46 protein-coding genes (1 of these 46 running past the window's edge) are annotated in these 57671 nt (G+C 38.6%); 36 read left to right on the top strand and 10 right to left on the bottom strand.

Features of this window, described 5'->3' with window-relative positions:
- The 8 genes in view from IQ13_RS16875 to IQ13_RS16840 are tightly spaced (at most 9 nt apart) and all read left to right on the top strand, a layout consistent with a single transcriptional unit that may run on beyond the window.
- A protein-coding gene (locus IQ13_RS16875; protein ID WP_144887819.1) for a nucleotidyltransferase domain-containing protein crosses the window boundary here: on the top strand, positions 1-870 show its 3' portion. The gene continues 354 nt to the left of window position 1, outside the view; 870 of the gene's 1224 nt are visible here — the last part of the coding sequence; its start codon lies off the left edge, out of view; its stop codon occupies positions 868-870.
- Complete coding sequence (locus tag IQ13_RS16870; protein ID WP_199758300.1) at positions 860-1351, top strand: type II CBASS E2 protein; 492 nt, start codon at positions 860-862, stop codon at positions 1349-1351. Before IQ13_RS16875 ends, IQ13_RS16870 begins: the two co-directional genes overlap by 11 nt.
- Positions 1320-2528, top strand: coding sequence for a restriction endonuclease subunit S (locus tag IQ13_RS16865; protein WP_144887818.1), 1209 nt, complete (start codon positions 1320-1322; stop codon positions 2526-2528). The genes IQ13_RS16870 and IQ13_RS16865 overlap by 32 nt, the downstream gene beginning before the upstream one ends.
- A gap of 1 nt (position 2529) precedes the next feature.
- Positions 2530-3603, top strand: coding sequence for a CBASS cGAMP-activated phospholipase (locus IQ13_RS16860; RefSeq protein ID WP_144887817.1), 1074 nt, complete (start codon positions 2530-2532; stop codon positions 3601-3603).
- Positions 3536-4495: a CBASS cGAMP synthase gene (locus tag IQ13_RS16855; protein ID WP_144887816.1), complete on the top strand. Its 960-nt coding sequence runs from the start codon at positions 3536-3538 to the stop codon at positions 4493-4495. Before IQ13_RS16860 ends, IQ13_RS16855 begins: the two co-directional genes overlap by 68 nt.
- A 9-nt stretch (positions 4496-4504) precedes the next feature.
- Entirely contained in the window at positions 4505-5266 is a 762-nt protein-coding gene (locus tag IQ13_RS16850; RefSeq protein WP_144887815.1) for a GGDEF domain-containing protein, read from the top strand.
- Entirely contained in the window at positions 5266-8490 is a 3225-nt protein-coding gene (locus IQ13_RS16845; RefSeq protein ID WP_144887814.1) for a type I restriction endonuclease subunit R, read from the top strand. The genes IQ13_RS16850 and IQ13_RS16845 overlap by 1 nt, the downstream gene beginning before the upstream one ends.
- Positions 8490-9185: a M48 family metallopeptidase gene (locus IQ13_RS16840; protein ID WP_144887813.1), complete on the top strand. Its 696-nt coding sequence runs from the start codon at positions 8490-8492 to the stop codon at positions 9183-9185. The genes IQ13_RS16845 and IQ13_RS16840 overlap by 1 nt, the downstream gene beginning before the upstream one ends.
- Before the next feature lie 42 nt (positions 9186-9227).
- Here the strand turns inward: IQ13_RS16840 and IQ13_RS16835 are convergent, their stop codons facing one another.
- The 3 genes from IQ13_RS16835 to IQ13_RS16825 form a co-directional block, all read right to left on the bottom strand.
- Entirely contained in the window at positions 9228-9440 is a 213-nt protein-coding gene (locus IQ13_RS16835) for a hypothetical protein (RefSeq protein ID WP_144887812.1), read from the bottom strand.
- Positions 9441-9608: 168 nt separating this feature from the next.
- Positions 9609-9884 carry a hypothetical protein gene (locus IQ13_RS16830; RefSeq protein ID WP_144887811.1) on the bottom strand — a complete coding sequence of 92 codons (276 nt, stop codon included), beginning with the start codon at positions 9882-9884 and terminating at the stop codon, positions 9609-9611.
- A gap of 61 nt (positions 9885-9945) precedes the next feature.
- Positions 9946-10311 (bottom strand): helix-turn-helix domain-containing protein, encoded by a 366-nt coding sequence (locus IQ13_RS16825; protein WP_144887810.1) that lies wholly within the window; start codon positions 10309-10311, stop codon positions 9946-9948.
- Between the two features lie 391 nt (positions 10312-10702).
- Here IQ13_RS16825 and IQ13_RS16820 point away from each other — a divergent pair, with 391 nt between their 5' ends.
- The 6 genes from IQ13_RS16820 (at position 10703) to IQ13_RS16795 (ending at position 20993) form a co-directional block, all read left to right on the top strand.
- The gene (locus IQ13_RS16820) at positions 10703-11254 is read left to right on the top strand and encodes an RNA polymerase sigma factor (protein ID WP_158637427.1); all 552 of its coding nucleotides are present in this window, start codon (positions 10703-10705) and stop codon (positions 11252-11254) included.
- 165 nt (positions 11255-11419) lie between these two features.
- Positions 11420-13462: an ATP-binding protein gene (locus IQ13_RS16815; protein WP_144887808.1), complete on the top strand. Its 2043-nt coding sequence runs from the start codon at positions 11420-11422 to the stop codon at positions 13460-13462.
- 124 nt (positions 13463-13586) lie between these two features.
- Positions 13587-14786: a FecR family protein gene (locus IQ13_RS16810; protein WP_144887807.1), complete on the top strand. Its 1200-nt coding sequence runs from the start codon at positions 13587-13589 to the stop codon at positions 14784-14786.
- Between the two features lie 179 nt (positions 14787-14965).
- A complete protein-coding gene (locus IQ13_RS16805; protein ID WP_158637426.1) occupies positions 14966-18277 on the top strand; it encodes a SusC/RagA family TonB-linked outer membrane protein in 3312 nt (1103 codons plus the stop codon).
- A 199-nt stretch (positions 18278-18476) separates the two neighbouring features.
- A complete protein-coding gene (locus IQ13_RS16800) occupies positions 18477-19688 on the top strand; it encodes a RagB/SusD family nutrient uptake outer membrane protein (RefSeq protein ID WP_158637425.1) in 1212 nt (403 codons plus the stop codon).
- A gap of 42 nt (positions 19689-19730) precedes the next feature.
- Positions 19731-20993: a TlpA family protein disulfide reductase gene (locus tag IQ13_RS16795; protein ID WP_144887804.1), complete on the top strand. Its 1263-nt coding sequence runs from the start codon at positions 19731-19733 to the stop codon at positions 20991-20993.
- 23 nt (positions 20994-21016) lie between these two features.
- On the opposite strand, the gene IQ13_RS16790 is transcribed toward IQ13_RS16795, so the two are convergent.
- The 3 genes from IQ13_RS16790 to IQ13_RS16780 all read right to left on the bottom strand — a co-directional run bounded on the left by IQ13_RS16790 (position 21017) and on the right by IQ13_RS16780 (position 22872).
- Positions 21017-21307 (bottom strand): DUF6520 family protein, encoded by a 291-nt coding sequence (locus IQ13_RS16790; protein WP_144887803.1) that lies wholly within the window; start codon positions 21305-21307, stop codon positions 21017-21019.
- A 38-nt stretch (positions 21308-21345) separates the two neighbouring features.
- On the bottom strand, positions 21346-21807 hold the full coding sequence (locus IQ13_RS21730) for a MauE/DoxX family redox-associated membrane protein (RefSeq protein ID WP_144887802.1): 462 nt from the start codon (positions 21805-21807) through the stop codon (positions 21346-21348).
- A 99-nt stretch (positions 21808-21906) separates the two neighbouring features.
- Positions 21907-22872, bottom strand: a complete 966-nt coding sequence (locus tag IQ13_RS16780) for a helix-turn-helix transcriptional regulator (RefSeq protein ID WP_144887801.1) — start codon at positions 22870-22872, stop codon at positions 21907-21909.
- A gap of 711 nt (positions 22873-23583) precedes the next feature.
- On the opposite strand from IQ13_RS16780, the gene IQ13_RS16775 reads away from it, so the two are divergent.
- The 7 genes from IQ13_RS16775 to IQ13_RS16745 all read left to right on the top strand — a co-directional run bounded on the left by IQ13_RS16775 (position 23584) and on the right by IQ13_RS16745 (position 33538).
- Entirely contained in the window at positions 23584-23976 is a 393-nt protein-coding gene (locus tag IQ13_RS16775; protein ID WP_144887800.1) for a hypothetical protein, read from the top strand.
- A 116-nt stretch (positions 23977-24092) separates the two neighbouring features.
- Entirely contained in the window at positions 24093-28469 is a 4377-nt protein-coding gene (locus tag IQ13_RS16770; RefSeq protein WP_144887799.1) for a CusA/CzcA family heavy metal efflux RND transporter, read from the top strand.
- A 10-nt stretch (positions 28470-28479) separates the two neighbouring features.
- A complete protein-coding gene (locus IQ13_RS16765; RefSeq protein ID WP_144887798.1) occupies positions 28480-29610 on the top strand; it encodes an efflux RND transporter periplasmic adaptor subunit in 1131 nt (376 codons plus the stop codon).
- A gap of 227 nt (positions 29611-29837) precedes the next feature.
- Positions 29838-31679, top strand: a complete 1842-nt coding sequence (locus IQ13_RS16760; protein WP_144887797.1) for a heavy metal translocating P-type ATPase — start codon at positions 29838-29840, stop codon at positions 31677-31679.
- Positions 31680-31709: 30 nt separating this feature from the next.
- On the top strand, positions 31710-32123 hold the full coding sequence (locus IQ13_RS16755) for a hypothetical protein (protein ID WP_144887796.1): 414 nt from the start codon (positions 31710-31712) through the stop codon (positions 32121-32123).
- A gap of 75 nt (positions 32124-32198) precedes the next feature.
- Positions 32199-32891 carry a HupE/UreJ family protein gene (locus IQ13_RS16750; RefSeq protein WP_144887795.1) on the top strand — a complete coding sequence of 231 codons (693 nt, stop codon included), beginning with the start codon at positions 32199-32201 and terminating at the stop codon, positions 32889-32891.
- 35 nt (positions 32892-32926) lie between these two features.
- Positions 32927-33538 carry a hypothetical protein gene (locus tag IQ13_RS16745; protein ID WP_144887794.1) on the top strand — a complete coding sequence of 204 codons (612 nt, stop codon included), beginning with the start codon at positions 32927-32929 and terminating at the stop codon, positions 33536-33538.
- 10 nt (positions 33539-33548) lie between these two features.
- On the opposite strand, the gene IQ13_RS16740 is transcribed toward IQ13_RS16745, so the two are convergent.
- On the bottom strand, positions 33549-33869 hold the full coding sequence (locus tag IQ13_RS16740; RefSeq protein WP_144887793.1) for a DUF6122 family protein: 321 nt from the start codon (positions 33867-33869) through the stop codon (positions 33549-33551).
- A 308-nt stretch (positions 33870-34177) separates the two neighbouring features.
- Between IQ13_RS16740 and IQ13_RS16735 the strand changes: the two genes are divergently transcribed.
- From IQ13_RS16735 to IQ13_RS16670, 14 genes are all read left to right on the top strand, one after another.
- Positions 34178-34501 (top strand): hypothetical protein, encoded by a 324-nt coding sequence (locus IQ13_RS16735; protein WP_144887792.1) that lies wholly within the window; start codon positions 34178-34180, stop codon positions 34499-34501.
- Positions 34502-34585: 84 nt separating this feature from the next.
- Positions 34586-35704 (top strand): efflux RND transporter periplasmic adaptor subunit, encoded by a 1119-nt coding sequence (locus tag IQ13_RS16730; protein WP_199758299.1) that lies wholly within the window; start codon positions 34586-34588, stop codon positions 35702-35704.
- Positions 35705-35707: 3 nt separating this feature from the next.
- The gene (locus IQ13_RS16725) at positions 35708-38866 is read left to right on the top strand and encodes an efflux RND transporter permease subunit (protein ID WP_144887791.1); all 3159 of its coding nucleotides are present in this window, start codon (positions 35708-35710) and stop codon (positions 38864-38866) included.
- Positions 38867-38880: 14 nt separating this feature from the next.
- Positions 38881-40302, top strand: coding sequence for a TolC family protein (locus IQ13_RS16720; RefSeq protein WP_144887790.1), 1422 nt, complete (start codon positions 38881-38883; stop codon positions 40300-40302).
- Positions 40303-40340: 38 nt separating this feature from the next.
- On the top strand, positions 40341-41612 hold the full coding sequence (locus IQ13_RS16715) for a hemolysin family protein (protein WP_144887789.1): 1272 nt from the start codon (positions 40341-40343) through the stop codon (positions 41610-41612).
- A gap of 91 nt (positions 41613-41703) precedes the next feature.
- A complete protein-coding gene (locus tag IQ13_RS16710; RefSeq protein ID WP_144887788.1) occupies positions 41704-42378 on the top strand; it encodes a response regulator transcription factor in 675 nt (224 codons plus the stop codon).
- Positions 42375-43646, top strand: a complete 1272-nt coding sequence (locus IQ13_RS16705; RefSeq protein ID WP_144887787.1) for a sensor histidine kinase — start codon at positions 42375-42377, stop codon at positions 43644-43646. Before IQ13_RS16710 ends, IQ13_RS16705 begins: the two co-directional genes overlap by 4 nt.
- A 55-nt stretch (positions 43647-43701) precedes the next feature.
- The gene (locus IQ13_RS16700; protein WP_144887786.1) at positions 43702-45054 is read left to right on the top strand and encodes a TolC family protein; all 1353 of its coding nucleotides are present in this window, start codon (positions 43702-43704) and stop codon (positions 45052-45054) included.
- A gap of 4 nt (positions 45055-45058) precedes the next feature.
- Positions 45059-48214, top strand: coding sequence for an efflux RND transporter permease subunit (locus IQ13_RS16695; protein ID WP_144887785.1), 3156 nt, complete (start codon positions 45059-45061; stop codon positions 48212-48214).
- Position 48215: 1 nt separating this feature from the next.
- Positions 48216-49316, top strand: a complete 1101-nt coding sequence (locus IQ13_RS16690; RefSeq protein ID WP_158637424.1) for an efflux RND transporter periplasmic adaptor subunit — start codon at positions 48216-48218, stop codon at positions 49314-49316.
- 119 nt (positions 49317-49435) lie between these two features.
- Positions 49436-49894: a chromate resistance protein ChrB domain-containing protein gene (locus IQ13_RS16685; protein ID WP_144887783.1), complete on the top strand. Its 459-nt coding sequence runs from the start codon at positions 49436-49438 to the stop codon at positions 49892-49894.
- A gap of 11 nt (positions 49895-49905) precedes the next feature.
- On the top strand, positions 49906-51072 hold the full coding sequence (locus IQ13_RS16680; protein WP_144887782.1) for a chromate transporter: 1167 nt from the start codon (positions 49906-49908) through the stop codon (positions 51070-51072).
- Between the two features lie 12 nt (positions 51073-51084).
- Complete coding sequence (locus IQ13_RS16675) at positions 51085-53229, top strand: carbohydrate binding family 9 domain-containing protein (RefSeq protein WP_144887781.1); 2145 nt, start codon at positions 51085-51087, stop codon at positions 53227-53229.
- 18 nt (positions 53230-53247) lie between these two features.
- Positions 53248-54204, top strand: a complete 957-nt coding sequence (locus IQ13_RS16670; protein WP_144887780.1) for a DUF1259 domain-containing protein — start codon at positions 53248-53250, stop codon at positions 54202-54204.
- Positions 54205-54256: 52 nt separating this feature from the next.
- Here the strand turns inward: IQ13_RS16670 and IQ13_RS16665 are convergent, their stop codons facing one another.
- From IQ13_RS16665 to IQ13_RS16655, 3 genes are all read right to left on the bottom strand, one after another.
- Positions 54257-54685, bottom strand: coding sequence for a hypothetical protein (locus IQ13_RS16665; RefSeq protein WP_144887779.1), 429 nt, complete (start codon positions 54683-54685; stop codon positions 54257-54259).
- Between the two features lie 53 nt (positions 54686-54738).
- Positions 54739-55821 (bottom strand): DUF1524 domain-containing protein, encoded by a 1083-nt coding sequence (locus tag IQ13_RS16660; protein WP_144887778.1) that lies wholly within the window; start codon positions 55819-55821, stop codon positions 54739-54741.
- Positions 55822-55937: 116 nt separating this feature from the next.
- Entirely contained in the window at positions 55938-56435 is a 498-nt protein-coding gene (locus tag IQ13_RS16655) for a DUF262 domain-containing protein (RefSeq protein WP_144887777.1), read from the bottom strand.
- A 243-nt stretch (positions 56436-56678) separates the two neighbouring features.
- Here IQ13_RS16655 and IQ13_RS16650 point away from each other — a divergent pair, with 243 nt between their 5' ends.
- Positions 56679-57182, top strand: a complete 504-nt coding sequence (locus tag IQ13_RS16650) for a gamma-glutamylcyclotransferase family protein (RefSeq protein WP_144887776.1) — start codon at positions 56679-56681, stop codon at positions 57180-57182.
- Positions 57183-57671: the final 489 nt, after the last annotated feature.

Below are 57671 nucleotides of genomic sequence, written 5' to 3'. Positions count from 1 at the left end.
GATGGCAGAAGGTGTTGGACGTTACAGTACGCTGACTCAGCAAAATTTCACTTAGACGTTCTTCCTTCCGTGGTTGTTGCTGGATATAAAGCTATTCTTGAAAAAGCCTTTTCTAATAATGACTTTTCCGATGCTGAACGATTAGGTGTTAGAATTACAGATAATACATCACCCATTTACAGAACATCTTCTAATCTTCAAGAGTGGATGAAAAGCAATCCTTTTGGATATGCAATTTGGTTTCAGGAGCGTTCAAAAACTGCGCTTCAGGAGATTAGGCTGCTTAGCGAATCTATTCAGCCCGTACCAAACTATCAAACAAAGAAAATGCCTTTACAACGCATTGTACAAATCTTAAAAAGGCATCGAGACATGATGTTTAATGGCGATGATGATAAGCCAATTTCAATCATTATTACAACATTGGCTGCAAAAGCTTACGGAAGGGAAACAAATATTATTGAAGGACTAATCAATGTTGTAAACAATATGACAGACTTCATCGAAGATCGGTGGTCTGCAAGACATGGAAAGTCAATAAAATGGGTAGTAAATCCCGTTAATGAACAGGAAAACTTTGCTGACAAATGGGTAGAATATCCGCAAAGGCAAAAGAATTTCTATAGGTGGTTAGAGGAGTTGAAAAAGGATTTAAACAACGTACTCGGTCAAAAAGGAAGAGGGCAGCAATTTATCAGCGAATCAATGATTAAGCCTTTCGGTAAAGAAGCTGTTACGAAAACTTTCAGCAACTACGGTGCACAAAAATTTCAACAAAGAGAAAGTGGTATTCTGAAAATGGCTGCGGGAACTGGAACTATTGGTAATGTAGGAACAACGATAAAAGGACATAATTTTCATGGCAAGTAAGTTAAAACACCACAGTTTAAATATGGGTGTACAAGCGGGAAGGCTTCGATCTGTTTTTCCCAGTTCTACTATTCGTTTTTCGCAAAATGAATTAACGTGGGAAAGTAGCATAACCCCAACACCGTTGAGTAGTATTTATGAGGTCAAACTTCATTATGTAAGGGGTGAAAATCCGAACGTTTATGTGGTTGCTCCGAAGCTTATTCTATTTCCGGGAGAATCAACACTTCCTCATGTTTATGATACTGAGAAGCAATGGCTCTGCCTCTACTATAGAAAAGCAAAAGAATGGAACAGCAATATGCTCGTAGCAGACACCGTTGTGCCTTGGGCATGTGAATGGCTCTGTCACTATGAAATATGGCTTTGTACTGGCACATGGCAAGGTGGCGGTATACACAACGAAACCGGAGTTGAAAAACAAGCTGACAAACAAAAAGAAACAATAGATGAAGCAAGCAGCAGGAAAAAACAAAGTTGAAGAAGATAAAAAGACTTTTTATAATCTTTTGATTCCGGCTGATTGGGAAATTAGCACTGTTGGAGTAGCGTTTGAGATATGCAACAACTTAAGGTTTCCCATAAGCGAAGAGGAACGCAAGAAAATAAAAGGCATATATCCATACTATGGACCAACTAAGGTTCAGGACTATATTAATGAATATAGGTTAGATGGGAAATACGTCTTGATTGGTGAAGATGGCGATCATTTTTTAAAATGGAAAGAGTTGCCCATGACTCTTCTTGTTGAGGGAAAGTTTAATGTAAATAATCATGCTCATGTAATCAAAGGCTCTAAGAATATCACCGAATGGTTTTTTTATTATTTCAATCATAAGGAATTAACTCCATATCTAACAAGACAAGGAGCTGGAAGATATAAGCTAACCAAAAACTCGCTTGAGAACATCCCAATTCCACTTCCCCCAATATTTGAGCAAAAAGCTATTGCAGCCATTTTGGGTTCATGTGATCTTAATATAAAGATTGTTGAGCTGCTCATCGTTCAAAAAGAGCTCCGCAAAAAATGGCTCATAAAGCAATTGCTGACGGGGAAAAAACGCATTGAAGGTTTTGCAGAAGAGTGGAAGGAAGTACACATTCGTGATATAGCAAACGAAGTCAGTATTAGAAATAAAACTGATAAACAATTAACAGTGTTGTCTTGCACGAAATATAGCGGACTTGTTCCTTCGCTTGAATACTTTGGCAGAAGGATTTTTGCGGATGATGTTAGTCCTTACAAGATTGTACCTAAAAATCATTTTGCTTACGCTACAAACCATATTGAAGAAGGAAGTATTGGTTATCAGGAATCCTACGATGAGGCTTTGATAAGCCCAATGTACACTGTTTTTAAAACTGACAAATCTGTTAATGACCATTTCTTTTATAGACTGTTGAAATCTCACCCATTGGTTTATCAATATCAAAACAGAATGGAGGGATCGATTGATCGCAGGGGGGGACTACGTTGGGATGCTTTTTCCATTATTAAAATCCATCTACCATCGCTTGAAGAACAAGCCGCCATTGCCAAAATTTTGCTAATGGCAGATAAAGAAATATCACTTTTGAAGTCTAAGGTTGAGAAGCTGAGACAAAAGAAGAAAGGGTTGATGCAACAATTATTAACTGGTAAAACAAGAATTAAGTAATATGTCAGAATCTTTTAAAATATTGTCTATTGACGGAGGGGGTATAAGAGGTGTATTCCCTGCTATGCTTTTAGCCAATTATGAATCAGAACTTAAAGCCAAAGGAGTTGAGAAATGGCAAGTTTTTCAAAACTTTGATTTGATCTGCGGTACATCTACCGGAGGCATTATGGCTATTGCATTGGCATTAGGTATTCCTGCAAAAGAAATTTACGAACTCTACTTGAACAATGCACAAACTATTTTTGGAAAGAAAAAAGGCTTTCTAAAGCGCTTCAAATATGCTGCACATACACGTGACGAATTAGAAAAATTGGTAAAAGAAAAATATAAAGCATACCACAACGGAGAAGATGGAGAAGACCCAAGGTTAAAGCATTGTAAAACACATGTGGCAATTCCTATTTACGATTTAATGGAAGGCAGACCTTCGGTTTTAAAAAGTAAATACCATGAATCTTTTGTTAGGGATTATCATATTCCCGCCTATCAAGCAGCGCTGGCAACGTCTGCAGCTCCAACTTACTTTGATCCTTATTCCAGTTCTTACATTGATTTAAACGGACTTGAAAAGCCATTTCAAAACAAAGTGGATGGAGGTGTATTTGCTAATAACCCAACACTAAATGGAATCATTGAAGCCAAAAAGGCTTTCAATCTTGAGTTAAAGGACATATCGGTACTATCTATCGGAACTGGGCATCAACGATTTTGTGATGCCGGTTTAGATAAGAAGAAAAAGCATCGTGTCAAGTATGGCATTAAATATTGGATGCTTGAAGATGGTAAGAAAAGGTTGATTGATGTATTTATGCAGGGACAAACCCAACAAGTTCAAAACTTAATCAGCATTTTAAAAAATGGTATTGACAGAAGAGAACCAGATAACTTCGGATACATTCGTATAGATACTCAATTAGATGAAAGTTGTTTAATTGAAATGGATGAAACCGATAAGGATAAACTTAAAAAGCTTGCAGAAAAAGCAACAATAGAATTTCAAAATAATGCTACCAATATTATTAAGAGTTTTGGGAGTGGCAGTCGGTGGGCTGATACTCAAAAAACTGTTTAGCGATGAGGAAATAAAATATAATGATATGGCAAATACCCACAATCAATTTCTGAAATTTGAACAAGCAATTTCTCTTACACTTCCGAGGAAGAATAAACTAATTGCATCTCGTCAGGCATTACAAAGAAGAATTATAGAGTATTTCAAAACCAAAACGACTTTGCCTGTACCCAAGTTCTACATACAAGGTTCTTATAAAATGAAAACGATGGTAGTCAAAAAAGATGGCAGCTATGATGTAGACTTAGGTGTGTACTTTCTTACCAAGCCATCTGTTGAACCAATTACTTTACAAAAATATGTAGCTGATGCTGTGAAAGATCAAACAGTTTCAGGCATTGAACACAGAGATAAATGCATTAGGGTAATTTACAAAGGAGATTTTGATATAGACTTGCCAGTATATTACAAAACCTTATATGATAAACATCCCTTTCTTGCTACAAAAACAAAATGGCAAGAAAGCGATCCAAAGGAGCTATGTGATTGGTTTGAAAAACAACGCAAGGAAAAAGACAAAGGAGGGCAATTGCTTCGATTGGTCAAATATTTCAAAGCGTGGGCGGGACAAAGAAATAAAAGAATGCCAAGTGGCATTGCATTTTCCATTTGGGTAGCCACTTACTATAAAGCAAACCTAAGAGATGACATTGCATTTTATGAAACAGCAAAGGCAATCAGAAACTCATTTTTCTGGGAAACAATCAGTAGAAATCCTGCTACTCCAGGAGATGATTTTTTGGCAAAGTTAGATTACACACAGAAGTCAAATTTCAAAGAGGCATTCAACGTACTTATCAGGGATGCAGAAGAAGCATTGCAGCAGGACAGTCAATTAAAGGCTTCGAATATTTGGTTGCAACAATTTGGGGATAAATTTCCAATCATTTAATCATAACTCATGGGAAAACAAAAAGGCAATTTCTTAGGCAAGTTTAAAGAAGACGCAATATCTAATGGCGTTTATGATTTATTTAAATGGGTGTTGTCTTTTTTGATATTGTTGATTCCTACAAACTGGATTCCGGGTTTAAAAGATTTGCTATCGACTAAATATCTTTTATCCGTTTATTGGTTAATAATAGCTTCATTGATGTTCATTATTGTTACCGCATTAATAGTTGGTTTGGTGTTTAAACGAAAGCTTGTAAAAGTTCAAATGGATAACTATACAGACGAATTGACTGGTCTTAAAAATCATAAGGCGTTGAAAGATTTTTTAGATCAAAAAATCGAAGAATACAAGCGGAAAGACGAATCATTGTCGATAATTATATTGGATATTGATGATTTTAAAGCCTTTAATACCAAGTTTGGTTTTAGCACTGCTGATCAGATTCTCAAAAAAGTTGGGGAAATGTTAGGTAATGATAAAAGAGCAACTGACGAAACGTTTCGCTACTTTAATAGAGGGGACGAATTTTTAGTAGTTGCCAGTGATACAAATTTGAGCCAAGCAACACAAGCAGCAGAAAGAAAAAGAAAGTTAGTTGAAAAGGCAGTCTTTTCAGTAGATGACTCGAATCATCAATTAACTGTTTCATGCGGAGTAACAGCATACAAAAAAGAGGATGACTTAAAATCTTTTACAGACAGGGTTATTGAAGCTCTCAACGTAGCTAAAAAAGCAGAAGGAAAGAACTGTACAAAACCAATAGTGTAATGGACACACCAAGCTTTAAAGAAGATCATATAAGTCAGATACCAGCTTTGCAAATGTTGCAAAAGTTAGGATATACTTACATAACACCTGCGGAGGCAGACAGGCTACGTGGCAATAAATCAAGCAATGTAATACTTGAAGATATTTTGCGCAAGCAGTTGAAAGAAATCAACAGCATTAAAATCAGTGCTACTAAAACCAGCATTTTTACTGACGAAAATATTGAACGAGGTATTCTTGCTTTGAAAGATTTACCAATGAACGAAGGGTATATGTCGGCTTGTGAATCGGCTTACAATCTCCTTACATTAGGAAAGCCTTTAGAACAATCGATTGATGGTGATAAAAAGAGCTTTACCCTTCAATACGTTGACTGGAAAAACATATCTAACAACCTGTTTCATGTAACAGAAGAGTACAGTGTAATGCGTAGCACGAGTAAAGAGCATTACAGGCCGGATATTGTTTTGTTTGTAAATGGTATTCCGCTTTGCATTATTGAGTGTAAGCGGCCTGATATGAAAGAGCCGCTTAGTCAGGCAATCAGTCAGCAATTGCGTAGCCAGCAGGAAGATGGTATACGGAGTTTGTATGTGTACAGCCAGCTCTTATTAAGTATTGCCAAAGATTATGGCTTATATGGAACAAATGCAACTCCCGAAAAATTTTGGGCAAAATGGCAGGAGAAATTTGTGAACGCTGATGAGGAAAATGCATATTGCAGAAAGTTACTTGAACTCAAAAACAAACTGCTTGAAGCATCACACAAGGAAAAGTTGTTTTCCGACCGCTTTAAGTATGTGCAAGAGTATTTTGATGCGATGGAGCAAGAGGAAATTTTGCCAACTGTACAGGATGAATATTTGTTAAGCTTATGCAGCCCTTCTCGTTTAATGGAAATGGCTTTCAATTTTACGTTGTTTGATGATGGAGAAAAGAAAGTAGCAAGGTATCAACAGTATTTTGCTATCAAAAAATCAATGAACCGTATTCGTCAAATAGAGAACGGGAAAAGAAAAGGTGGTGTTGTTTGGCATACACAGGGAAGTGGTAAGTCGTTAACAATGGTGATGCTGGCACAGGCAATTGCAATGGAACCAACCATTAAAAACCCCAAAATTGTATTGGTAACAGACCGCACAGATTTAGATAGTCAGATCACCAATACTTTCCGGAAATGCGGCAAGTTTGTAGAAAATGCAACAACAGGCCAACGGTTGGTTGATTTATTGGAAAGCAAAAGCGATGCTATTGTGACAACCATTATCAACAAGTTTGTTGCTGCAATTAAGAAAATTGACCAGCCGCTTGACAGTTACGATATTTTTGTATTGGTTGATGAAGGACACAGAACGCAGCATGGAATTTTTAATATTGACATGCAGAAAACTTTACCCAATGCCTGTTTGATTGCTTTTACCGGAACTCCACTTTTTCATAAGCATAAAAGCACCGCAGAAAAGTTTGGGGGTATCATTGATTCTTACACTGTTGATGAAGCTGTAACAGATAAAGCTGTTGTGCCTCTTTTATATGAAGGAAGAATTGCCAAACAACAGGTAAATGAAAGCCCTATTGATACCTTCTTTGAAATGGTATCTGAACCTTTAACAGATTATCAAAAGGCCGATTTAAAAAATAAGTTCACAAGAGCCGACCAGTTAAACGGTGCAGAACAAAAGATATATGCAATTGCCTGGGATATTAGTCTGCATTTTAGAAATAACTGGAAAGGAACTCCATTTAAAGCACAATTGGTTTGCGATAAAAAGGTAAACGCAATTCGTTACAAAGAGTTTTTGGATGAAATAGGCATAGTATCAAGTGAAGTTTTGATTTCGCCATTGGATGACAGGGAGGGTGAAGATAGTGCTTATGCCAAATCATCAGAAAGGGAAAATAGGTTTTGGAGTAAGATGATGGAAGAGCATGGCAATCCTAAAACATATGAACGAAATCTCATCAGTCGGTTTAAAAATCAAAAAGACCCTGAAATAATTATTGTAGTTGATAAATTATTAACTGGGTTTGATGAGCCAAAGAATACTGTATTGTACCTCACAAGAAACCTGCAAGGTCATAAACTCTTACAGGCAATAGCGAGGGTAAACCGGATTTATCCTGATAAAGAGTTTGGGTACATTATTGATTACTACGGAGTGATTGAAGAGCTTGACAGTGCTTTAAAAATGTATTCTTCATTTGAAGAATTTGATAGCGAAGACTTAGCTGGGACTTTAATCAATATTACGGAAGAGGTAAAAAAACTGCCGCAGAAGCACTCAGAGCTTTGGGATATTTTTAAAACCATAAAAAACAAACGGGATGCTGAGGCATATCAATTGTTATTGAAGGATAAAGCAATAAGAGTTGTCTTTTATGATAAGCTTGCTTCCTTTGCTAAAAGCTTAAAACTTTCGCTTTCCTCAATTCAGTTCCATCGTAATGTTGATGAATCACTCATCAACAGATATAAAGAAGACTTATCAACGTTTATGAAGCTTCGTGTTGCTGTAATTGAACGGTACAGCGATGAAGTGAATTATAAACAATACGAAGGACAGATTCAGAAGTTGATTGACACCCATATTACAACAGAAAAAATTGAAGTGATTACTGAGTTAGTGAACATCTTTGATAAAGAAAAATTTCAACAGGAAGTAGAAAACACAACAGGTAAAGCTGCGAAAGCAGATAAAATTGCAAGCAGAACTGCAAAGCATATTACCGAAAAGATGGACGAAGACCCAGCCTTCTATAAAAAGTTTTCTCAAATGCTGAAAGAAACAATAGCAGACTATGAGGCAAAGCGATTAAGTGAAGCTCAGTTCTTGAGTAAGGTTGAAGAGATCATGAATAATGTACTGGCGCATACAGATAGTGAAATACCGGAGGTACTACATGATAAAGATGTTGCGAAAGCTTTCTATGGTTTAACACTGGAAGCTTTGGACGATAAGTTACAGGATGACATTATCAAACGGGAAATTTCTACACAGGCCGCTTTACAAATTGATGAAATGATTCAGAAGGCTGTCTTAGAAAAAGGAAAGCCTGTTGTAGATTGGCAGGATAAGACAAATATAACGGGCAAGCTTCTTATTGATATTGGTGATTACCTCATTGATGAAGTTAGAGACAAGTACAACATTGATTTGTCGTTCGGTGAAATGGATACTATTGCAGGTAGATGTATTGATGTTGCCAAACTCCGTTATAAGTAATGACCTCACATATTCAATTTGGCTCAAAGCGCATTGATTTTACACTCGCTTATTCAAACAGAAAGTCGCTTGGCATTACTGTGACCCCTGAAATGGAAGTTGTGGTAAAAGCTCCGGTTGATACTCCGGTTGAGAAGGTGAAGGAAAAGCTGTCAAAAAAAGCACCGTGGGTTATCAAACAACTAAGTTTCTTCCTGTCATTCCAGCCTAAAACCCCAGTGCGAAAATTTGTAAGTGGAGAAACCCACCTATACATGGGAAGGCAATATCGTTTGAAGCAAGTAAACGGAGGTGTTGAATCTGTAAAGCTAAAAGGGAAATTCATTGAGGTTACAACCCTTGACAAAGCAAGAGTAAAAAAGTTGATGAAGGAATGGTATTTGGAAAATTCCAAAGTGAAGTTTGATTTAATCGCCCGTCCTTTGATTGAGCGTTTCAAAAAATACAAAGTTGCACCAACGTCCATTCAGTTAAGAGATATGCCTACCCGCTGGGGAAGTTGCACCCCAAAGGGAAAGATCATACTTAACCCCGAATTGATTAAAGCTCCCAAAGGCTGCATTGAGTATGTTATCATCCATGAGCTTTGCCATTTAATACACCATGACCATACACAACGGTTTATTGATTTACAAACGAAAGAGATGAAGGATTGGGAGAAATGGAAAGAAAAGCTGGAAAAGATGTTGGCTTAAGGGCTTCAATATTATTACAAAAATACTTAGTTGGCATTGTTTTTAGAACCCAAGATTAATCTTATCTAAATAAGGTTCTAACATTTCTGCATTGGTGCTGGCAAAGCTCCTAAAAGCCCGCCGCACTTTATACTCCTTGTGCCATTCTTCTTCTACATAAAATGCATCAATCTGGTAAAGCTTATAGCGGTTAACATCGTCTTCCCTTTCGGCAACCTGCACACCATTATCCCAAATAGCTTCCAGTTGTTCCATTTCATCTAGATTATTGAATTGATAAAGTGTCATAGGAAAGTAGTTGTATTATTGAGAAATTGAGTATAATGCAAAATACCGGAAATTTCGAAAAAGAGAGAAGCTGTTTGAACTACTTCGATTTCGGTTTGGCTTTTTTTGCCTTTTTGGCAGGTGTTGATGTTTCCGCTACTTCAGCATCGGAGATGTTATCATAAATAGAAAAGAAATCAGCAGGAGGTAATTTGTGAAGCCTTCGATTATTGCTACAATAGTGGTGTGTTGCGGATCTTTTTTGCCAGAAGTTATTTTCTGTATGATTGAATACTCTACATCACATGCGGCAGCTAACTTCCTTAAACTTGTTACCAGGTTAGGGTTGTTCTTGGTTTTGTTTTTGGCGATGATTTTGTTTATACAAATGCCAAGTTTGAATTTAGCTTCTTGTTTTTGCTTTGAATCCATTTGCAGTATTAAGCTAATGCGAAAGTTTATTTTCTTCTGGCACTAAACTAATAACCACAACCTAATCATGATTCTTTACCGGGACTTTACTAATTACTACATAATTAGGCTCACCCTTTCTATCTTTCGGATTTCGTGTTATTTTTAGTTTAGCACGAATGACATCGTTTTTAAGTGGTTTCGGTGGAAGTAAATCGGCAGGGTTACACTTAAGTGCTTTTGCAAGTAGATTTATATGCCTTATATTGTATTTAGCTCTTTGCTTTGGATTCTCAATTTTACTTACTGCACCCTCAGCAAGGTTTAACGCAATTGATAATTTCAATTGTGACATTCTTCTTGCAACTCGCAGTTCTCTCGCTTTATTAATGATATACAGATCGATTTCTGCTATCTCAATCTCAATAATTTCCTCCTTACTTTTCATAACAGCAAGGAATCCAATTGTCAAACCCTAAACACATCCACATGTGGATGTTATGTTGTTTTTTTTCTTATTTTTAATGTGTTATTTGATTTTTTATAGTCAACCTATAAAGTCAAAACATATTTTTGCGAATTACTTCATAACTAATTGAAGCTTTCGCTTGGAGTCTCGTCTTGAAACCTCGGAAATTTTAAGACCACGGGATGATAAGCAAGAGCTCACGTTTAGGCGTGGGCTCCCTTATTCGTGGTCGGGCTCTCCGAGGGCCTCAAGACGGTAAGTGGAGACCTGCGCCGTTTTTTTGCAGTAACCATTGGTGGCTCCAATTCACCTTTTATGCTGCAAATAGTTGAAGGCCGGGCCTGTTTATACTGCACCTCAATACGCCTCCTTGTTTCAACAGGGAGATGAACTTGCTTTATCTTATTTCTATCATGAGTTTCTTCCAGCCCTTTCGCTCTATGCCAATAAATGGATTGAGGATTTTTCTATTGCAGAAGAAATTTCTTCAGGTGCTTTCTTAAAAGCCTGGAAAATGCACGAAAAGCTCGATAGTTATAATGCAATACGTGCCTACCTGTATAAAATTGTGTACCGTGATGCCATGCATTACCTGCGTAAAGAAAAACGCCGCAACAGTGTAGAGGAAGCTGTAGCTGTACCCGATATTTCATTTAACAGCCCTTACGATCACTTAATACGCACAGAAACCTACCGACTTATCCACTCCGCTTTAAAAGAACTTACTCCCGGCAGCCAGCGGGTTATTAAAATGTATTACCTGGAAGGCAAATCAAGTGTTGAAATTGCTGAAGAACTAAATGTAACACCCGGTACAGTAAGAAATCAGAAGAAGCAGGGGCTGGCTATGCTAAGGGAAAAAATTAAGGAGAATTTCTTATTCCATATTTGGTCATTTTTCATTTTTTTATACTCCGCATAGCAGTAATATATACTTTAACAAGAAGCATTTAGAAAACAAGGCATGTCTTTTTTAATATTACTGATAAATCCTCATTTTGACTTCTAAACCTTATTATTCTATAACATAAATATTATTTAGATTTGAGGGTATTAACCTGAAAATTCACATTAGACCTATCAAAACATGACAACCGTTAGCAAAAAAATTACTACCAACTCCAGAGTAATTAAAGACCTTCTAACAAAGTATAGTGACACCTTCGCAGCATTGAAAGAGTTAATTAATAATTCTCTTCAAGCTATGTCTAAAAATATTGAGATCGAAATACAGTATACTAATGATTTACTTATCAGATCTGGAATTACGAAAATTGTCATCTTGGATGATGGTCATGGCGTTTCTTATTCAGATTTTGATAATCGGATTTTAGAAATTGGAACAACCGCAAAGAAGAGCGGTCAGGGTATTGGTCGGTTTAGTTCGTTTCAAATTGGCGAGTTAATGCATATTGAAACTGCGGCTTACGATAATATCAAAAAGCAATATTCAAAAACCAATTTCAGCATTGATACTACTGATTTTCGTGATGCACAATTAGAACAAACAGAATTTAAAGTAGATTATGAGTACTTTTCTCTGCCCATAGATTCATATTATAAGGTTACAATCGAAAACTTACATCATAACATTAATCACAAACCGGCTAGAAAAAACCTGATAACACAAAACTTTCTTCCTCAAAATATTTCTCAATCAATTTTTGAAAATTATCCTTATGAAATATTTCATGACAAAGTAAAGTTTCATGTTAATGGTGATTTAATTAAACGTGAAGACTTTTTGATTGATTTGCCGATAAAAAAGTCTATAAATTATATTGATAAAAAAGGAGCAAATCATGATATCAGATTCTACTTTTATAATATACGATCTTCTCTCAATAAGGTAAAAGTATTTTTCCAAATTGATAACTCTGGAATAAAAAGTGTCGCACATGAGTATACGTACTCTTCAGATTGGTATACACCTGATCTTGGTACTTGGTTTATATATGTGGAATCTGATTTCTTTAATAGTGATTTGTTCAGAAATCTAGATATTGAATCATTAGGTGAAGAAGAAGTAAAAGGTATTAAAGAGAATGTTAAGGAAATAATCAACGATTTTTTCAAATCACGTAATAAGAAATTTGAAAAGTTTTTATCAGACCTAGAAAAAGATAGGTATTATCCATATAAAGAAGAATTACCTCCTTCCAAAGCTCAGGAAATAATATTCAAAAAGGCTGCATACCTTATTGAGGAACAGCATGAGCTAATAAAAAAGAACGACTCTATTAGGACTTTTTTATATCCTCTTTTAGATAAGGCTATTTCAAACGGGGATGTCGAATATATTTTTCGAAAAATTCTAAAAATGTCTGATGATAATGTCCAGAAATTCCGGTCGTTACTTGAGAAAACTGACATTGAAGATGTTGTTCATTTTGCAAATCTAGTTTCAGATAAACTGGAATTTCTGAATTTTTTGCATGAGTTGACATATGGTGATATTTCTGCTTATTTAAAGGAAAGAAGTCAATTACATAAAATTATCGAAAATGAATTATGGGTTTTTGGAGAAAATTATAACGGGACCCCTCAGCTGTGGTCTGATAAGAAAATCGGAAATATCCTAAAAGAGATAAGAGAAAAGTATTTCAATTATGAGCCTTCAGTCGATGATGGGAATTTGATTACAAAAGAAGGAACTCCGGATGACATTACTGATCTGTTCTTTTTTAATGAAAAAGTAAATGATTCTGATGAAAGAGAAATTATGGTTGTAGAATTAAAATCACCTAAATGTGCAATAGGTGAAAAAGAACTAAATCAGATTGACAGGTATGCATTTACTATAGAAGAAAATTCAGGTTTGCCATCAAATAAAGTAAAGTATAAGCTCTTATTAATTTCTTCAAAGCTTACAAAATTCGCCAAATCAAAAGTTAGATCACGTAGAACAAGTTTCCCGGAGCATCCTTTTCTGTATGATAAAAAACTTGAAAAAAATGTTGAAGTATACGTAATGGAATGGGCAGAACTAATTGAGCAAAACAAAAGAAAATTGGGATATTTATCTAACCAACTAAAAGTCAAAGACAAATCGGTTAATGAAAAATTCGAGACCGAATACGCCGAGTTAATAACTGAGAAAATTTCTGCACAACTTAGACTCGTCAAATAGTTATAGACAAATTGTATACATCTACCGAAACTCCGAATTTGAATTTTCCCGAAAAAAAGTAGGAAATTTTATACGTTTTTCTTTCCAGCTTCCTTCTTATTAAAAGTCTGAGTAACTTAATAGCATGAAAGAAAACCCATACAGCGATATGGAACAGCTGGCCTATCGCATTGCTTACCTTATTGCCGGTTACATTCGCAACACGCTTACCAAACAGGAACATCTTGAACTGGACGACTGGGTAAACCAAAGCGACCATAACATGCAATTGTTTGAAGACCTGACGGATGAAGAAAACATTAAGGCAAACCTTGCACGTATGGACCTTGTGTTGATAGACCAACGTTGGAAGGAAGTGAATAACAATCTTGTACAGGCGGAAGTAAAATTCATGCGAAAACAAAAAAGAGCGGTATGGTCAATGGCGGCTGCAATCGCTATTATTATTGCAGGTTCAGTATTGCTTTTACAATTCATGAAAAACAAACCAGAGCAAACCAATATAGCTAATGCTGATACCCTGCAACTGTTACCGGGCGGTAATAATGCTACGCTTACGCTTGCCGATGGTTCGGTAATTGATCTTTCAACAGCTAAGAATGGATTAATCGATAGCAACTTAGTTTCTCATGCCAACAAACCGGCTGATGGAGAGTTAGTGTATGAAGCAAAAAACAACGGCCCCGTTTCAGCCCTTCATGCACTCTCCACACCGGTGGGTGGTCAATATAAAATTGTACTGGCTGATGGCAGCAAAGTATGGCTTAATGCGTCTACAACACTGCGGTATCCTGTTGCTTTTGCGGGTAGCGAACGTAGGGTAGAGGTTAGTGGCGAAGCGTATTTTGAAATTGCAAAAAATGAACGTCAACCATTTCGTGTTGTGTTACCCGATAGTTCTGTCGTAACTGTAACGGGTACACAGTTTAACGTAATGTGCTATGATAATACAAAGCAAAACGAAGTATCGCTGGTTGAAGGTCATGTATCTGTTTATCATAAAGGCAGAATACAATATCTTGAACCGGGCACACAGGCTGTTGTTAGTGGCGAAGGATTGTCAAAAAACAGTACTGTGGATATAGAGTCAATTACAGGGTGGAAGAATGGCTTATTTGTTTTTCACGATGCTTCGATTGAAAAGGTGATGACACAAATAGAAAGATGGTATGGCGCAAAGATTATTTACGAATCAAAAACAAAAAAATTACTGAATGCAGAAATATTACGGAGCGAACCTTTACCCAAGCTGCTCAAGCTGCTGGAATTAAACGGTTACGTTCATTTTAAAATTGAAAACAAAACCATTTATGTATTACCCTGACGATTAAACCAACCAACGGTTAATACAAACAAAAAACCGGAAGTGTTACGAGCACCTCCGGCGGACGTTTGGGTTAACCCTGTTATCAATTGAGGCTGTCAACCGAATTTCAGAAACCCAAACATTACAAAACTATGCAATTAACTATTGCAGGATACTGCTGTAAAAAATTTCTAACCATGAAACTCATATGCGTGCTGACGATAGTGGCCTGTATGCAGGTTTCGGCAGGCAGTTTTGCGCAAACTGTATCAGCTTCGTTTAACCATTCACCTATTGAAAAAGTCTTTAAGGAAATTACCCGCCAAACTGGCTATTCGTTTATTTTCCAGCGAAACCAGTTAGAACAAACAAGCCCTGTAACACTTACTGTTAAGAACGAACAACTGGAGCAGGTTCTTCGCAAGTGTTTCGAAAAGCAGCCGCTTACATTTACCATCGTTGATAAATACATCGTTGTACAAACAAAACCTGTTGTTGCAGCTGCTCCGGTATTACCAACGAGTACGGCAATTACAGTTTCCGGCAAGGTAATGAATGAAACAGGTGAGGCATTGATTGGCGCAACGGTTGCGGCAAAAAAATCGGGCATCGCAACTTCTACTAATGATAAGGGCGAATTTTCTTTAAGCGGTGTGCAAGAAAACGATCTACTTATTTTCTCCAGTATAGGCTATATAAAAAAAGAAATACCCGTAGGAAAAGGGTTGTATTATGTTGTAAAACTGGCTATTGCTGTTGAAATACTAGATGAAACAATAGTTATTGCTTACGGCTCAACAACACAACGCTACAATACAGGCAGCGTATCAAAAATAAAAGGAGAGGAGATCGCCAAACAACCGGTATCAAATCCGCTGGCTGCTCTGGCAGGCAGGGTGCCGGGTTTAGTTGTTACACAAACAAGTGGTGTGCCGGGCTCAGCTTTTAATATAGAGATCAGGGGAAGAAGTTCGCTGGATGCTGCACTTTCAAGAAATGACCCTCTGTTTATTATCGATGGCGTACCCTTTGAGCCGGGAAATCTGGCTTCTAATCAGATTGTATCGGCAGTTAATAAACCGTTTTCTACAAACCTCGGAGGCATCAGTCCGTTTAATACAATTAATCCACTGGATATTGAAAGTATTGAGGTATTAAAAGATGCTGATGCAACAGCTATTTATGGAAGCCGTGGTGCAAACGGTGTAATACTCATTACTACCAAAAAAGGAAAATCAGGTAAATCAAAACTGAGTGTGAATGTGAACACCGGCTGGAGTAAAGTAGCCCGCACCATGCGCATGCTGAATACAACTGAGTATTTGCAAATGCGCAGAGAAGCCTTTGCAAATGACGGTTACACAGCACAGGTTACAGTCCCGTTTGCAAATGGCTATGCACCGGATTTGCTCATACTCGATACAACTATTTATACTGATTTTAAAAAACTGCTGATTGGAAATACGGCACAGGCTACAAACGCAGAAATAAACTTTTCGGGAGGTTCAGGCAATACGTTTTTCTCTATTGGTGGAGCATACCACAAAGAGACAAATGTGTTTTCAAAAGCGTTAACTGATCAACGTGCTTCGTTACATTTCAATATCAATCATAAATCTGCGGATAAAAAGTTTGAAACAAATTTCTCAGGCTTTTACTCTGCTGAAAAAAATCAATTGATTCAGAAAGATCTTACACAGTTTATCAATCTTCCTCCAAATTTTACTTTATATGATTCTCTCGGGAAACCTGCATGGTTGCAGAAAGGTATTCCGTTTAATTATATCAATCTTGGGTTGCCCGGTATTCCTTCAGCAGAATTACTAAAGACCTATCTCACAAAAAATGATAATGCACTTGCCAGCCTGCAACTGGTATACAGGATCGCACCGCAGCTTACATTCCGGATAAATGCAGGGTTTAATAAGTTTATAACAGATGAAGTGGCTACTACACCAAGAGCATCACTGGATCCTTCAACAAGTCAACTCGCCTCTTCAAAATTTGGTTATAGCACTTCGCAAAGCTGGAATATTGACCCGCAACTGGAGTATGGAACAGCTTTTGGTAAAGGGAAATTCAATCTGTTGTTAGGATCAACATTGCAGGACCGCACTACGAAAAGTTCTTTTGTGAATGCACAGAACTATACCAGCGATTTATTATTGAACTCAATGGGAGCGGCAGGCATACTTACCGGAACAAATAATTCGGCACAATACAGGTACACTGCAATATTCGGAAGGGTGAATTATAATTTATCAGGCAGGTATATCATTAATCTGTCTGCAAGACGGGATGGTTCAAGCCGGTTTGGAACTGAAAACAGGTTCGCCAATTTCGGGGCGATTGGTGCGGCATGGATTTTCTCAAACGAATCATTTTTCAAAGAAAAGTTTCAGTTCATCAGTTTTGGGAAAATAAGAGCAAGTGCAGGTATTACCGGTAACGATCAGATCGGTAATTACAAATACCTCGATTTATGGAATTCAACAACGATACCTTACCAGGGAATTCCGGGTTTACAGCCTGGCAGTTTGTTCAACCCGAATTACGAATGGGAAAAAACAAATAAGCTGGAAGCTGCACTTGAATTGGGTTTATGGAAGGACCGATTACTATTTTCAGTTGCAGGTTACCGAAACCGTTCCAGCAATCAATTGATCAATTATCAATTACCTGATCAAACAGGATTTACAGGAGTGATACGAAATCTTCCGGCCTTGGTGCAGAACAGCGGTGTAGAAATCGTACTCACAAGCAAGAACATTTCTGCTAAAAGTTTTTCATGGACAAGTTCATTTAATATAACCTTACCCAAGAACAAACTCATTTCTTTTCCTGGTTTGAGCAGCTCCAGTTATCGGACACAGTTTAAAGAAGGGCTTCCTCTTAATAGCATTTACAAAGCCAAATACCTTGGTATAGATCCGCTCACAGGTAATTATATCGTTGAAGATTTTAATCGTGACGGATTGATCCGTTTTCCTGCAGATTATCAGTTTTTGGGAACAACCGATCCTGTATTCTATGGTGGCTTGCAAAACAGTTTTGAGTACAAACAATTTAGTGTTTCCTTTTTCTTCGAGTATCGTAAACAAACAGGTAGAAATTTTCTTGCTTACATCGACAGGAATCCGCCAGGAATAGCATTGAATCAACCGGAGATTGTTCTGGATAGGTGGCAGAAATCGGGCGATCATGCACAGGTTCAGAAATATACCAGCCGCTTTTCTGGAGGAGCAACTGCAAACGGTGCGAATTACTTATCGAACTCAGACGGAATATACAGTGATGCATCGTTCATGCGGTTAAAAAATATTGCATTGTCTTATTTCTTTTCGGCTGATTTGCTACGCAAGCTGCATATCGAAACAAGCAGGGTGTACATCAATGCACAGAACTTATTTCTGATCACAAAGTATAAAGGATCCGATCCCGAAACACAGGATATATCTGTGCTTCCGCCATTAAAAACAATTGTTGCAGGTGTTCATTTCACATTTTAAATTCTATTCGATGTATACAAAATATAACACAATCGATAAATTTTTACGGAGCATAATTGCATTGCTGCAGATCCTACTTGTTACATCCTGTTCAAAGCTGATTGAAGTTGAACCGCCAGTAACGCAATTGGAAACAAGAAAGATTTTTCAAAACGATCAATCTGCCATTGCTGCAGTTACTGGTTTATACAGACAGTTGTTGCTAACCAGTTCAACAATTACCAATGGTGGCTTAACACGTTTTTGTGGACTATCGGCAGATGAACTGATTAATACCACCAGCCCTGATACGGACGATGAATTTAGATTGAATAATATACAAGTGAGGAATGGAAGTATTTCCGGATCATTATGGCAAATGGCGTATAAAAATATTTATCATGCAAATGCTATTTTGGAAGGGTTAGAGAATGCAGGTATTTCGGAACCGTTAAAAAGGCAATTAAAAGGTGAGGCTCTGGTTGTACGCTCTCTCAACTATTTTTATCTTATCAACCTGTTTGGAGATGTACCGTTAGTACTTAGCACCGACTTTCGTCTAAATCAATCGATGGCCCGACTAAGTGTGCTAAATGTATATGATAGGGTTACAACCGATCTGCTTGAAGCAAAAGGGTTACTAACGGCTGCTTATCCAGGTTCTGCTCGGGTACGGCCAAATAAGTTTACTGCAACAGCATTACTTGCAAGAGTTTATCTGTATCGACAGGATTGGATGAATGCAGAAAAGCAATCATCAGAGATTATAAATTCGGGAATGTATACATTGCCTGCGGAACTGAATAATTGCTTTCTGTCCAATTCAACCGAAACTATCTGGTCATTAATTCAGGACAGAAGTAATACTTCAGAAGGGCAAATGTTCATTCCGGCATTTTCATTTTTGAAACCTCCCTTTATTGTAACAGATACATTATATCGTTCATTTGAATCGAATGATTTGCGTAAAAGCAAATGGCTGGCTTCAACTGTAATCAATGGGATGGCTGCCTACTATCCGCTGAAATATAAAAAAGGTGCTGATTTTTCCAGCACTCCTCCCGTACCAACAGAGTACTATGTTGTGTTCCGTTTAGCAGAACAATACCTAATTCGTGCTGAAGCGAATGCCCAACTGGGAAATTTTGCTGCAGGCAAGGCAGATCTCAATGTTATCCGGCAACGTGCAGGCTTAAACGGAACAACAGCAAACAATAAAGATGAATTATTACTTGGAATCGAGAAAGAACGACAGCTCGAACTGTTTGCTGAATGGGGACACCGTTGGTTCGATTTAAAGCGATCAGATAGAATAAACAGTGTATTAGGAGGTTTGAAAACAACAAATTGGCAAGCGACTGATGTGCTTTATCCAATTCCATTTGACCAGATACTGTTGAATCCGTCTTTAACTCAAAATGCCGGTTACTGATTTTACAGCAAATCCTTTTCAATAATTCTTAAATAAATAAACGTGAAGCGATTAGTCATACTAATGCTGGCTATTACTGTTGCCATAACTCAGGCAAATACACAGCAACTTCAGCCAGGTGATAAGTTGCCGGATCTTGTTTTTCAGGATGTACTCAATTACCCATTTGATTACCTGAGCTTAAATGATTTTAAAGAGAAGATTCTGATCATCGATTTCTGGAATACAAGATGTGTGGCTTGTTTTAAAGCGTTTCCTAAACTTGATTCATTAAAGCAATATTTTGGAGATAGAGTAGAAGTAGTACTTGTGAATAGTGAGAGCAAAGAATATACACAGGATTTTTTCAAGAAACGTCCATCCCTTTACAAGCCGAGGCTTCCGATGATCACGGATGGCAACAGACTTTCTGATCTGTTTCCGGTTGATGGATACCCTTATTCTGCTTGGATTAAAAATGGTGTTGTAAAATACTATTCGGGTACACATGCTATAACAAAAGAAACAATTAATCGGTTTTTAAATGGAAACGATATGGTATTTCGTGATCCAACATTGATAAAATTCACATCATCTGTTGATATTCACAACTATGACTATTTTTCATCGATTTCCCGTTGCTCAGACTCGATTAATGTTGGAAGTACCGAAGCAGTTAAAGTAAAGCAAGGTACAGCAGTTGCGATAGCCAGCAACTGCTATTCAATTAGAAATTTATACTGTAAAGCGTATGGAGAAAATGGCAAATACAATTTCAATAAAAAATACAATGTTGTTTTAGACGTGATTGATAGGTTTAAATATGAGTACCCGGTTCAGAGCGATTCATTGGACCAATGGATGCGAGATTACGCTTATAGCTATGAATTGTTACTGCCTAAAGAGAAGACAGCGAAGGCTTACTCGATAATGCAGCAGGATCTTGCCCGGTATTTTAATTTAAACGCAAGTGTGGAATTAGTAAATATGGATGTTCTAGTACTTCGCAAACGAAACGGAGTAATGAAACTTAATACAAAGAAAATTATGGCGTCCGGTGATTCTGTTATACAATTCAACCAAATTCCATTTGATCAGTTTGGAAGAGAGTTAGCTGTTAGAATCGAACAGACGTTACCTATTTTCATTGAAGCATTTCAAACAGAACCTGTCACCTGCGCTATCAGATACCAATCCCTTTACCCATTAAAAATAGTTAATCTAAGGAAGGATCTGTCTGAAGCGGGATTTGAATTAATTGTAGACAAGCGAGATGTACCCGTGCTTTTTTTACGTGAAAGACTACAAACAAAGCAACCGCATTAATGCGGTTGCTTTGCACTAAAGTTTTAGTTTTTAAGGGTCTGTACATCACCACTTTGACTTGTTGGCAATGAAGGCTGGGAAATGAAACCACGCAGGCAATGAGCGGTCGATCCGGTACAGCCGTCATTCGCATTTGCGTAACTAAGAGTTACCTGGCCTCCGAATTGAACAGGTGTTCCAGCCTGGATAACACCATTTTCATCTACCATGTAAAAGTAATAGATGTCGTCAGCGGCTTTCTTTTCATCTGTTGTAAAAGAGCTGAATCCAATTGCTGCCACAACAGCAATAATACCTAAGAGATACTTTTTCATACACTTATTATTTTGTTGAGAAATTGCTGCCTACTTTTTTATACAGGTGTTCGGCTATTCCTGTTTATTGCAATAAAGCGTTGATTCGATTTCGAAAGCCACCAGGCTGTAAAAGCGATTACCAGCAATACGATATTTAAGATCAAGTGTTCTGTCCAGTTTAAATTATTGAATATTCCTCCGCAGGAGCACGGTAGATTGGGAGTAAAAAAAATCATGTATGCGAGATAGAAAGTAAATGTAGCCATCAAGGATGTAGATATAAGTAATCCTAACTTTCTCGTAAATGGCATTAATAAAATAAGCGAAACAATTAGTTCAATAACTGGTAGAAACCATGCAATAAATGAGGAAGCAAATGATAGAAGAGGTGATTTTGATAGTACTACACGAAAAGCTGAATAGTCCATCAGTTTATTAACTCCGGTGTAAACAAACAAGAAAATAAACAGAGCAACGTTTGATTCAATGAATACAATTTGTAGTGTTTCTTTCTTCATAGTGCTGCTGATTTAATTGCACTATAAAGATCATAATAAGGTTTGTGATATTTTGATCAAATAGGTTTGCCGACTGGCTTACAAATTTTGCGAAAAGGATTATTGCCTTCTGAGCGAACCTGGTGTATATCCAAATCTTCTTCTAAAAGCAGTTATGAAATTCGTCGTAAGCGGATAACCAACAATTGAAGCAATGTCTTTAATTGGTTTATTAGTTGTAAGAATGAGCATTCTTGCATGTTCCATTTTTCGATTCGTTAACCACTCAAAAATTCCCGAATCAAAGTATTTTCTGAAACCTTTCTTTAATTTTAATTCATTGAGGGCTACTTTTTTTGCCAGGCTCCGGATGGTAGGAGGCTTTTTGCCTAAATGTTCTTCAAGTATATTCCTTGCTTCATGAATCCGTGCCGTTTCAAATGCAGTAAAAGAAAGTTCTTCTGGCTTTGTTGCAAATGCTTTTTCCAATAAGTGAAATAGCAGTTCACGTACTTTTAAATTAAGATAGAAATTTCTGGAAGAATCGCTGTATGGGCTTTCCAGTATATGATTATAAATTTCTTTTACTTTCGGAAATGTCCAGTTTGCTTTATGTGGTAAGAAAACTACAGCGGATCTTTGCAAAAATTGGGTAAGTTGAGGAAAAACACGGCTTAGTTCGTTAATAAGTGTAGTAGAATAAAAAATATCCAACAGACAGAATTCCTGATGCTTTTCGAATGAAGCAGAACATTCAGCTGGGGGAGTGAGGTAACAGCTGTATTGATCCTTTCGTACATGAAATTTCCCTGAGTTTCCGATTTCTTTAAACATGCCGTTTTTAAGCATAAAACTGCTGTAACAGCCACTTCTCTGTATCCAGTCAAATGATTTAACTTTTTGAAGTAATGTTCCTATGCTTAAGCGAATTACAAAATCTTCATAAGCAATTACCTGAATTGTTAAATCTGTAACAGCTGTTTTTGATGTAAAGGCAATAGCGTCTTTAAGCACAGGTCCCGTGAAACTTTCTGAGTAACCGGGAAGCATCTCAATGAACTCTCCATTGGTTAATAGTAATTTCATGCAGGTTAGTTTAAGTAAAAAAAAGTCAAATTAAAGTTTAGTTACTCTTAGCATACTCTACTACTTCAAATTTAATATTTTTGAGTCAACATCTGACGTAGAAAATCAACACCAAAGAATAAGGAAACCCAGTTAGTTTCTTTAAGACTTTGGCAGAAGTGCCGTTGCTAAAACGAATAATAACACCACCTCATGCAGGTTTCAAAATCTGATTCCTGAGTTTTACATACTTTGACAATATCGTAGCCATGACAATTAACCTGATCTATTAGCAATATTTAAACGCACAATAATATTGAGTTTGTTATTATCATTGTATTACTTCAAATGCGTAGTTAATTTAATTTACATATTGACTTGTTAAACTAATTCATCATAAGTATGTGAATTATAAGGGTATGGATTCACTGAATCACATCATGAGAATCTTCTATCAACCAAATTGTAGAAAAGCCTTTGAAAGTGTATAGATAAGTTACAAGATTGCAAAAACTTGATATCCAATCTGTTTATTTGGATATAGTTTGCCTTGCTTATTATTTTACTTCAGATGATGAACAGGCTACTATTCATGTATTGTAACCTTACGGAATTCCGAATCTTGAGATCGCAGGATTTTTTTTTGAAATAAGCTCTTAGAAAAAAGATTGCAAACCAGTATTGAATAAATAGACTTTACTGTAATAATCTATTTCCCTACCTTCGCTTTTCATGAAGAAAGCGTTGCAAAAGATATTTTTGTTTGTTGCCGTAATGACGGTAATGGGCCATCATGTTTTGCCACATTTGCATCATGACAAAATTTCTGTCGACATATATCATGCCCACGATCAACATCTTCTTGAACAGCAGCCGCTGGATAACAACGAAGACAATCAACATCATGTATTTTCCTTTTCGCAGTTAGACGAAAACTTTGTTCCGGCTAGCAGCCAAAACAAATGTGCTGATGTTCCGCTAACTTTTCTGCCTGCAATAATGATTGTCTGCCTGTCAACTGATTTACCGACAATCGTTAAGCCTCCTTTTGGCAGTTATAAGGTCTATCCTCCTCCTGAAAAATATTTTTCTTCTTCCTCCAGACGAGGCCCTCCCACTGTTTAATATTATTTAGCTGAATGGCTTTATTGTCTATTACATAACAGACAATAATTTCCTATTTGGTTTTTTGCGCTTTATACAAGGCTCATGCTTTATACATTAATAATATTTATACAGACATGCTCAACAAAATCATTGAGTTTTCCATACGGAACAAACTCATTATCGGTTTATTTATACTTGGTCTCATTGGTTATGGCAGTTACCAAGTTAAAAAATTGCCTATTGATGCCGTACCTGACATCACTGACAATCAGGTACAAGTTATTACAATTGCACCGGCTCTAGGAGCCCCGGAAGTTGAACGGCTTATTACATTTCCTATTGAGCAATCAAATGCCAATATTCCCGGCTTAAAAGAGATCAGAAGTTTTTCCCGTTTCGGCTTATCTGTTGTTACAATAGTATTTGATGATGAAACAGATGTGTATTGGGCAAGACAGCAGGTAACAGAAAGGCTGCAACAAGTGCAGGAACAAATTCCGAAAGGTTTTGGTACACCTAAACTTGCACCTGTTACTACTGGGCTGGGCGAAATTTATCAATACTCGGTTCGACCAAAAAAAGGATTTGAAAGTAAATACACCGCAATGGACTTGCGCACCATTCAGGACTGGATTGTGCGAAGGCAATTATTAGGTGTTAGTGGTGTAGCAGACGTAAGTAGTTTTGGTGGATACCTGAAGCAATATGAAATTTCTGTTGTACCTGATAAATTAAAGGCAAACAATATTACAATCAATAATGTCTTTGATGCGCTTCAAAATAACAATCAAAACACAGGCGGTGCGTATATTGAAAAAGGGCCGACTGTTTTATTTATCCGCAGTGAAGGTCTTATAGGTACTATTGAAGACATAGAAAATGTAGTAGTTAAAAATCTTGCTAACGGCTCCCCGTTGTTGATTCGTGATGTTGCTGAGGTAAATATGGGCAGTGCCACCAGGTACGGAGCCATGACTTACAATGGTGTTCAGGAGGTATCGGGTGCAGTGGTAATGATGTTGAAAGGCGCTAATAGCAATGAAGTAATAAAAAATATTAAGGACCGTATTACACAAATTCAAAAAACCTTGCCCGAAGGTGTTGTAATTGATCCCTTTCTCGATCGTACAAAAATGGTGAACAATTCCATCAGTACTGTTTCTAAAAACTTATTGGAAGGAGCATTGATTGTAGTATTTGTACTGGTTTTATTTCTTGGAAATTTCCGGGCTGGATTTCTGGTTGCTTCTGTAATTCCTTTGGCCATGTTATTTGCCATCATCATGATGAATCTGTTCGGTGTAAGTGGAAACCTCATGAGCCTCGGAGCATTGGATTTTGGCTTAATAGTGGATGGGGCAGTAATTATTGTTGAGGCGGTTATGCACCGGCTTACACATAGCAAGCATTTCAGTAAAGTCAATCAGTTAAGCCAGGCAGAGATGGATGGAGAAGTAAAACAATCTGCAGGCCGCATGATGAACAGTGCTGTTTTTGGGCAAATAATTATTCTGATCGTTTATCTCCCCATTTTTTCATTAGAAGGTATTGAAGGAAAAATGTTCAAACCAATGGCGCAAACAGTTGCCTTTGCATTGTTGGGCGCTTTCATCCTTTCTCTTACTTACATTCCAATGATGAGTGCTTTGTTTCTGAGTAAAAAGATTTCTCACAAAAAGACTTTGTCTGACAGGATGATGGGACGCTTGGAGCGTATCTACCAGCATACACTTGAAAAAGTATTGCATTTTCCGAAAACAGTTATTACATCGGTATTATCCCTCTTTGCTATTGCGGTTTTTATACTTACTCAATTAGGTGGTGAATTCATCCCATCTCTCCCCGAAGGCGATTTTGCGGTGGAAACAAGAGTGCTGCCTGGCAGTAATCTTAATACCTCCATGAATGCAGTTTCAACAGGTGCAAGAATTTTAAGAGAAAAATTCCCTGAAGTGATAGAAGTGGTTGGCAAAACAGGCAGTAGCGAAATCCCTACCGATCCTATGCCTATTGACGCCAGCGATATGATGGTTATTTTAAAAGATAAAAGCGAATGGACATCTGCAAAAACTTATCCTGAACTTGAAGCCAAAATGAGCAAAGCACTGGAAGATGTGCCGGGTGTTACATTCGGCTTCCAGTATCCGGTACAGATGCGGTTTAATGAATTAATATCCGGGGCAAGGCAGGATGTAGTTTGTAAAATTTTTGGTGAAGATTTAGACACGTTAGCCATGTATGCAAATAAGGTAGGAACTGTTGTAAATACAGTAATGGGCTCAAGTGGATTGTATGTAGAAGCTGTTACTGGTATGCCGCAAATTGTAATCCAATACAACCGTGCTGCCATTGCACAATATGGTTTAAATATCAGCGACATCAATAAAGTGGTAAATACTGCATTTGCAGGACAAAGCACAGGAACAGTTTACGAAGGCGAAAAACGTTTTGATTTAGTAGTGCGTTTAAGTGGTGAACAACGAAAAAATTTGCAGGATGTTCAAAATCTTTTAATCCCCACTGCACAGGGCATACAAATTCCATTAAATAATGTTGCAAAGGTAGAAGTGACTGAAGGCCCCAATCAAATTCAGCGGGAAGATGCGCAACGTAGAATTATTGTGGGCTTTAATGTACGTGGAAGGGATGTGCAGAGTATGGTGAAGGAATTGCAGGAAAAAGTTGAGCGACAAATAAAACTGCCACCTGGTTATTACATTACCTATGGAGGTGCATTCGAAAATCTTGTGGCGGCAAAAAAGAGATTAAGTATTGCCGTGCCTGTTTCATTGTTACTCATTTTTCTGATGTTGTACTTTGCTTTCCGTTCTGTAAAACATGGTCTTCTCATTTACTCCGCTATCCCGCTTTCTGCAATTGGAGGAATTTTGGCGCTGGCCGTAAGAGGGATGCCATTCAGTATTTCGGCAGGTGTTGGGTTTATTGCATTATTTGGTGTGGCGGTATTAAATGGTATTGTGTTGGTGGCCGAATTCAATCGCCTGAAAAAAGAAGAGGGTTTACATGATCTGAAAAGAATCGTTACACAGGGAACAAAAATCAGGTTACGCCCTGTATTAATGACCGCCTTTGTAGCATCGTTGGGTTTTTTACCAATGGCATTAAGTACCGGAGAAGGAGCAGAAGTGCAAAGACCACTTGCCACAGTGGTAATTGGAGGCTTACTCATAGCTACATTTCTAACCTTATTTGTTTTGCCAATTTTATACATGATGTTTGAGAAAGGAATTCCTTTTAAAGGGAAAAAGCCAATTGCTGCAGCAACCATTTTATTATTAATGGTTTTTCCTTTTCAAATTGCAAATGCACAAATTGGTACTGTCAGGCAGGAAACACCTATCACATTACAAGCGGCAACTGATACGGCATTGAAAAATAACCTGACCGTTAAAAATGAAAAGTTAAGAGCGGAGTATCAGCAGCAATTAATAAAATCGGCGAAAAATTTACCAGCTACAAATGTTACAGGCGATTTTGGACAAATCAATAGCGCCTACGTGGATACGAGATTGGGTATCTCTCAAACTATAAATTTCCCAAAAGTGTATGCCATTCAAAGAGCATTGTTAACAGAAGAGTGGAAAAGCAGTGTGTTAAATGTGGGCGTAAATGAAGCTATACTAAAGAAACAGGTAGCACAGGTATATTATTCCTTTTTGTATTTGCGGGAAAAGAAAAAACTGCTGCAAAAAGTTGACAGTCTTTTTTCTGAATTTTTAAGCAGGGCAACATTACGTTTCAACAAAGGTGAAAGTAATATTTTAGAAAAAACCACTGCAGAAAATCAACGGGGACAAATAGGATTACAACTAAGTCAATTACAGCAGGATCTGGATTTGCTTCAGTTGCGGTTTCATTTATTGCTCAATACCAACATTGCATTTGTTCCAAATGAAAATGAGTTCAAGATAAATGTATTGGTAAAAGGGGATAGCTCTTTACTGCTTGTTCATCCTTCAATGGAGTATTTAAGACAGCAACAGCAAATAGCTGCGGCTGCTACACAAGTAGAAAAAACGAAACTGCTGCCCAGTCTTACACTTGGTTACAATATCATGGGAATACGGGGTACCGGGGCAAACAATAAGGAATATAATAGTACACCACGTTTTCAATCAATCCAGGCAGGTTTAGGCATACCCATATTTAACAATGGGCAAAAGGCAAAAATTAATGCAGCTAAAATCAATGAAAAAGTTGTAGCAAATCAATACGAGGTTGGTCTTAAGAATTTTGAAACTGCCTATAAAGCAGCGCTTATACAGTATCAAAAATATTCTGAGGCAATTTCCTATTTTGAAACAACGGCCTTAAAAAATGCTGATCTCGCTACGAGTACAGCCAATAAGCAGTTTATAAATGGTGAAATAAACTACCTGGAGTGGGTGCTTCTCATTAACCAGGCTATTGCCATACAAAGCGATTACATAGAAGCTGTTAAAAACAGAAATGAAAGCGCAGTAGAAATCAATTCATTTATCTCTAAATAAGTTTACAATAATGAAACAATTAATCATCATCCTGAATATTTCTTTACTGCTTGCAGCCTGTGGCGGCAGTAATAAAGAAGAACAAAAAACAGAAGGTCAAACAGCAGAAAACCTTGTTACACTAACCGATGCGCAATTTAAAAATGCCGGGATACAAACAGGTAAACTGGAGAAGCAATCTATTTCATCGCTCCTGAAAGTAAATGGTAAGATAGATGTGCCGCCACAAAACATGGTTTCCATCAGTGTTCCGCTGGGTGGATATTTGAAATACACGAAACTGTTACCCGGCACCTATGTGAAAAAAGGCGAAAGTATTGCCATCATGGAAGATCAGCAATACATACAATTGCAGCAGGATTATTTAACAGCAAAAGCAAAATTGGTATTTGCAAAAGAAGAATATGAAAGACAAAGAGAGCTGAACCAAAGCAAAGCCAGCAGCGATAAAATTTACCAGCAATCATTGGCCGATTACACTTCACTGGAAATTCTGCTAAAATCACTTGCTGAAAAATTAGAACTGATCGGCATCAATCCTGCCAACAGGACTGTAAGCAATATCTCAAAGAGCATTAGCATTGCTTCACCGATCAACGGTTTTGTTTCTAAAGTAAACGTGAATATTGGCAAATACGTGGCCCCTGCCGATGTGCTGTTTGAAATTGTAAACCCTGCGGACATACACTTAGTGCTAACAGCCTTTGAAAAAGACGTTAATAATCTTTTCATTGGGCAAAAACTTATTGCCTACACCAATAGCAATCCTGAAAAAAAATATCCCTGCGAAATTATTTTGATCGGGAAAGACTTTTCTGAAGATAAAAGCGTAGAAGTGCATTGTCATTTTGCATCCTATGATAAAACACTTATTCCCGGCATGTACATGAATGCTGAAATAGAAGTAAAAAGCAGTAATGCAACAGTAGTGCCATCAGATGCCATCGTCAGTTTTGAAAACAAACAATATGTTTTCATCGAAAAAGGAAAAAATCAATTTGAAATGATTGAGGTAAAAACCGGTAACACAGAAAACGGGTTTACAGAAATTATGATTGATGAGAACAAGGCAAAAGAAACATTTGTATTGAAAGGGGCTTACAATCTTTTAATGAAAATGAAGAATACGGCAGATGAGTAACTAAGAAATTACCACATGTCTCAATACAGGTCAATATGAAGCCAGGAAAGCATCGGAAAAAGAAAAAGGTTATACCAGCACCGGTAAACAACAAGCCGAAATCAAATGGTAAGTTAATGATGATAATCGCCGTTTTTGTGATCGTGCTGCTACTGGTATTATCCTTTCTTGCAAACAATCTGAATGTAGGCACCAGTCACCAACATTAATAATTTAAACTGTATACAATGGCACTCACACAAGTTTTTTTCTCACGCCAGTTCCTCTGGGAAATTGTACGGATTTTATCTGTAGGTATAGCAAGTTTACTTTTTTATTTAGACGTTATCCCATTACCTGTGTTACTTGCGGCAATGGCGTTCGGTCTTTACTCTTTGGTGAAAACAGCAGCCATTGATCTGTTCAAAGAACGAAAGATAGGCACAGAGATCTTCATTACAATTGCGGTTGTTGTTTCAGTGCTTGGCAAGGAATACTTAGCTGGTGCGGTTGTATTAATGATCATTCTTATTGCCGAATACATAGCAAGTGCAAGTGGTGAAAGGGCAAGAGCTTCCATAAAAGAGTTAATTGGTTCTGTTCCTAAAACAGCCATTGTAAAAAAAGATGGTAAAGAAGAAACAGTACAAATAGATGATTTAAAAATCGGGGACATTATTTTGGTAAGAGCCGGGGAGAAAATCCCGGTAGATGGAAAAGTAACCGGGGGCACAGGCTCCGTTAACCAGGCTCCTATTACCGGGGAAAGTGTTCCGCAGGAAAAAATGGTTGGGAGCGATGCTTTTGCCGGAACAATTGTTGAATTGGGGGCACTCGATATTCAAATGACCAAAGCAGGCAAGGATACTGTTTTCTCACGCATCATCACATTGGTAGAAGAAGCAGAAAGTGAAAAGGCCCCTATTGAAAAGCTCACCGATAAAGTAGCGTCATGGCTTATCCCTGTAGTGTTCATTTTTGTAGGTGCGGTCTATTTTTACACCCGTGATATAAGGCTGGTAATAGCGTTGCTGATATTTACTTCTCCTGCTGAATTAGGTTTGGCAACACCGCTTGTTACGATTGCTGCCATTGCCCGTGCTGCACGGGAAGGTATTCTTGTAAAAGGTGGAAAGTTTTTGGAAGAACTCGCCAAGGTTAACACGATTGTTTTTGATAAAACAGGAACCTTAACGGTTGGAAGCCCCACGGTCAATCATGTTGAGCTGGTAGATAAGAGTGTGGATGAAAAGTATTTGGTGCAAATGGCTGCCGCTGTTGACAGGCGCTCCAGTCATCCATTGGCAAAAGCCATCTTGACCTATGCTGACAAATTAAAACTCACCTATGGGGAACCGGAAAACTTTGAAGTAATAAAAGGCCGTGGTGTTTCAGCAAGTGTAGATGGCAAGGCAGTTTTATTCGGCAATAAGTCATTCATGACAGAACGCAATGTTCCGGTTCTAACCACTTCAGAAAACCTTACCGATACGGCAATCTATCTTTCCGTTGATAATAAATTGGCCGGCATATTTTATATATCCGACACTATACGTGCAGGAGCAAAAGATATGATTGCGGGTCTTAGAAAAAGCGGGGTAAAAAATATCGTAATGCTTACAGGTGATAACCCCGAAACAGCAAAACATGTTTCTGAACAAGTTGGTATTACAGAGTTCAGGGCAAACTTATTACCGGAGGATAAAATTAAAATAGTAAAAGAGCTGCAAGGCAAAGGGGCAAAAGTGGCTATGGTGGGTGATGGAATTAATGATGCCCCGGCATTGGTTCAGGCAAATGTAGGAATAGCAATGGGGGCAATGGGAACACAGGCTGCTATGGAAGCTGCCGACATTGTTTTAATGGAAGACAAATTAGAAAAGATCGAAAGAGCAAGAGCTATCAGTAAAAGAGCCTTCCGCACCATCAAAGAAAATATAATTGTCGGCGTTGGTGTGGTGCATGTGATCGGGATCGTTTTGGTCTTGCTGAAAATACTCGGGCCTGTTGAAGCTGCGGCCATCCATTTGCTGCCCGACACATTGGTGTTTATTAATTCAATAAAACTATTACGGATACCTATTAAGTAAATTTTTAATCACTCATAAAAACAACAAAACATGAAAATGATCAGGAAAGCCTTTTTTTCACTGCTCGTAATTATTGCAGGAGCAACTGCTGCATCTGCCCAACACTCACATAAAGCCCCGCACGGAGGCACATTGCAGGAAGCGGGTGGTTACCATATTGAAATGGTAAAAGCAAAAGACAGCCTTAATTTTTACGTAATGAACGGCGAAAACAAGGTTGTTAGTAAAGTAACCAACGCTAAGGTGGAATATGAGTTTATTAATAAGACAAAATCCACTGCTACACTTTCCTCCTGCAAAAACAGCAGCTTATGTACCTCACTGCCTAAAGCAAACATTTTTGAATTTTGTACAATTACTTTCGAGGTAGACGGAAAGTCTGTATCCACAAAATTTAAGAATACGGTGACAGATGCGGAAAAACAACATGGCCATCAACATTAATGGCTTGTTTTAATTTCATTTTTTTCATGCTTTCTCCTGCTGGTGCAGGAGAAAGCCTCTTAATGAATAATTACAATGTATCTTAAAAAAACAGCACTTCTTTTTTTAACCTTCCTGCTTTGTTGTATCTGGTGCACTGTGCAGGCTCATGGTGTAGATGGCGACACACAAACTTTTTTAGCCGGTAACGCAGGCGTTGCTTTCGGGCCATTCCTATATATCGGTGCTAAACACATGCTCACTGGTTATGATCACCTGTTATTTCTTGTAGGTGTTATTTTCTTTTTATGCAAAACGAAAGAAATTTTACTGTATGTAAGTTTTTTCACCATTGGTCACAGCATCACGCTGCTCCTGGGTGTACTTGCCGATATCAACGTAAATGCATTCCTCATTGATGCGATCATAGCTTTGTCAATTGTTTATAAAGGGTTCGATAACCTGGGTGGCTTCAAACGTTTCCTTGGCTTTCAGCCAAATACAAAAGCGGCTGTACTCATCTTTGGGCTTTTTCATGGCTTTGGCCTTGCCACTAAATTGCAGGAATTTAAATTTGATAAAGAGGGGCTTGTCAGTAACCTGATTGCTTTCAATATTGGTGTAGAAGCAGGACAGTTTATAGCACTTGCAATGGTTCTCTCATTAATTGCCATTTGGCGTACAAAACCAAGCTTTCTTAAATTTTCAACCTTAACGAATACGCTTCTTATGGCGGCAGGGTTTTTATTGCTGGGCTACCAACTGGCAGGCTATTTCATTTCAAAATAAAACGATCAAAAAACTATTTAAATAAATAATTTATCATGTCAGAATTATATCACCCGGTTCTCGGTAAAAAAAAGATTATTAAAGCGTTGATCATTTCCCTGCTGATAGCCTCGGTACTGCTTGTGGGTGCAGTGCTTCCGGCGGAGTATGGACTTGACCCTACTGGTATTGGAAAAAAGCTGGGCTTTACACGGCTACATGTATCAGCCGATTCAACAACCGTTGTCAGGGCTTCTTATCCACGTATTAAAATGGCAGAGGCAGGCTCTGATTCAACTGTAGCAAAGCCGGTAGAAGCAAACAACCCGCCTCCTTCGCAGCAATATGAAATAAGGGAAGATAGTGTACAGGTTACTGTACCTGCAGGCAAAGGGATCGAATATAAAATTTACATGCTCAAACACGGGCAGGTAAAATATGAGTGGACGACAGATAAAGATGTTTTGTATGTCGATTTTCACGGAGAGGTAAACCAGGCACAGGCAGTTAAAGACGTTTATTACGAGAGCTACACGCTGGCTTATGCTGATAATATGGTAGGCACCCTGCTTTCGCCATTCGAAGGTAAGCATGGCTGGTACTTCAGGAACAATGGAAAGTCAGATGTAGTAGTAACTATCAGGTTGAAGGGACAATATGTGATATAACAGGAATTGATCAGGGGCATACCTGCCGGATAAACAGGCAATCAATAGAATCGGCAAGCATGTGCAGTAACAAACCGATGGCGGGAATGCGTGTCTTCTTTGGTATCAAAAGCAAAGCATACCCGCCAATGGCAAGATAGCTATGCAAGGGATGAAAACCTATGCTGCAACGACAGGGGTTATACAAAGGAGTGGCAAACAGGTGATCAAGATCCACTAACATGGTTGCAAGCAAAATCAGGTAAACACGTAACCAGTGATTTTTATCAATGAAAAAAGCTAGTACGATTGGGAAAATAAGGTGCAGGAAATAATGTATCGCATATTGCATGTGCTTCAAAGTTAACTGATTATTGAAGCGCAAAAAAAGTGGCATGGCTTGTTTTTATTTTACTGCTTATGATAAATTCTTGCAAACAGAATGGGAATATCAGCAGGCTGTGGCTAAATTGTTGAAGTATCAGTTATAATTATTCTGTTTCTCAACAACCAGTCTCTCATGTGATAAAACAGGACCTCTATTTGCTGTATTCAAAATAGAGTTAGGAACTACAGATAGCTTTTGTTTATTGTAGCTTATTGCACCTATCTTTGCCGCTGATGAAGAAAGCTGTTACGTTTATATTACTGTTTTGTCACATGAACTTTTCCATGTTTCTGCCTCAAATTGCGGAAAAGGATAGTTTTACTCTGAACGGACAGCAACAGGACGATATTAACAGCTTAATCGAATATATCGACCAGGTGGTATTAGAAAACAATGACAGTACGCCTGAAGACGAAGATGATGACGGCGGCCAGCATTTTATTCTGATTAAAACGGTTGATCTGTTCAGCAACAATGCTTTTGCCGATCTGGCACAAACTTCAATCTCTATTTCAACAACAGCATATCCTTCTTATAAAGGCGGAGACATTACATTATCTGCTTTCGATATTCTATCACCTCCCCCCGAAGTTTAAATTATTTTTTTGTTTGCCTGCTTGTACAATCAGTTAATGATTGCGCCTGCCTGTTTATTTAAAATAATTTAATCATTCAATCAAATGAAACAGAACATATGTGTTCCGGCACTTGCTGCCGGGATGTTGCTATTAGTTCAATTTTCCTGTAAGAATAAACCTGCTGAAACGGTAAAACCCGATCAATACATTGTTACGCAACCCTTACTTTCTTCAACCGGTTATCAGCAGGAATATGTGGCCGATATTCAATCGCAACAAAATGTAGAGATACGGTCACGTGCAAAAGGTTTTATTGAACGTGTGCATGTTGATGAAGGTGCATTTGTTACACAAGGGCAACTGCTGTTTACGCTCAACAGCAAAGAGTACAGAGATGAATTGTCGAAATCAAATGCTGCTTTAAAACAGGCCGAAGCCGAACTGAAACAAATTGAAATTGAAATCAGAAATGTTGAATTGCTCATCAGCAAAAATGTTGTTTCAAAAGCAGAGCTCACTTCATTGCAGGCAAAGAAAGATGCTATGCTTGCCATCATAGATCAATCGAAGGCAGCTATATCGCAGGCAACTACCGGATTAAGCTACACGCAGATCAGGGCTCCGTTCAGTGGCTATATCAACAGGATTCCGAAAAAAGCGGGTGCATTGGTGGAAGAAGCTGATTTGTTAACCTCGTTGTCAAACAATCAGCAGGTGTTTGCCTATTTCAACGTGTCTGAAGTGGATTACCTGCAATACATCAAAGAACCTGAACTGTATAAAACGGTTGAATTAAAACTGGCCGACGGTTCTTTGTTTGCACACAAGGGAAGCATTGAAACCATTGATGGCGAAATAAATTCTGAAACAGGAACCATTGCATTCCGTGCAAGGTTTCCCAACCCCAATAAGATTTTAAAACATGGCGCCAGCGGTAAAATTATTTTAAACAAACCATTGAATAATGCACTGCTCATTCCAGTAAAATCAACATACGAGGTACAGGAAAATCTATATGTGTTTGTAGTGGATAAAAACGGTAAGGTAACGCAACGGAAAGTTGATCCTATTGTACGTCTTACAAATGAATATGCTATTAAGGGTGGACTCACTGCCAGCGATTATATTCTTTACGAAGGTGTGCAGTTGGTAAAAGATGGCGACCAGGTACAAACGGTGCTGAAACCAATGAATGATTTACTGAACACACAAAACCGTTAACCTATGACTGCAAAATTTATTCACAGACCTGTTCTGTCAATTGTCATTTCGGTCATTATAGCATTGCTGGGTGTATTGGCACTGTTTACTTTGCCAATGACTTTATTTCCCAGCATCGCTCCGCCGGAAGTGAATGTTACGGTTGAGTACACAGGTGCAAATGCCGAAACCGTAACCAAAGCTGCATTGGTTCCGTTAGAGAGAGCTATAAATGGTGTGCCTGGTATGAAGTATATGTCGTCCGATGCCGGTAACGATGGCGTTGGCGTGGTGCAGGTTATTCATGAAATAGGAACCAACCCGGATATAGCTGCTGTAAATATTCAAAACAGGGTGGCTGCTGTAATGGGCGAACTTCCAAGTGAAGTAATTAAGAATGGAGTGAAGATTGCGAAGGAAGAAAATGCAATGCTTATGTATCTGAATATCTACAGTTCTGATACAAGTTTGCGGGAGAGTTTTCTGTACAACTTTGCCGACATTAACATTCTTGCCGAATTAAAACGCATCAAAGGTGTGGGTTACGCTGATATTCTTGGAGCAAAAGAATATGCCATGCGTATCTGGCTGAAGCCGGACAAAATGCTCACCTATAATATTTCTGCCGATGAAATACTGGAAGCATTGGAAGAACAGAATATTGAAGCTGCACCGGGTAAAGTGGGCGAAAGCTCAGATAAAAAAGCACAGGCTAAACAATACGTTATTAAGTACACAGGTAAATACAACAGCAAAGAACAATATGAAAATATTCCAGTAAAATCGACAAATCAGGGACAGATCCTGCGTATCAAAGATGTGGCAGATGTTGAATTTGGCACTACCTATTTTGATGTGGAAGCAAAACTAAACGGAAGACCTACCGCATCAGTAATGTTGAAGCAGTTGCCGGGTTCCAACGCAAGTGAAGTTATTGCCAATGTGAAAAAACGCATGGAAGAATTAAAGGCAGGTTCTTTTTTGAAAGGAATGGATTATGAAATCAGTTATGATGTGTCGAGATTTCTGGATGCATCAGTACATGAAGTTTTTAAAACCCTCATTGAAGCATTTCTGCTGGTATCGTTAGTGGTGTTTATTTTTCTGCAAGATTGGCGTTCAACATTAATACCCTTATTAGCTGTACCGGTATCACTGGTAGGTACGTTTTTCTTTATGCAGTTCCTTGGGTTTTCCTTAAACCTTATCACATTGTTTGCATTGGTACTTGCAATTGGTATTGTGGTGGATAATGCTATTGTGGTGGTGGAAGGTGTGCATGTGGAAATGGAGGCCGATCCTGGCTTATCGCCTTTAAGGGCTACAGAAGCTGCTATGAAAAAACTTTCAGGTGCTATCATTGCCATTACACTTGTAATGAGTGCCGTTTTTATTCCTGTTGCATTTATGAGTGGGCCGTCGGGTATTTTTTACCGGCAGTTCTCTTTAACCATGGCCATATCAATTGTGCTGTCCGGGGTTATTGCATTAACACTTACGCCTGCTTTATGTGCGTTGATTCTGAAAAGTAATCATCACAAACAGCAATCAAATAATATCGTCAACCGTTTTTTTAACGGATTTAATAAACGCTATAACCAACTTGAAACAAACTATCAGAAACTGTTAAGCGTAATTGTTAGCCGCAGAACAGTTACGTTTATTGCTTTATTGTTGTTTTGTATAGGTGCCGGACTTTTTGGAAAAACGGTTGCTACAGGCTTTATTCCAAACGAAGACCAGGGAACATTTTATGTGAGTGTTACCACACCTGCAGGAGCAACGCTTGAGCAAACAAGAGAAGTGGTAACAGGCATTCAGGAAATTGCACAAAAGATCAGCGACATCGAAAGTGTTTCCTCTCTTTCAGGAACAAATATTCTTTCCGATGGTACTGGTGCTACCTATGGTACATTGCTTATTAACCTGAAAAAATGGGAAGAGCGAAAGCTTTCTGTTGATGAAGTAATTGCCAGCTTACAGGAAAAGACCAAACATCTCAAAGGCGCAAGTATTGAAATGTTTCCACCACCTGCTGTGCCTGGTTATGGTAACGCAAGCGGATTTGAATTACGCCTGCTTGATAAAACGGGCCGTGGCGATCTGCAATACCAAGGACAGGTAACAGCTCAGTTCTTAGCAGATCTCAAAGCAAGATCGGAAATCGGTGCTGCCTTTTCCATCTTCGATGCAAACTTTCCTCAATACCTGTTGCACATTGATGAGGATATGGCAACGCAAAAAGGTATTACCGTTAGCAATGTAATGGGTACGCTGCAAACATTGTTAGGCAGCGAATATGCTACCAACTTTATTCGCTTTGGACAAATGTATAAAGTAATGGTACAGGCCTTACCCGAATACAGGGCCAAGCCGGAAGATATACTGAAGCTTACAGTAAAAAATAAAACCGGAGAAATGGTACCTCTGTCTGCATTTATACAAATGGAAAAAGTGTATGGTGTTGACCAGATCACACGTTACAACATGTTTCCTTCTGCCGAATTAAATGGAGAGGCAGCGCCGGGTTACAGCAGCGGACAAGCGATTGCAGCGATACAGGAAGTAGCAAAAACAAAATTGCCCAAAGGATTTGATATTGACTGGGCAGGTATTACAAGAGATGAGGTAGCTGCCGGTAACGAAGCCATTGTTATATTCCTTATCTGTTTAATTTTTGTGTACCTGCTGCTTGCTGCACAGTATGAAAGTTTTCTTTTACCGCTGCCGGTTATTCTTTCGCTTCCTACAGGCGTATTCGGCGCATTCTTTTTGTTATGGATGTTTGGGCTTGAAAATAATATTTATGCACAGGTAGCCATGATTATGCTCATTGGATTACTGGGTAAGAATGCGATCCTCATTATCGAATATGCTTCGATGAAACACAGGGATGGATTTACACCATTAAAAGCAGCCATTGATGCTGCAAAGCTTCGTTTACGTCCAATATTAATGACCTCTTTTGCTTTTATTGTGGGGATGCTTCCGCTGATGATTGCAAGTGGTGCCGGGGCGGTTGGTAACCGAACAATTGGTACTGCAGCAGCAGGGGGCATGTTGTTCGGAACCCTTTTTGGAGTACTGCTTGTTCCCGGATTGTATTATGTGTTTGCAACTCTTGCAGAAAAATTTCAGGCAAAAGGAAGAAAAGAAGAGAAGACTTATACAGAAACAGTGTAATCAAACTAAAACAAATGAACAAACGACATATTTTTTTTATCCTGCTTAGTGTTACTGCAGTAATGTATGGATGCAGTGCAAAAAAAGCGGTAACAGGTACACCTGTTACCGCTTTACCGGAAACATATACCGGCAACAGAGACAGTATTGATGCCTCCATGGTTACCAATGCTTATTTCTTTAAAGACGACAGCCTGAGATCGCTTATTACTGCTGCCATCACTGAAAATCTCGATTTACAGAATGCGTATCAGAATATTCAGATTGCAAGAGCTTCATTGCGCAATGCCAGGGGATTGATGTTGCCAACTGCTAACGGGTTGTTTGCACCCAACATCCGCAAGTTCGGTTTTTATACAATGGATGGTGCGGGTAATGCCACTACAGAAATACAACCAGGTAAACTTATACCGGTTCATCTGCCCGATTATTTTGCAGGCTTTCAATCTTCGTGGGAACCCGATATTTATGGTAAACTGAAAAATCAAAAACAAGCGGCCTTAGCCCGTTATCTTTCTACTATTGAAGGTAAAAACTGGTTACAGACCAACATCATCAATACATTGGTTTTAACCTATTACGAGATACTTGCTTTGGACGAACAGTTACAGATCATTCAACAGAATATTCAGTTGCAGCAGGAAATGCTGGAAATGATTGAAACGCAAAAAGAAGCTGCACGTACAACAGCATTGGCAATTGATCAGTTCAAGGCACAAATACTCAACGCAAGAACGCTTGCAAAGGAGCTTGAACAAGCGATCCTTGAAAATGAAAAGATGATGAACCTGTTATTAAGCCGTTACCCCAAACCTGTACAACGCAACAGGAACTGGCTTCTGGAACAACCGGCTGTTGTAAGCACCGGCATTCCATCGCAGTTATTACAAAACAGAACTGATATAAGAATGGCGCAGTACGAACTGGAGGCAAGCCGCTTTGATGTGGAGGTTGCACGAAAATCATTTTACCCCACGCTTACCATTAATGCAACAGTAGGCTTGCAGGCATTTAGTCCGGCTACTTTTTTCAATGCGCAATCTGTTGCCTATGGATTATTTGGCGGGTTGCTGGCTCCTGTATTTAACCGCAGTGCATTAAAGGCGCAGTTCAATACCCAAACTGCATTGCAGCTGCAGGCGCTGAACAACTACCAGCAAACAATGCTTACTGCTTTTGGCGAAGTATATACCGGCATGAGAAAAATTGATAACATCAGCCAGGCAATACAATTGAAAACCGAAGAAGTGAAAGTGCTTGAAAATGCGATTGAAAATGCACGGCTGCTTTTTCAATCGAACAGGGCCGATTACCTGGAAGTATTAACGGCGCAACAAAACTTACTCGAAGCAAAGCTATCTTTGGTGCAGTTGAAAAAAAATCAGTACCAGGAAACCGCTAATCTTTTTAAAGCAATTGGCGGAGGCTGGAAATAAATTAACCCTTAAAATGCCTTATCACTAAAATATCACTCATGGAATTATTTATCATTTTCATGCTCATTCTTCTCAATGGTATTTTTTCCATGAGTGAAATAGCGCTTGTTTCTGCCCGTAAGTTTAAACTGGAAACAAAAGCTAAAAAAGGAAATGTCAATGCAAAAAAAGCCCTTGCCTTGTCAGAAAAACCTGATACGTTTTTATCAACCGTGCAGATTGGTATTACACTTATCGGTATTCTTACCGGTATTTACAGTGGCGATAAGATTACTGCCGATGTAAAACTATTTGTCGAAAGCATCAGTTTTTTGGCCCCTTATGCCGATACAATATCAGTTACACTGGTGTTGATCGTGCTTACTTTTTTCTCCATTGTGTTTGGTGAATTGATTCCGAAACGTATTGGTCTGATGTTTCCTGAAACAATTGCAATGGTCATGGCACAACCAATGACCATTGTTTCAATGCTCACCAAACCGTTTATATGGCTGCTTACCACTACCAATAACCTGGTGCTGGGTTTGTTCGGTTTGAAGAAAAGTAAAGATGGCATTGTGAGTGAGGAAGAAATAAAAGCAATTGTACAGGAAAGTGCAAAAGAAGGAGAAATCCAGGAAATTGAACAGGATATTGTGCACCGTGTATTTGCTCTTGGAGACCGGAAAGTAAGTGAGCTGATGACCCACCGGAACGATTTGGTATATTTTGATATTACCGACGACTTATATATGGTAAAACAAAGGGCGCAAATTGAACCCCACTCTGTTTATCCTGTTGTCAATAAAAGTTTTGACAAACCATTGGGCATTGTATCGGTGAAAGATGTTTTTCCTAAAAATTTCAAAACAACTGAATTTAGCCTTAAACATTTCATTAAGCAACCTGTGATGGTGCATGGTAATACGGCAGCGTATAAAGTACTGGAAAAGTTTAAAGAGTCAAAAATTCACTATGCTTTTATTGTAGATGAATACGGTGCTGTATTGGGTATGGTAAGTATGGACGATATTCTTGATGCATTAATTGGCGATTCTACCGAGTATAACCAGGATGAGTACTCAATCAGGGAACGGGAAGATGGTTCATGGTTGGCCGATGGACAATATCCTTTCTTTGAATTTTTACATTATTTCAATTTATCCACTGAAAAAATAAAAGGTGGGTATAACACACTTGGTGGTTTAATACTAGCTGAATTAAATCATATCCCTCTACCCGGTGAAAGAGTTAAGTGGAATGGGTTTGATTTTGAAGTCGTGGATATGGATGGCCAGCGGATCGATAAGGTAATAATCAAAAGAGATTAACAAAAGGTGCTATACCTTCTTTATTAATATCAACTTTGGTTCACCAAGATTTCTCCAAAATCTATCTTTAGCTTAGCTTAAAATTGGCAAGATGAAGCTACTGATAATAGAAGACGAAGATAGCTTACTGCGAAGCATTACAGATTACTTTACCCAGGAAGACTTCTTGTGTGAAACAGCCAGTACTTACAAGGAAGGGATTCAGAAAGCTACCGATTTTCAATACGACTGTATCATACTTGATGTTAACCTGCCGGGAGGCAGTGGGTTAGCATTATTGGAATATTTGAGAAAACACAAAAAGGCCGATGGTGTTATTATCATTTCCGCCAGGGATTCTTTGGGTGATAAAATTGCCGGGCTTGATTTAGGGGCAGACGACTATCTTACCAAACCATTTCATTTATCAGAATTATATTCAAGAGTAAAAGCTTTGTTGCGCAGGAAATATGCATCCAGTTCAAGTGTAATTGAATTTGATAAATTAAAACTTGACCTGTTGTTAAAAACCGTGTCTTACTCCGGTCAACCGTTGTTACTCACCAAAAATGAATATGAATTGTTGTTATTTCTTTTAACCAATAAAAACCGGGTGGTAAGCAAGCAGGCCATTGCAGAGCATATTTACGGCGAACAAACGGACAACCTGGCTTCATTTGATTTTGTCTATTCTCATATAAAAAACCTGAAACGAAAATTGAAAGAAAAAGGTGGCGACGATTTATTGCAAACCGTGTATGGACTGGGCTATAAACTATCTGTATGAATAAAACCTTGGAACAAAAAAGTACCCGTTACTTAATGATATGGTTACCGGTGGTATTATTGCTGGGGTCCTTACTTTTTTTCGTAATGCTGAACATGCATTCGCATCATACGCAGGAAAAGCAATTAGCGCTGAAACAACAAAATGTCTGGAACGCATTTATAGCACAACCGGCAGCTATGACAATGCAGATACAGGGAGAATATGTCATTCAAAAAAACTACCTGCTGCCTGCACAAATACTGGATGAACCAAGAGACACCAGTCTTTTGATCGAAGGAAGTTCAGAAAAATTGAATTTTAAGGCGCTTACTAAAGCGTATCATTTTAATAACGAGAATTATCAACTCACCACTTTTGTTTCATCAAAAGAATTTTTTCACTTAACCATAAAAGTATTTGCAACCGAGGCGTTTGTTTTTTTGTTACTATTAATTTCAATTGTTGTAATAAACAGAAGAAGTTCCCGCCTGTTATGGCGTCCCTTTCATCGCACTTTAAAAAAGACTTCAGGATATGACGTGGTAAACAACCCGGTTGCTCAGTTAGAACAGCAGACTGGTATTGCAGAATTTGACCAGTTGAATGCTGAGCTTACCAGCATGATCGCAAAAGTGAATACCGCCTATAACAATCAAAAGAATTTTGTGGAGAATGCCTCTCACGAAATGCAAACACCACTCGCCATCATCCGCTCTAAATTGGATTTGCTGATCAACGAACCCAGTCTTACAGAAAAATCGGCTTCTTTGCTTGGAGATATCACGGAAGCAAATGACAGGCTGAGCCAGATGAACAAAAGCCTGCTGCTGCTTGCCAAAATTGATAATAACCAGTTTCCTGAACAGGAGAAGATCAATATTTCCGCATTGGTAGAAAGAATACTTACCACTTACCAGGAGCATTATGATGATTTTCCTTCACTCAGCAAATCAATTGTTTCTGGTATATACATTATGGCCAACCCGGCATTAACAGAAATCCTGTTCAGCAATTTGATCAAAAATGCGGTGGTACACAACGTCTCACAAGGATTTATTAAGGTTTGTTTAAGTGATAGTACATTTTCAATTGAAAACTCCGGGGATGCAATTACAGAAAAACCCGAAATGTTATTTGAACGGTTTAGAAAAGGCAATAAAGAATCAAAAACTACCGGGTTGGGTCTATCATTGGTCAGGCAAATTGCCCAACTCTATAAAATGGGTCTTCAATACAATTATAAGAACGGAGTTCACTATGTGCTAATAGATTTTGGAAGGATGTAGTCTCCAAAATTTATCCTAAATCGCCTGCTACATTTGTTTTCATAAATCATTATTGATGAGATGGACATTGATAGCACTCGCCTGCTTTTTTGTTGGCAATACCAAAGCACAAGACACTGTGCGTTTATCATTGCCGGAAATCCTCCAACTGGCGGAAAGTAATTATCCAAAGCTAAAATCAAACCGTTATGAGCTGGAAGCATCAAAGGCAAACATAAAACTACAACAACAAACAATCATCCCGCAACTGGATGCTACCTACCAGGCGAACCTTGCTACACACAATAATATCACCGGGATGTTGCAGCCACAATATGTACTTCCCATTAGTGGCCCGCCATCTTCAGAAAATGATTACAGTCCCGTAACCGGTTCCGCTGCAAGCCTGCTCTTTCAATGGCAACCGGGAATATTTGGTGATCGTAAATCAAAAATTAATTTGGCTGCTGCAGCTTCACAAACACTGCAATCCAAAAATGCCCAGGAAATATTCAATCATAAAGTAAAAGTATGTAACCAGTTTATTGATATTGTTTATTACCGGCATTTACTAAACCTTTACGAGGAGAATATTCACATTTCAGAAAGACAATTGAAGCAGGTAAATGTATTGGCGGTAACAGGTTTAAAACCGGGAATTGATACCGCATTGATACAGGCAGAACTTTCGAGAACCCGCATTGAATGGCTGAAAATAAAAAACGCTTATGATAATATTCTTTTGTCGTTACAGGAATCTGTTGCCAGCGATTCAATTATCATAAACAGCGATACTTCATTTTACAATACAGTTCCTGCAGCAACTGCAAACGATACCATTGAACATCCTTTTGGCAAAACCGCACGGTTAACGATAGAAGAAAGTAAAACAAACCGAATTACGATCAGTAAACTAACTGCACCCCGTTTATCTTTTTGGGGAACAACTTATGCAAGAGGTTCAGGTGTAGATTATACAGGTGCAATAAAATCATTTAATGGCTTTAACCTTAACCGGTTTAACTATGGCGTTGGTGTGCAATTGTCCGTTCCAATACTAAACCATACAGAAGTAAAAACACGGTTGCAGCAACAGGATTTAATCATCAGGTCTGACCAGGAGAAATTAAACCAGGTTACCCTTGCATTAAAAAAACAGCGCAAACTTTCAGAAGCCACTTTCCTGAATGCAATAGCTGTAATTAAAGAAACGCCTGTGCAGGTAAATGCTGCTGAATACGCTTTTAATGCCATGCAGGTAAGATATACCACGGGTCTTGTAAACTACTCCGAACTGCTGCAAACACAATTCGCTTTGCTAAAGGCAAAGATCGAACAGGCAAGATCGCAGGCAGAACTTTGGAAGGCACTGTTGCTCAAAGCTGCCGTTTATGGCGATCTGAATTTATTTATTAACCAGGTTAAATAAAGATATGAAGCAATTAATCATAGCTGCATTAAGAAGGCCTGTTACGGTAATGGTAATCGTAATAGGCGTACTGTTTTTTTCCTGGTTGGCCGTGCGAAAAATGCCCGTGGATATTTTTCCGAAATTAGGAACACCGGTTATTTATGTGGCACAAACCTATGGAGGATTATCGCCCCAGCAAATGGAAGGCTTTATTACATCCTATTATGAATATCACTTTCTGTATGTAACAGGGATAAAGTATGTGGAGAGTAAATCCGTGCAGGGTGTAACACTTATTAAATTGCAATTTCATGAAGGAACAGATATGGCCAATGCAATGGCTGAAGTAGGCAGCTATGCAACCCGTGCCCGTTCTTTTATGCCCCCCGGTACATTACCGCCGTTCATTATGCGGTATGATGCAGGCAGTGTTCCGGTAGGGCAACTGGTATTTACCAGCAGCACAAGATCATTGAATGAGATCCAGGACCTGGCTTTGTTTAAAGTGAGGCCCATGTTTGCAGCTTTACAGGGAGTTTCTGCTCCGCCACCGTTAGGTGGTAACCAGCGAACCATTATTATCAGGGCAAACCCTGAACGCCTCCGCAGCTATGGCGTTACACCAGATGAACTGGCAGCAACTATCGCTAAGGGGAACACGATATCACCTGCAGGTAATTTAAGAGTGGGCGACCAGGCTTTGATCACTCCGCAAAATACCGTGATTGACAATATCAAGGAATTTGAAAACATTCCACTCCAGGCCAAAAGCGGTACTGCTGCTTATGTCCGTGATGTTGCTTCGGTGGAAAACGGCGCAGATATCACTTCAGGATATGCGCTTGTCAATGGCAAGCGTTCCATTTATATTCCTGTTACCAAAAGAGCAGATGCTTCCACATGGGATGTGGTACAAAATATAAAAAAGGCATTGCCCGATATGCAGGCCGCTATTCCCGAAGACATTAAAGTATCGTATGAATTTGACCAGTCAACGTATGTAGTGAACTCATTGAAAAGCCTTTTGTTTGAAGGTGGCCTCGGAGCTATACTAACCGGTATAATGGTGTTGTTGTTTTTAGCTGACAGGCGAAGTGCATTGATCGTTATTATCACCATCCCTTTGGCATTGCTGTCGGCAGTGGTATGCCTTTACCTTGCAGGGCAAACCATCAACATCATGACCCTTGGCGGGCTGGCCCTGGCCATTGGTATTTTAGTAGATGAAGCGACGGTGACCGTAGAAAATATTCACCGGCATTTGGAAGAAGGGAAATCAAAAGCAAGGGCTATTGCTGATGCAAGTAAAGAAATTGCTTTGCCCAAATTATTGATCTTGCTAAGCATTCTTGCAGTTTTTGTTCCCGCACTATTTATGTCCGGTATTCCAAAAGCCATGTTCATGCCCTTGTCTTTATCAGTTGGCTTTGCAATGATCGCTTCTTTTTTAATTTCTCAAACCGTTGTTCCTGTCATTTCAAACTGGCTGTTAAAAGAAGGCGTACATTTTAAAGAAAAAAAATGGTTTACCCGGTTAACCAATCGCTATTCATCTCTTCAGAATAAAATATCCAAAGCAAGTGGTTTGCTCATTGGCATTTACCTGCTGGTATGCGGATTGTTACTTTGGTCAAACTATCATTTCCTGGGCCAGGAAATTTTTCCAAAAGTAAATGCAGGCCAGTTCCAGGTAAGGCTGCGGATGCCCGTAGGCACAAGGATAGAACGTACAGAAGATAATACCAAAAAAGTACTGGGCATTATTGAAAAAGAAGCAGGAAAGCAAAGGATAGATATCACCTCTGCCTATGTGGGTCTTCAGCCACCAACCTATGCCATCAACTCCATTTTTACATGGACGGGTGGCCCTCATGAAGCAATCCTGAAAGTTAAACTTGCAGATAACAGTGGCATTAAACTGGACAATTTTAAAGAGCAATTAAGAGAAGCTATTAAAAAAGAAATTCCCGCCATGCTGGTTTCCTTTGAGCCAGCCGATTTAGTGGAACAGGTAATGAGCCAGGGAACGAATAACCCTATTGAAGTAGTTGTACAGGGGAAAAACCTGCAGCAGAGCAGGGCCATTGGTGATAAATTGAAAAAACAAATGGAAGCCCTGCCTTACATGCGGGATGTTCAATATACACTCCCGTTAGACTACCCGGCTTTGCAAATAGATTATGACCGGGTTCGTGCCGGGCAATTAGGATTAACAGTGGATGAAATGAGCCGTTCTGTTTCTACAGCCACATCATCCAGCAGGAATATACTGCTGAACTACTGGTTAGATAAAAATGCCGGCAACGCTTACCAGGTGCAGGTGGAGTTGCCGGAGTACCAAATGAAATCTTCTGAAGACCTTGAACAAATTCCTGTTTCAGCAGCGGATAAGAATATTTTTTTACGAGATGTGGCAACATGGAAAAGAGCCACTACCGTTGGTGAATACGACAGGTTGAACCAACAGCGGTTCATTACCCTGTCAGCAAACCTTCATAAGCAGGATTTAGGTACAGCGGTTAAAGATGTAAATTCGGCTATCAGCAAATTGGATTCATTACCCCAGGGTGTAAAAGTGTATGTACGGGGACAATCGGAAATACTGGGTCAAACACAAACAGAACTGGGAGCAGGTTTACTGTTGGCCCTTGCCGTTATCTTTTTATTATTAGCAGCAAATTTTCAATCGTTTAAATTATCGTTCACGGTGTTGTCAACTATACCGGCAGTTGTAGCAGGATCTTTCCTGTTATTATTCCTTGCAGGCAAGACATTGAACATACAATCATTCATGGGCTGTATTATGGCAATTGGTGTTTCTGTTGCAAATGCCATTCTGCTGATCACAAAAGCAGAAACCATCAGGAAAGAGAATGATCAAACAATAAATATTGGAGCCCTTGCCGGGCAAGGAAGGCTACGGCCCATATTAATGACCAGCCTTGCGATGATCGCAGGAATGATACCAATGGCAATTGGTTTGGGTGAAGGAGGCGAACAAACAGCGCCGTTAGGCATTGCAGTAATTGGAGGGTTACTTTTTTCACTGGCAACAACACTTTTTATTCTGCCACTTATCTATAACGCAGTTACCCGTAAAAAAATATACAGCAATGTTTCACTTGACCCGGATGATGCATCAAGTAAATTTTACGACAACCAACAAAACAATAACTAAAATGAAAGGGATAAAAATTGTAATAGCGCTGTTATTTATTAATGGCATTATTGGGTGCCATCAGCCAGGCAAAAAAGAGCCATTAAAAGATGACACTAAACCTAAAATAGATTCAACAGTAGTATTTACTTTGCAATCTGCCGCATTAGATAAAACTGTTTCACTTCCCGGGGAACTGTTACCCAACGAAAAAGTACAAGTGTATGGCAAAGTAAGTGGCTATGTAAAAAAGATATTTGTTGATATTGGTTCGCCGGTAAAGCAAGGACAGGTGATTGCTATTTTGGATGCGCCGGAAATGCAATCGAAGATCGCAGAAAGCAAACAACGTTTAGCATCTGTAAAAGCAAAATGGATCAGTAGTACAGATGTGTTTAAACGGCTTGCTGAAGCTTCCAAATCAGATGGCGTAATTGCCCCCACTGATTTAGAAAAAGCAAAAAACCAGGTGGCATCAGACGCCGCTTTGGTAGAGGCTGCTCAATCAGAATTAAATGCAGTGCAACAAACAGCAGATTATTTAACTTTAAGGGCACCATTCACAGGGATCGTTACAAAAAGGAATGTAGATGCAGGTGCTTATGTAGGAAAAGCTGCTGAGATGCCGCTGTTTGAAATAGAAGACAATAGTTCTCTTCGCTTGCGGATCGCTGTGCCGGAAGCCATGACCGGTACGAAAGTAAAAGATGAAAAAGTACAATTTACCATCAAGGCCATACCGGGTAAGAAATATGAAGGAAAGTTATCCCGTAAATCCGGTAGCCTGGATGTAAACACCCGAAGTGAAGTATGGGAATTTGTAATTAATAATAACGATCATAGTCTGAAAGCCGGCATGTTTGCTGATTGCAAAATAAATATTCAAAGAGATGGAAAATCTTTTTTTGTTCCGTTTTCGGCAGTGGTAACCACATTGGAAAAAAAGTTTGTAATAAAAGTGCAGAACAACATTACCAGTTGGGTTGATGTTGGCCAGGGAGTAAATGCTACCGATAAAGCCGAGATATTTGGAAAGCTCGATGAAGGCGATACATTAGTGCTGAAAGGAAATGAGGAACTGAAAGCAGATACTAAGCTGCTAGTAAAAATTGCGAAACATTAAAATGCGATTTTATGAAATGAGCCATAAGAATGTTGCCTATACATAGCAATGATTATTTGGCGAATTACGTCTGGCTAAAATCCTGTCTGCCGATAGGCAGACAATAAAAAAATAAACAGATGAAATGGATTACGAGGGAACGACCCAAAATAGACAGGATAGCCTGCCCCTGGCTTATCAAAAATTTTGTTGACAGCAATGCGGAATTTATTTATGTTCCCAAAGAACAGGTTTTTGAAAAAGCAAAAGAGTTAAGCGCTATTCCCTACGATATCCCGGGAGCAGAATATTCCCATTATGCCGATGAATGTACATTTGATTATATTATACGGAAGCATCAACTAACCGACCCTGCTTTATTACACTTAGCCGTCATTGTTCGTGCTGCAGACACTGATCAGTTTGACCTGGCAAAGCAATCGGCAGGACTTTGGGCAATTTCCGCCGGGCTTTCTTATAATTATAAAGATGATTTTGAAATGCTGGAAATTGGGATGAAAATATATGATGCCCTTTATAGCTGGGCTAAATATGTACAGGAAGAACGGCACACCTGGAATCCCGAACTTTTAAAATAGATTCTGCATAAATGGATCAGCCAACTTATACACTTCGTCAACTTATCGTGTATTTTCTAAAATTGGGCACCATCGGTTTTGGTGGTCCAGTTGCACTTGTTGGTTATATGCATCGTGACCTTGTTGAAAAACGTAATTGGATTTCTGAAGAAGACTATAAAGAAGGGTTAGCACTGGCCCAATTAGCACCGGGGCCACTGGCCGCACAATTAGGCATTTATCTTGGCTTTGTTCATTACAGGATAGTAGGCGCTACATTGTGTGGACTTGCATTTGTGATACCCTCATTTATCATGGTGGTATTACTGGGTATCGTTTATAAATTGTTTGGAGGGTTACCGTGGATGCAGGCGGTATTTTATGGTGTGGGTGCAGCCGTAATAGGAATTATTATGATGAGCAGTTATAAACTCACTTTAAAATCGGTAGGAAAAATACAATTGCCATCGCTAAAACAAAACTGGTTGCTCTGGTTTTTTTATGCAGCCGGCATAATTGTAACAGCAGTCACCAAATCAGAAAATGTGTTACTATTCATTGCTGCGGGGTTGATCTATATGTTTGTAAAAGCACCTCCTAAATGGATGAAGAAACCGGTAGCTGCAAACAACATCTTTCTTGGTATTACCGGCTTCTGGCAGTTTGAATGGAATACCCTGGAAAAAATCGGTTGGTTCTTTACAAAGGCAGGTGCATTTGTATTTGGAAGCGGGCTTGCGATAGTGCCTTTTTTACACGCCGGTGTGGTAACAGAAAATAAATGGCTCACAGAACAGGAGTTTGTAGATGCAGTGGCAGTAGCCATGATCACACCCGGCCCTGTAGTAATAACGGTTGGTTTTATTGGCTACCTGGTTGCAGGTTTTCCGGGGGCGTCAGTTGCGGCCTTAGCAACATTTTTGCCCTGCTACTTATTCACTGTAATTCCCGCACCTTATTTTAAAAAAATAGCAAAGAATAAATCTATCAAGGCATTTGTAGACGGCATCACAGCTTCCGTTGTTGGCGCATTGGTAGGGGCAGTAATTGTTATTGCAACACGTAGTATTATTGACATCCCAACTGCTATAATTACAATTGCTTCATTAGCTGCTTTAATCTATTTTAAAAAAATACAGGAACCCTATATTATACTTGTTGCAGCATTGGCAGGCTTACTAATAAAATATTGGCTGTAGATATAAACTATTATGCGAATACTTACTATCCTGATATTTATTTTAATTTCTAAAACTGCTTTATCACAGAGCGGGAAGTCTGATACCATTAACGCCACTTTCATTAATCAAACATTAGTTTTCGATGGAAAACTTACAGAAGCAATTTGGCAATCGGCTCCGGTAATAAAAAATTTCACGCAAAAAGAACTTGATTTTGGAAAACCTTCCACAGAACTTACTAAAGTTGCAATTGCGTATGATAAGCTGGCATTATATGTTGGTGTTTGGTGCTTCCAGAAAACAAAAACCATTCACGCAAAATATATGCAGCGTGATTTTATTTACGAGGAAGATGATAATTTCCAGGTAGCACTTTCGCCTTTCAGCGACCGCCGTAACGGGTATCTCTTTATTATTAATCCAAATGGGGCAAGAGCTGATTTGTTGATCTCTGGCAATGAAAGCGCAAATAAAGACTGGAATGGAGTATGGGATGTAAGAACTTCAATTACCAATGAGGGATGGTTTGCCGAAATCCGTATTCCTTTCAACAGTCTTCAATTTCGTAACGATTCAATACATCTATGGAGCGTCAATTTTGAACGGAATATCCGCAGTAAAAACGAACAGGTTTTATGGCAGGGCTGGACAAGGGACTGCTCAATTTATTGTTTGGTAAATGCGGGTGTTTTAAAAGGCTTGCGAAATATTGGTTATGCAAAACGTTTTGAACTGAAACCTTACGGGTTAGGCAGTTTCGACAAACGTAACCACAATCCAACAGATTGGACGGGTAAAATTGGTGCAGACCTAAACGCAAACCTCACACCAACATTAAAATTAAACGTCACAGCTAATACTGATTTTGCGCAAGTAGAATCGGATCGCATTGCGGTTAACCTTACACGCTTTAACCTGTTTTATCCTGAAAAAAGAGAATTCTTTTTAGAAGGTTACCAGAATTACCAATTTTATCTTGGTAACAGTAACGAGCTTTTTTATACAAGAAAAATCGGTATTGAAAATTTCAAATCAGTACCAGTTATTGCCGGTGCAAGAGTATTTGGTAAAATGGGGGCAAACAATATTGGCTTGCTAAGTATTGAAACAGGGAAAAGAGATACTGTCCCGGCTACTAACAACACAGTCATTCGTTATAAAAGAGATATTGGCAGCCAGTCATACATTGGAGCAATTGTCACTTCCAAGATCAACAGCGATCTCAGTAACCAGGTGGCGGGAATTGATGGCGCATTTTCCACCTCACGGTTTCTAACAAATAAAAACCTTGTAATTGGTGGCTTATTCAGCAGGAGCTTTGATAAAAATAAAAGCGGCGATGGTGCGTATGCCTGGCGGGTCTTTGCAGATTATCCAAATGATTTGATTGATAATTTTATTGGACTTTCAAGCGTGCAGGAAAATTTTAATCCTGAACTCGGATTCCTGAACAGGAAAAATTTTGATAACCTCTCCTGGTTCTTCCGTTTTACACCAAGATGGTTTACAAACTTAGGAATCCGTAAAATGTATTTTCGTCCTTGGGGTTTCGATTTATTCAGAACACATACATCTGGTAAAGTAGAATCGTTCCTGAATGAATCACGGCCGCTTGGTTTTTTTACCAAAAGCGGGGAACGGTTTGAATACAATCTGTACCAGCAATATGAACGGTTGGATCATCCTTTTCATTTAACTGACTCTATTGCCATTCCATCGGGCAAATACTGGATGCACCGCATGGAAATTCAGTTAGGCAGCTTCCAGGGAAGAAGAATATGGGCTGATGCCAATTATGCCTGGGGAGATTTTTATAGCGGCAAAATAAACACATTGGAAACTTCGATGGGTATTAATGTAAACAAACACTTTAATCTTCGCACTGACTATACTTATAATAATATCCGTTTACTGGAAGGTGCAGTTAATACACACGAGCTGGCACAATACATTAATATGGCTGTTAACCCAAGATTAAATCTCACCATGTTTGTTCAATGGAACTCATTGGATGATTTACTATTCGGTAATTTTAGATTACACTGGATACCAAATGTTGGCTCAGATATATATGTGGTATATAACAGGGGTTACAACAAATTGGATAACCTGAAATTCAACCGGCCTGATGTTTCGTCTGGCGCAGCAAAATTGGTTTGGAGATTTACTTTTTAAAATAAAAATAGAGCAATTATGAAATCATTTCTGTTTTTTTTATGTGCAGGCTTTAGCTTCTTAATAGCTTGTAACCAAAAAACTGGTTCGGAAGATGGTACATCAACAAATAAAAAGAAGGATGCAATTTCATGTCCACCGGGTAGCAGCAAATTGGATATTGCAAAAATTGAGCAAATAACCGGCATGAAAGGTGTTGAGAAAAATGGCGAGTACAAAATAACTGTTCCGCAAAATGACTTGCATATTATCGTCGATGGTTTTAAAATAATTCCTCCAATGGGACTGGGTAGTTGGGCGGCCTTTACTCCTTGTGGAGATAGTGCGATGGTAATGGGAGATATAATTTTAACGGAAACAGATTTAAAACCCGTACAACAGGAAGTCATCCGGCAAGGCTTTGCAATTACAGCAATTCATAATCATTTTGTTCGCAACCGACCCAACGTGATGTACATGCATATAGACCGGTCAGCCGATATTACGACACTTTCAAACGGCGTGAAGGCAATCTTTGATAAGGTAAAAGAAATAAGAGGTAAGGATCCCAAGGGAGAAAAAGCTGACAGTGTTGCAAACACGTTGAATACTGCAATGCTGGATTCGATTATCGGCAATAAAGGAGAAATGAACAAGGGTGTTTATAAATACACGATTGGCCGACCAGATATCAAGCTCCAGGAACATGGAATTCCTGTCAGCACTTTTATGGGATTTAATACGTGGGCAGCCTGGCAAGGAACCCCTGAAAAAGCTGCGGTTTGTGGTGATTTTACAATGCTTGAAGATGAGGTAGCTCCGGTGATTAAGGCCTTAGTTGAAAACGGTATCGAAGTGGTGGCTGTTCATAATCATATGGTACATGAAGAACCAAAGGTTTTCTTTTTGCATTATTGGGGCGTTGGAAATGCAGAAGAATTAGCCAAAGGACTAAAAAATGCGTTGGATCAGACTGGCTCGAAAATGAAACATTAATAATTGACAATGCTAAATCTTGCTGGTTTCAGTTTGGGGTGAGTAGCTATTTTTAAACTTCTGCCTTAATCGTAATGGCGTATTTTTTAAATTCTGAACTCAAAAGTTCTAGAGGGGTCTTATCCGAGCAATACTTAGTTGTTTCTATTAAGTAAACTACTCTCAGGTTGGTAAGCGGATTTAGCCATGTCAAATACTCCCGAAGATGTTCTGCAATTTGCTTAACCGTTGTATTTGGCTTCTCTTTTATTACCAGTATTAGTATGCCATTCTTTTCCTTGATCAAATATTTTGCTGCTTTCAGCATTGCACCTAAATACCCCTTACGGCTTGTTCCTGTGTCACATTCCATAATGATGTACTCATTCTCCTTTTGCAAGACAGTATCGGGTTTATACCCCTTAGCAAGTTGTCCCCCTGAATTGAGAACTGCATAACCTTCGGCGCTGTGCAGGAGATTCTTAAATAATTTGTCTTTCATCGCTTAGCTATATAAAGTTTGATTTTAAACATTACCGCTGCCAATTATAAAAGCTATTTCAAATGCGTAGAAATACAATTCAAAATCAGGGTCGCTCTTGACTTGGCAAAGTCTTCAAATTTATCCTCAGTCCACAATGTTTCGTCAGCAGGGATTAAATGCCTCTTTACAAAGGCAGCTTTATCAGTTACATGATTACTGATCCAATCTTTGAATGGACTTGCATTTTTTAATCCACGGTTAGTGCTGAAGTCTATCAATTGGAAATTTCTGATAGTATTAATTTTGGCTGATTCAAAGTTTAAAGAATCTAATATTGATTTCGGCATGATGTGGTCAATATCATTTATCCTTATAGTCTGCCCTCTGTCGTACATAAGATAATAAACAAATGAGCTTTCCAATTCATCGAGATTATCAATAGCATAGGATCTGGTAAATGTTATCGGATGGTCAGTATAAACCTGGAACAATTCATCGGTTGGAAAATCTTTATTCTTGAAATGTTGCATCTTATCCAATAGCTTACGGATGCCTGTTTTGTAGGGTATCCATCCTGCACCTTTACTTTTGAACACCCCATTAATCAGGGAATGGTATATCCATTTCTCCATTCTTGGGTGTTCCGTATTTTTAGCATCAAAATTTGCAAAATATTTTTCCAATTCTCCATCGCTTATTTGCTTATGAAAAAGATGATAGGCAATAAAAAACAATGGAATAAAGGATCGGTTGCCATCTTTATAGTAATAATATAGTTTTGAATTAATGAGAAAGTCTTTGAGACATTTCAGGGTAATTTTTATTCTTTCTCTGTTCTTTATGGCAAACTGTACATCCGCCGCTTCAATTGCAGCCATCTCTTTTTTGTGATTGTCCTGCAACAGGAAAATTAACTTGATAAGATTGTCTTGTGTTAGCCCTATTTCTTCATAGCTCTTTAATGTTTCTTCCAAAAAGCCTTCCATTTCCCATTCAAAACCTTTGAGCACAGAAGCTACTAAATCAAAAGAAGAAAGTTTTGTGCCGCCATCGTTCAACCTTCGGAATAACTCAACGATTCTTTGCTTATTGGTTATTTCATCAAAGGATTTATTAACCGATACTTTTGAAATACCGAGACAATCTGCTGTCAAAGTGTTCTTGTAAAACGCTTTTATGTTTTTTTCGACATGTTTTCTTTGAATAGCATCCTGTATATTTTGTGCCTTTATTATTTCTTCAGCAACCTGGTCTTCATCATTGGTATCTTTTAATCTTTCAATAACGAACTGGCAAGATACCAGTTATGTTCAGGGATTGTTCTGTCTTCGTTTCCCTTTGAATTTTTGGGTAGTTTACTTTCTTCTTTCTCAAACTTAAATTCAAATTCCGTATTATAATCGCTGAACAAATCAAAATACAACACCTTGCCATTGATACTTCCTTTCAATCCAATATAGAAAGATTGCAATCGCTGTTGCCCGTCAATAACGAAATTCTGTAATTGGGTTAACGTGTCTACTTGTCTTGAATTTATGATACCACCATCTTTTGTAAAGGTCCTGTAATTAAAAAGAGGTTTACTTCCTTTTTCTTCTTCAATCACCATAACACCGCCGAAAGAATCTCCTTTCAGAAGTGTATCAAACAATAATTCCATTTTTTCCTCATCCCAAACCAGCCGTCGTTGAATAACAGGGAGTACAAACTTTTCCTCTTCGATTTCGTTGATTACATCTGATATTTTATATGATTTCCAGATTGCCATAAACAGATTATTGCTGAATTGCTAATATAACCAGATTTGCTAAATTACCAGAAGACCCGGCACAGCCCTTCTGCCTTATCAAACGTCCACTCTTACTACGACAGATGGCAGAACCACTGTGCCGGTCAATGATTCTGGGAATTGAGCTTGGCTATTGGCAGATACAACTAAACTATCCCGCCAAGCACAATTCCAGATAGTCAAAGAAGCAATATAATTTTGCGATCTAAATCTGAATTCCACATGTTGATTTTTGCTTACGGCTCAAATATGAACCTGAACAGGCTCACAAAACGGGTTCCTTCAGCAGTGAAGGTTACCAATGCATTTATTACCGGTCACAAAGCAGTTTTTAATAAAATTAGCAACGACGGTTCTGCAAAGGCGAATATTATAAAGACAGATGTTCCTGCCGAATTGGTTTGGGGAGTATTGTTTTCTATTGATAGCAATGCGAAAGCCTTGCTTGATAAAGCAGAAGGTTTAGGTAAAGGTTACAATGAGGACACACTGACATTTTTTGATGAAACCAATAACTCTTACGCTGCGCAGATTTATATTGCCGATAGTAACTCTATAGATAATACTTTGCTGCCGTATGATTGGTATAAAGAATTTATTGTAAGCGGTGCTATCCAGAATAAATTACCTGCCGAATATATTTTACAGCTACAATCTATTACCTGCATTCGTGACCATAATGAAGAAAGAAGAATTAAAAACTATTCTATTCTGTCAGGCAAGTAGTATTCTTTTGTTACCAGCATTTATACCGTTGTGCATCTTCTGTTGCGACGCTCCGTTCATCGTTCTGTTCTTCTCTCATCAAAGACCCGGTGCAGTACACCCGTCTTATTTCTTTTCCGCCTGCGGCAAATAAGCCTGGAGAACTGCCCCGGTTAAACACTATTGGGAATTGAGATTGCTTCATTCTTCAGCAAACACAATTCCAGATAAACAAATCTCAGAGCAATCTCAACTTATATTTTTTTCTTCTTCTCTCGAAGACACAACAAGTAGTTATAACCTGTTTTGTAAGAAAATGGGCAAAGCGAAAGCGAAGTTATGCGGCTGCATTGATGATTTATTAAACGCCAAAAAGACTACGGCATAAACAAGTCTATCCCACACTACTTCAGATTTAATTTATTCCGTTTCCTTTTTGTTTTTCCTGCAGCCGCCTTACTGTAAGGCTTTCTTTTTTTCCATTTTTTCTTTTACAAAACAATTTTTTTT

The sequence above is a fragment of the Lacibacter cauensis genome (assembly GCF_007830055.1).
In the GTDB taxonomy this organism is placed as follows: Bacteria; Bacteroidota; Bacteroidia; order Chitinophagales; family Chitinophagaceae; genus Lacibacter; species Lacibacter cauensis.
Note: the sequence above shows the minus strand (reverse complement) of the source record. Positions and strands in the feature narration are given on the sequence as shown.

Excerpts from the sequence above, each read along its gene's own strand:
- IQ13_RS16720 (WP_144887790.1), top strand. The coding sequence starts at position 38,881 with ATGAACAAACGACATATTTTTTTTATCCTGCTTAGTGTTACTGCAGTA.
- IQ13_RS16765 (WP_144887798.1), top strand. The coding sequence starts at position 28,480 with ATGAAACAATTAATCATCATCCTGAATATTTCTTTACTGCTTGCAGCC.
- IQ13_RS16685 (WP_144887783.1), top strand. The coding sequence starts at position 49,436 with ATGAAATGGATTACGAGGGAACGACCCAAAATAGACAGGATAGCCTGC.
- IQ13_RS16770 (WP_144887799.1), top strand. The coding sequence starts at position 24,093 with ATGCTCAACAAAATCATTGAGTTTTCCATACGGAACAAACTCATTATC.
- IQ13_RS16710 (WP_144887788.1), top strand. The coding sequence starts at position 41,704 with ATGAAGCTACTGATAATAGAAGACGAAGATAGCTTACTGCGAAGCATT.
- IQ13_RS16790 (WP_144887803.1), bottom strand. The coding sequence starts at position 21,307 with ATGAAAAAGTATCTCTTAGGTATTATTGCTGTTGTGGCAGCAATTGGA.
- IQ13_RS21730 (WP_144887802.1), bottom strand. The coding sequence starts at position 21,807 with ATGAAGAAAGAAACACTACAAATTGTATTCATTGAATCAAACGTTGCT.
- IQ13_RS16715 (WP_144887789.1), top strand. The coding sequence starts at position 40,341 with ATGGAATTATTTATCATTTTCATGCTCATTCTTCTCAATGGTATTTTT.
- IQ13_RS16775 (WP_144887800.1), top strand. The coding sequence starts at position 23,584 with ATGAAGAAAGCGTTGCAAAAGATATTTTTGTTTGTTGCCGTAATGACG.
- IQ13_RS16845 (WP_144887814.1), top strand. The coding sequence starts at position 5,266 with ATGGACACACCAAGCTTTAAAGAAGATCATATAAGTCAGATACCAGCT.
- IQ13_RS16745 (WP_144887794.1), top strand. The coding sequence starts at position 32,927 with ATGTCAGAATTATATCACCCGGTTCTCGGTAAAAAAAAGATTATTAAA.
- IQ13_RS16835 (WP_144887812.1), bottom strand. The coding sequence starts at position 9,440 with ATGGAACAACTGGAAGCTATTTGGGATAATGGTGTGCAGGTTGCCGAA.
- IQ13_RS16810 (WP_144887807.1), top strand. The coding sequence starts at position 13,587 with ATGAAAGAAAACCCATACAGCGATATGGAACAGCTGGCCTATCGCATT.
- IQ13_RS16865 (WP_144887818.1), top strand. The coding sequence starts at position 1,320 with ATGAAGCAAGCAGCAGGAAAAAACAAAGTTGAAGAAGATAAAAAGACT.
- IQ13_RS16805 (WP_158637426.1), top strand. The coding sequence starts at position 14,966 with ATGAAACTCATATGCGTGCTGACGATAGTGGCCTGTATGCAGGTTTCG.
- IQ13_RS16750 (WP_144887795.1), top strand. The coding sequence starts at position 32,199 with ATGTATCTTAAAAAAACAGCACTTCTTTTTTTAACCTTCCTGCTTTGT.
- IQ13_RS16665 (WP_144887779.1), bottom strand. The coding sequence starts at position 54,685 with ATGAAAGACAAATTATTTAAGAATCTCCTGCACAGCGCCGAAGGTTAT.
- IQ13_RS16735 (WP_144887792.1), top strand. The coding sequence starts at position 34,178 with ATGAACTTTTCCATGTTTCTGCCTCAAATTGCGGAAAAGGATAGTTTT.
- IQ13_RS16700 (WP_144887786.1), top strand. The coding sequence starts at position 43,702 with ATGAGATGGACATTGATAGCACTCGCCTGCTTTTTTGTTGGCAATACC.
- IQ13_RS16740 (WP_144887793.1), bottom strand. The coding sequence starts at position 33,869 with ATGCAATATGCGATACATTATTTCCTGCACCTTATTTTCCCAATCGTA.
- IQ13_RS16850 (WP_144887815.1), top strand. The coding sequence starts at position 4,505 with ATGGGAAAACAAAAAGGCAATTTCTTAGGCAAGTTTAAAGAAGACGCA.
- IQ13_RS16825 (WP_144887810.1), bottom strand. The coding sequence starts at position 10,311 with ATGAAAAGTAAGGAGGAAATTATTGAGATTGAGATAGCAGAAATCGAT.
- IQ13_RS16780 (WP_144887801.1), bottom strand. The coding sequence starts at position 22,872 with ATGAAATTACTATTAACCAATGGAGAGTTCATTGAGATGCTTCCCGGT.
- IQ13_RS16730 (WP_199758299.1), top strand. The coding sequence starts at position 34,586 with ATGAAACAGAACATATGTGTTCCGGCACTTGCTGCCGGGATGTTGCTA.
- IQ13_RS16870 (WP_199758300.1), top strand. The coding sequence starts at position 860 with ATGGCAAGTAAGTTAAAACACCACAGTTTAAATATGGGTGTACAAGCG.
- IQ13_RS16655 (WP_144887777.1), bottom strand. The coding sequence starts at position 56,435 with ATGGCAATCTGGAAATCATATAAAATATCAGATGTAATCAACGAAATC.
- IQ13_RS16680 (WP_144887782.1), top strand. The coding sequence starts at position 49,906 with ATGGATCAGCCAACTTATACACTTCGTCAACTTATCGTGTATTTTCTA.
- IQ13_RS16855 (WP_144887816.1), top strand. The coding sequence starts at position 3,536 with ATGCTACCAATATTATTAAGAGTTTTGGGAGTGGCAGTCGGTGGGCTG.
- IQ13_RS16815 (WP_144887808.1), top strand. The coding sequence starts at position 11,420 with ATGACAACCGTTAGCAAAAAAATTACTACCAACTCCAGAGTAATTAAA.
- IQ13_RS16725 (WP_144887791.1), top strand. The coding sequence starts at position 35,708 with ATGACTGCAAAATTTATTCACAGACCTGTTCTGTCAATTGTCATTTCG.
- IQ13_RS16670 (WP_144887780.1), top strand. The coding sequence starts at position 53,248 with ATGAAATCATTTCTGTTTTTTTTATGTGCAGGCTTTAGCTTCTTAATA.
- IQ13_RS16675 (WP_144887781.1), top strand. The coding sequence starts at position 51,085 with ATGCGAATACTTACTATCCTGATATTTATTTTAATTTCTAAAACTGCT.
- IQ13_RS16705 (WP_144887787.1), top strand. The coding sequence starts at position 42,375 with ATGAATAAAACCTTGGAACAAAAAAGTACCCGTTACTTAATGATATGG.
- IQ13_RS16860 (WP_144887817.1), top strand. The coding sequence starts at position 2,530 with ATGTCAGAATCTTTTAAAATATTGTCTATTGACGGAGGGGGTATAAGA.
- IQ13_RS16830 (WP_144887811.1), bottom strand. The coding sequence starts at position 9,884 with ATGGATTCAAAGCAAAAACAAGAAGCTAAATTCAAACTTGGCATTTGT.
- IQ13_RS16840 (WP_144887813.1), top strand. The coding sequence starts at position 8,490 with ATGACCTCACATATTCAATTTGGCTCAAAGCGCATTGATTTTACACTC.
- IQ13_RS16695 (WP_144887785.1), top strand. The coding sequence starts at position 45,059 with ATGAAGCAATTAATCATAGCTGCATTAAGAAGGCCTGTTACGGTAATG.
- IQ13_RS16760 (WP_144887797.1), top strand. The coding sequence starts at position 29,838 with ATGGCACTCACACAAGTTTTTTTCTCACGCCAGTTCCTCTGGGAAATT.
- IQ13_RS16755 (WP_144887796.1), top strand. The coding sequence starts at position 31,710 with ATGAAAATGATCAGGAAAGCCTTTTTTTCACTGCTCGTAATTATTGCA.
- IQ13_RS16690 (WP_158637424.1), top strand. The coding sequence starts at position 48,216 with ATGAAAGGGATAAAAATTGTAATAGCGCTGTTATTTATTAATGGCATT.
- IQ13_RS16650 (WP_144887776.1), top strand. The coding sequence starts at position 56,679 with ATGTTGATTTTTGCTTACGGCTCAAATATGAACCTGAACAGGCTCACA.